Below are 57,671 nucleotides of genomic sequence, written 5' to 3'. Positions count from 1 at the left end.
CTGCCCTTGCAACAGCTTCACGATCACATCGGATTTGGCGATCAGGTCCTGCAATTTGTCGTCGATATTGGCCGTTCGCATCCGCTCTTGCCGGAGCGACTCGGATTTTCCCTTGGAAAAGATGCCGACAAACGACTCCCACCCGGTTTTCGAGCGCATCTCGTCGAAATCCTTGGAAAACGCGTTGGTAACATCGTCCAGACCCATGATCAGCTCGGCGATGTTGGCGTTCATCACCTCAGTGTGGGCGTGAACATCCTCAAGCGTGGCATTTTCGATGTCGATATCGGCCTCGGCCGTTCCAATCTTGGCCCGCGCCGCTTCGATCCGCGATGTCAGCCCCTCAATCTGCGACTGGCTTTCGCGCACTTTCGTTTGCGTTTCTTTGATAAGCGCTTCGAATTGCTGGTTCGACATCTCTGCTGTCCTTTTTTTCTTTAATTACCCAATAAGATAGGGAATGTTACGGTCATTTACATCCCCTTGAGTCCAAAAATCACGCAAACTCTGGCAAACTTGGGGTGGAAAGGAAAGCCACGTGATCGCAACCTGACGTAGAACTCAACGCTGCGACTATGCTGCAACGATTGGGTCTGAAAATAATTTGATCAAATCTGGGCTGATCGACCCGCATCGGTGGACATAGACAAAGCCCTCAACACCTGATTGGGTGCGGCAACTCAACTTCTGCGCGGAGAATGACATGCTGGACGCAACGACCGATCTGAAATCAATTCTGAAGAATCCTGACTTGCTTGTAACCAAAGCCTATATCGGTGGTCAGTGGGTGGACGGTGACAACGGAACTTTCGACGTGACCAACCCGGCCCGGGGCGATGTGGTGGCCAAAGTGGCCGATGTCAGCCGAGCGCAAGTCGCCGGAGCAATTGCACAGGCCGAAGCCGCGCAAAAGGAATGGGCCAAGTTGACCGGCAAGGAACGAGCGGTGATCCTGCGGCGCTGGTTCGACCTGATGATGGAGAACGCCGAAGATTTGGGCAAGATCCTGACCGCGGAGCAGGGCAAACCACTGGCTGAGGCCATCGGAGAAATCGGCTATGGTGCCTCCTTCATCGAATTTTTCGGGGAAGAGGCCAAGCGGGTGTATGGCGAGACCATCCCCGGGCATCAGCGCGACAAACGGATCATGGTACTGAAACAGCCCATTGGTGTGGCGGCTTCGATCACACCCTGGAACTTTCCCAACGCCATGATCACTCGCAAGGCAGGACCTGCGCTGGCGGCGGGGTGTGCTTTTGTTGCCCGCCCGGCGGCAGAAACGCCACTGTCCGCGCTGGTTCTGGCGCTTCTAGCGGAACAAGCCGGCGTGCCAGCTGGTGTGTTCAACGTAGTGCCTTCTTCCCAGGCCAGCGAGATCGGCAAGGAGTTTTGCGAAAACCCCGGTGTACGCAAGCTGACCTTTACCGGCTCGACCGAGGTGGGGCGCATCCTGCTGCGGCAAGCTGCTGATCAGGTCATGAAATGTTCGATGGAACTGGGCGGCAATGCACCCTTTATCGTGTTTGATGACGCGGATCTGGATGCTGCGGTCGAAGGCGCGATGCTGTGCAAATTCCGCAATAACGGCCAGACCTGTGTCTGTGCCAACCGCATCTATGTACAGGCCGGTGTTTACGACGCGTTCGCTGCCAAACTGAAAGCGGCGGTCGAAGCCCTGAAAATCGGCGACGGTCTGGCCGAGGGCACCACAACCGGTCCGCTGATCAATGCCGATGCGGTCGCCAAGGTGGAAGAGCATATCAAGGATGTTACGGACAAGGGCGGCGCCGTTCTGACCGGCGGCTTGCCTCACGATCTGGGCGGTACGTTCTTTCAGCCGACCATCGTGACCGGAGTGACTCAGGACATGATGGTGGCGCAGGACGAAACCTTTGGCCCGCTGGCCCCGCTGTTCAAGTTCGAGGATGAAGATGACGTGATCGCAATGGCGAATGACACAATCTTTGGCCTGGCCTCGTATTTCTATGCAAAAGATCTGAGCCGCGTCTACAAAGTGGCCGAAGCGCTGGAATATGGCATTGTCGGCGTGAACACCGGCATCATCTCGACCGAGTTGGGCCCGTTCGGCGGCGTCAAGCAATCCGGTCTGGGTCGCGAAGGCAGCCACCACGGCATGGAAGACTATCTTGAGATGAAATACGTCTGCATGTCGGTCTGATCTGGCGGCCATCGCCTTGGGGCGGTGGCCATTCTGCCCACAGGCGAAGCGTTGTTCCGGTCAAACGGGCCGGTGACGGCTGGGCAATGACCTTATTTCACCAAGCATGAATTCCCTGCGGGCAAGCTTCGTGGGGACTTTTCTATAGGCCCGATCCGATCCCAAACTTACGTCTTCTCCTCTTTGGCTATCACGGTCGTTACGGTGCGCGTCACCCGACTTCTGGTGATTGCAATCGCTCCTAAAACCAAAGCACAGGCTATGGCTTGCGCAGTAGTGATTGCTTCTCCAAACGCAAAGAACCCGACTGCAAACATCGTGGGCAATTCAATGCTTCCGACAACTGCAGTTTGAGAAGCGCCGATCAGCGGCGAACAGATCGTGTAGACAAGCTGCGGCACAAGCGCCGTGACCAATCCAATTCCAATGATCAGAACCCAATCGGACTGACCGTCAGGAAGCAGCGTGGAAACGTCTGCACTCAGCATCAAAGGCAAAAGCCCAAGAACCGATCCCAGCGACACCGAGGCGATACGTGCAAGTGGCGCAATTCGGGACAACCTGTGGACCAAAACAGAAATCCCGAAGCCAAAACCAAATGGCGCAGCCAGCGAGATTAAAAGCGTAGGAATGTGCTCGAACGGAACGGATGCTGGCGAGCCTGCTATGATGGCAGCCAGAATGATGAGGCCAGACGCAAGAAACGCGCGCCTTGTGGGAGTATCTGCGAACAAAGCCCACGCAATGATCAACGTGAAAACCGGATATGTCATATAGAGCACGCCCACCGTCGATGCGGGCAGTGTCTTTAAGGCTGTGACATATCCAATCCAGCCAAGCCCCATCACCACTCCGACCGCAAGACCCCAACAAATCTCGCGCCAGGCTTTTCGGTGTACGATGAGCACTGGCAGTAACAAAACCGCTGGAACGATGTAGCGATAGAATGCGACCGCGAAAGGTGCAACGCCCTGCTCAGTCAGCCCCCTGCTGAAATAGGGAACAAGCCCGAAACAGATTGAAGCAAAAAGAACGCCAACAACCGCAAGCGGTTGCGGAATAGCCGGTCTGGTCTGCGTGGATGTCGTCGACATCTGCAAGTTCTAGCACAGGTTCGCGATGAGTGTAGCCGAGTTTACCGGGCCGACGCATTGATGAGCATAGGCGCTGACATCAAAAAACAACGCCCCGCGTCTGGAGGAACGCGGGGCGCGGGTGTTGCGGCAGTCCGGGAGGAGGAGACTGCCGCCAGGCTTTCAAAGCCTCAGTTCACGGCCTTGGCGTCAACCACGTCTTTTTCGATGGCTTTAGCCGAGGTAATTTCGATCCGGCGCGGTTTCAGGGCCTCGGGCACTTCTCGCTTCAGGTCGATGTTCAGCATTCCGTTTTCATGGCTTGCGCCGGTGACACGGACATGATCGGCCAGAGCAAAGCGACGCTCGAACGCGCGGGTTGCGATGCCGCGATGCAGATAGCTGCGGCTCTTGTCCTCGGATGCCTTCTTACCGGCAACAACCAGCGAGTTTTCTTTCACTTCAACGGACAGGTCGCTTTCCGAAAAACCAGCGACGGCCACCGAGATACGGTACGTGTCGACATCGGTTTTTTCGATGTTGTAGGGCGGATAGCTTGGCTGTGCCACATCATTGGTCAGAACGCGATCCATCATGTCGGCGATCTGGTCAAAGCCAATGGTGGCGCGGTGCAGCGGTGCAAAATCAAATGTACGCATGTGTCATATCCTCAGTCTTGAGCGATTCACGATCTGGCCCTCCGGCTGGACGGACCAATGTTAATGACGGACCCCGTTGTGGCGATCCGATATCAGTGACATGGGAAGCGATTTGACCGAGTTCAACCCCCGCCGGAGCTGATGAATTTCGCACCAGACCCGGACGTGCCGGACCCAGCCTGTAACCGGCGGATCGTAGCCGTTGGTTTTGGCGCATCGCGCCGCATGATAGACTTGAGTTCGGCCACTATCTCGTCAAGCTCCATGCCGAACCCCACCTTTCTGCGACCGTTCGTGCCTACCGCTGAAACCACGGACAAAACCTGCCAGCGCGAGCCGTTTTTTGCCAGAATGGCGGATCCGGAAGACCCGAAGGTGACGTCGCAATCAAAAGTGATCAGGCCCTGCCTGCGATCCAATACGCGGCACGACCTTTCCCGCGTGATCGCCTCGGATCGTCCGCGCCCATACGAGGCTATGCTGATCTCGTTTCCCGAAACTCGCCCGCTGTGCAACACGAAAGGATCGGCAATCGAATACGGGATGGGCTCATTCAGCCGCATCAGGGCGACATCCATCCGAACGCCTTCGTGCGAAAGCGGGTTATTTGAAGCGTAGCCGGGCAGAACGGCAATTTGCGTAATCTGACGCTCGGCCAACGCGCTGCCGTTGCTCAGACCCGCACGAAACGTGATGTCTTCGGGCGCGTATGTTTCCCCGGTACGGCGGTCGACAGCACAATGGGCAGCGGTCAGCACCATGTCCTGCGCGATCAGAGTACCTGTGCAATAGGACTCTTCGCGCACATCCAGCCGCCCGATTGCTTCCCAACCGTAAAGGTCGTCCCGGTCTGTCAGCTTGCGTTTGTTGGCTTGCGCATGGGATGCGGTCGCCAGAACACTCAGGCCCAAAAGCAGACTTAGAAAGACCTTGGTCATGGCCGGATAAACCTTGCACCGACGTTCTTGCCCGTCCCCGAACCGGAGGTCGACAATCCAAATCCGTGCCCGGCAGACAGCTCGTCTCGCAGCAATTGCAGCGAATGTTCAACCGCAGTTCCGATCGCAACGCTCTGGCCATCCATGCTGGCCTTTGCCGCCACAACCGACACGATCTGAGGGCGCGCGCCTGTAAAAGAAAAAACCGGTGCTCCTGAAGACCCGAAGTCGACGTCGCAAGACATGATCATAACGCCTGCCTGCCGGTTCATGACCGAACAAACCTGTTGCAACGAAGGCGCTTCTGACCGGTCATGTGCATATGACACCACGCCTACTTCCGCACCCCGGCGCGGCTGATCTCCTGATTCAAACGGAATGACCGATGTGTTGCGGATCGGCTGCCAAAGCTCGATCAGGGCGACATCCGCGCCGACACGGTCCGTCGACGACTCGGCACTGAATTGATAATCCGGGTGAATTACAGCTTGTCTTGCCGTTCGATAAGCCAAAGCACGCCCCAGCCGCCACCCGGCCAGAAATTCGATATCGGACGGGTTCACCCGCTGCCCGGACACCTTGTCGAACAGGCAGTGCGCCGCTGTCAGCACAAGGGTTGGCGACACAAGCGTTCCGGTGCAGAACCCTTTTCCGGCAATATCCAGACGCCCGACAGCCATCCATTCGCGCCCGGAATCCGAGGTCTCCAGGCTTTCCAGCCTGGTGTCCTGTGCTGTAGCCGTCATCGGCAAAGCACAAAGAACAATCGCCTTAATCCAGTTGCGCACTCGGGTCTCCGGGGACTCACTCTGAGGCTTTTGTCCTACGTGTCACGTTGGGCAAAAATAGGACGATCGGAGTCTAGGTGAATTTCCTGAGGAAATGATGCGGGGCGGCATCAGAGTGGCTTATCGCAAAATAGGAACAGAATCTCCTGCCCGTTGCAACGCGGGTGGTTTCGGCCCCCCTGTTGCCCAATCCAGCAACTCGACCGTATGAACGACTGGCACTTGGGTGCCGGACCCGATTTGCATCATGCAACCGATATTGCCTGCTGCGATGATATCAGGTTTCTTGACCTCAAGTGTCCTGATTTTACGCTGCTTCAACTGACCCGAGATTTCCGGCTGCATCAGGTTGTAAGTCCCTGCGCTACCGCAGCACAAATGGCTGTCGGCAGGCTCGACCACTTTGAACCCGGCACGTTTCAGAAGGTCTTTGGGATAGGTCTTGATCTTCTGCCCATGCTGCAGCGAACAGGCTGCGTGATACGCAACTGTAAGGTCCTGATCACGCCGTTCGGGTAGACTCAGCTTCATAACCAGCTCACTGATATCCATCGCGATACCCGAGACCCGCGCAGCATCGACCGAGAGCGCGTCGTTCCGGAACATATGCCCGTAATCCTTGACCGTCGTCCCACAGCCTGAGGTATTGATCACGATGGCGTCCAATCCGCCGCCGTCCATCTCGCGAATCCAGGCCCTGATATTGGCGATTGCGGCTGCGTGGCTGTCTTTCACCTTGCCCATGTGATGGGTCAGCGCTCCACAACATCCTGCACCCTCAGCCACCACAACCTCACATCCCAGCCGGGTCAGCAGACGGATCGTGGCGTCATTAATGTCAGTATTCAGCGCTTTCTGTGCGCAGCCCGTCATCAGCGCCACCCGCATTTTCCGCTCGCCTTCGGGCGCAAAGCTTTGAGGGTCATCGTTACGGCTGACCGGCGGAATGTTCTTGGGCGCCATGTCCAGCATGGCACGCAAACGGGCATCTGGCATCAAAAACCGGAACGGGCGACCCAGTTTCGCCCCGATCAGCGCCCAGCGAAAGCGCATCGGATAGGGCAGGATCTGTGCCAGAACCCAACGCAAAATACGATCCGCCAAAGGGCGTTTGTAATTCGCCTCGATATATTCCCGCGCGTGATCGACCAGATGCATATAGTGCACACCTGATGGGCAAGTGGTCATGCAAGCCAGACAGGACAGGCACCGATCGATATGTTTGACCGTCTTTTCATCGGGCTGCCGCTCGTTTTCGAGCATATCCTTGATCAGATAGATGCGCCCGCGCGGACTGTCCAACTCGTCGCCAAGAACCTGATAGGTCGGACAAGTCGCCGTGCAGAATCCGCAATGGACGCAATTGCGCAGAATTTCGTTCGAGCGCTTGGTTGCCGGGTCTTGCAGCTGCCGTTCTGAGAATGATGTCTGCATAAACCTATCCCATCAGCCCCGGATTAAACAATTCACGTGGGTCAAACTTAGCGCGCAACCCCTTTGTCAGGCTCGAGACGGCCACGTTTTCCGGTTGAAAACGCCCCAGTCGCGCGACTGTTTCTGCATCCGCTCGTACAAGTGTCGCGTGGCCAGAAAACACACCTAGACGCGCGCGCAGATCCGTACCTTTCGGGACGCGCAGCCAGACAAGCCCACCGCCCCAGTCGAAAAGCAACTGATCCGCTTCGGCACGCGCTGAAACTTCGGCCGCATCTCCGGGTTTTACTGAAAGCCGCCAGACATCCCCGTCCTGCCCCTGAAACGGATGAGCATCGCGGATACCAGCCCACAGCGTGTCTGCATCCGCTTCCTCTGAAATCTCTCCAAACCGGGACAGTTCAGCCGCCAACTTGCCTGTGCGATATGCGACCGCGTCCGTGAAGCCTTCGACCCTAAGCAGGGCTTTCCCGGCGTCGGGATCATACGCGGCCCCCGTTACTTCGAACGGCGATCTCAGCGCAGCGGACAGAACCCGAACCGCAGTTCCAGCTTCCCGGACCCCAACAGATAATGTTGCCACCCGTTCCGGTTTTGGAAGCACCTTCAGCGAAACTTCGGTCAAAACTCCTAAAGTACCCCAGGACCCGCCCATCAATTTGACCAGATCGTACCCGGTGACGTTCTTCATGACGCGGCCACCGTTCTTGATCACCTGCCCGCGCCCATCGACATAGCGTACCCCCAGCAGAAAATCCCGGCAGGCCCCGGCCTGAATCCGTCGCGGGCCCGAAATATTGGCCGCGACGACGCCGCCAATGGTCGGTTCACCTTGTGTCCCCAGCAATCCGCGATGATCCATCGGCTCAAACGCGAGGTGCTGGCCCTCTGCTTCCAGCGTCGCCGTGATCTCGGCCAAGGGCGTCCCCGCCCGTGCAACAAGGGTCAGCGCCCCGGGTTCGTATAGCGTAATACCGCGCAAAGCTCCGGTTTCGATTTCCGCATACGGGCTGGCAATTCCACGCGTCCCGCCTCCGACAATGCGTACAGGGTTTTCTAACCCGACCACCAGCTTTGCCAGATCGGCCTCAGTCTCAGGTCTCATTGGCTTCATCTTTTCCAAAATACTCCGGGGGCAAGGGGGCAGCGCCCCCTTATTCTGCAGCCATACGCCGCGGCTCCGACACGTCGAGCGGAAACACTTTGGCCGCGTTCAGCAGCCATTTGGGATCGAAAACGTCCTTAACCGCCATCTGCGCCTCAAGATCGGCAGGTGAATATTGATGAGACATCAGATCCCGCTTTTCGATCCCCACACCATGTTCCCCAGTCAGACAGCCGCCCTCGTCAACACACAGCTTCAGAATCTCTGCCCCAAAAGCTTCGCATTTTTCCAGATCGCCGGGTTTGTTGGCATCGAACAAGATCAGCGGATGCATATTTCCGTCGCCCGCGTGGAACACATTTCCGACCGGCAACCCAAACTCCCCACTCAATTCTCCGATACGACGCAGAACGGTTGGTAGGGCTGACACCGGGATCGTGCCATCCAGACACATGTAATCGTTCAATTGTCCCATGGCACCGAATGCAGATTTCCGACCCAACCAGATCTTGGCGCTTTCCTCGGCCGACTGGCTTTCGCGCAATTCAACCGGGTCATGGCGTTTTGCTATCTCGATGATTTTCGAAAGCTGAAAATCTATTTCAGCGTCAGACCCCTCCACTTCGACGATCAGCAGCGCGTTGCAATCGGGATACCCGGCATGGGCAAAGTTTTCGCAGGCCCTGATGCACAATGTATCCATGAACTCGATCGCGACCGGCAATATGCCCGATTGGATGATGTCCGAGACACACTGCCCCGCAACCTCATTGTCATTAAAACCCATCAGGACCGGTCGTGCGCCCTCGGGCTTGCGAAGAATACGCAGCGTGGCCTCGGTCACCACACCCAGTTGACCTTCGGACCCACAGATGACGCCCAACAGGTCCAGACCTGGTGCATCCAGATGCGCACCACCGATTTCGACAACGCTGCCGTCCATCATGACCATGGTCACGCCCAACAGGTTGTTTGTTGTTACCCCATATTTGAGGCAATGCGCTCCGCCCGAGTTCATCGCGATATTGCCAGCAATGGCACAGGCCAGCTGCGAAGACGGATCGGGGGCGTAGAAGAAATCCTTTTCTTCGACCGCACCGGTAACGCTTAGATTGGTGCGACCCGTCTGTACTTTGATGAAGCGGTTGTCATAGTCGATTTCCAACACCTCATTCATCCGTGCGACGCCCAGAATGACGCAATCCGCCGTCGGCAAGGCTCCACCGGCCAGTGAAGTGCCCGCACCGCGCGGCACCACAGGCACGTTTTCGTCATGACAAATGCGCAGAACATCCGAAACCTGCTGTGTGCTTGACGGCAGCACGGCCAGCATTGGCGGGCATTTATAGGCCGTCAAAGCGTCACACTCGTAAGCGCGGGTTTCGGAGGGGTCATGGATGATCGCATCTTCGGGCAGAACCCGCGACAGCCGCGCAACAAGCGCAGATTTCCGGCTCAGAACATCCGGGCTTGGCTTTGGCATCTCCATGGCATTCCTCCTTTTGGTAAAATTATATTACCAATTTATCGCACTGGCAAGTTCCCATGCCCGACCTTACTGTCGCGGTCATGATCTGGATCGAACGTGCCGCTCTTTTTGCCCCTCTGGACTACGCATCATTGCTTTTGCTGCTGGTTGCGTGGCTGTGGATCGGGTGGAAAATCGAACATCCGTCACCGCAGAGGCAATCCGTAGCTCTTATGATGGACGATTACCGGCGCGACTGGATGCGCGAGATGGTGACCCGCCAACCGCGCATGTTCGACGCGCAAGTCGTGGCGGCCATGCGGCAGGGCAGTACATTTTTCGCGTCGACCACGATGATTGCCATCGGGGGCGGGCTGGCCCTGCTGGGCAATACCGAAAGACTGGCAGGCGTCGCAATCGACCTCGCCATCGGCAGTGTCCCGGCAATGGTCTGGGAGATCAAAATCCTTTTCGTCGTATTGCTGCTGGCCAACGCATTTCTGAAATATGTCTGGGCGCACCGCCTTTTCGGATACTGCGCCGTGTTGATGGCTGCAGTTCCCAATGACCCCGAAGACCCGCAAACCTATCCCCGCGCCCGTCAGGCGGCTGAAATCTGTGTCACCGCCGCGCGCAGCTTCAACCGTGGTCTGCGCGCCACTTATTTTGCACTGGCGTCGTTGGCATGGTTTCTTGGACCTGTCGCGCTCATTTTGGGCACAGCGGTCACGTTTGGCGTCTTGTATCGGCGCGAGTTCGCCTCACACTCCCGGGAAATACTCATGGCCCGAGCCGCCAGCACGGATACGTGATACCGATGCGCTATCCCACTGGTTACACTGGTGCGATGCGATACTTGATTCTCTGCGCCATGTTGGCGAGCCCCGCCCTTGCCGACCCGCCAACAATCGAACAGGTCCGCACCAGTGCAAACGGTGATACATGGCGGTTCGATGTGACGATCCGGCATCCCGATACGGGTTGGGATCATTACGCCGATGGCTGGCGTGTTCTGGATATGGATGGAAACGAGTTGGGAATGCGCGTCCTGCTCCATCCTCACGAAACCGAACAACCCTTTACCCGCTCTCTGGGCGGGGTGGTCATTCCCGATGGCATGACACAGGTGCAAATTCAGGCACGGTGCATCGTCGATGGATGGAAGGAAGGCACCACAGTGGTCAAACTGGATTGACCCTCAGAAAATACCCATGGCCAGACCGGCACTCAAAGCGGCTCCTGTCTCGCGGCATTGATCCAGTTGGTCTTGCGGGATTGTCTTTTCGGCCAAAATGGCCTCGGGCGTTTGCGCATGAGTACAGATGATCAGCGGAGGCTGAACAGCTTTTAATCGCCAACCGGTGGCTATCCGTGCGATCTGACGGGCGGCGTTTTCACCATCCGATCCTGCGCAAATCATCTGCGCATAGGGTCGGCCTTCTAGCTTTCCCAGCACCGGGTAGTAGCAGCGGTCGAAGAATTCCTTCATCAGACCCGAAATTGCCGCCAGATTTTCAGGCGCGCAAAAGATGTAGCCATCGGAGGCCAACAGATCTTCCGGCCCGGCTTGATCGGCAGGCATAAGCTTTGTGTCAGTCTCACCTCGCGCCGCTTCGGCCGCGGCTTCGGCCATCTGCCGGGCACCGCCTGTGCGCGAGTGGTAGACAATCAGTAGCTGCGCCATGTCAGACCCGGTGATAGGGGCCACCTGACAGAATGGTCGCGGCCCGGTAAAGTTGCTCGGCCAGCATCACACGGACCAGCATATGGGGCCAGACCATCGACCCGAATGAAATGGAAAAATCCGCCTCGGCCCGCAGAATCGGGTCAATTCCATCCGCACCACCGATCACAAATGCCAGGTCCTGCCGACCCGCGTCGCGCCAATCACCCAGCTTCTTCGCGAAATCGGGCGAGGACATGACACGCCCCCGTTCATCCAGCGTGCACAACACTGCCCCTTTGGGCAGGGCCCTACGCAGCAGCGCGGCCTCGGCTGCCATGCCTGCGTTTTTCTTGTCTTCAACCTCGATCACCTGCGCAGGCCCAAGGCCCAGCGCACGGCCGGTCCGGTCAAATCGGGTCAGGTAATCGTCAAGCAGTGTCTTCTCGGGTCCGGCGCGCAATCGCCCGACCGCAACTATGCTGATACGCATGTCTCTCTCGCCTCCGGCCTGTTAATGCAGGCCGGGATAGCGCCTCAGTTCGCCGAGGCGCTGCCGCCCTGAGGCAGCCACATCTTTTCCAGCTGATAGAATTCACGCACTTCGGGGCGGAAGATATGGACGATGACGTCGCCCGTATCGATCAGCACCCAGTCGCCGGTATCCTTGCCTTCGACCTTCGAGGTGAAACCGAATTCCTGCTTGATGCGATCCGTCAGCTTTTCCGCCATGGCCGACACCTGACGGGTCGACCGACCCGAGGCAATCACCATGTGATCCGCAACCGATGACTTGCCCTGCAGGTTGATCTGCACGACGTCTTCGGCCTTGTCATCGGAAAGTGAGGAAAGGATTCGTTCAAGCAGCTTGTCGCTGATTGACTGAGAGTGGGCCATTATGTTGACCCCATCATCGGCGGGCAAACCCGCCTGTGTATGTAGAGACAGGACATAGTCCTCCTTTGCTGCGCGCCGCGAAACCCCGGCGCCGGGGTACTAATAAGGTAGCAAGGGGAATGCAACATTTCAATGAATGCACGCTGCAGGGCGCACACAGGCGCTTACTCTGTGATGATCTGTTGCGCAGTTGCGCCGTCCGGCAGCAACCGGATTTCGCGCTGTGGGAAGGGGATCGAGATACCATCTTCCTTGAATGCGTCCCAAAGCGCCAGATAGACATTGCCCCGGATATTGGTCAGCCCCTTTGTCGGGTCGCTGATCCAGAACCTCAGCACATAGTCCACGCTGCTGTCACCAAACCCGGTGATGTGGCAAACAGGTTCATGTTTGCCGCCGCTCAGGACCCGGGCAACCGCCTTTACCGCCCTGATTGCGGTTGCGCGCACTTTATGCGGATCGTCGTCATAGCTGGTACCAAAATCCAGATCCAATCTCACGAACCGGTCGGAATGCGACCAGTTCACCACCTGGTTGGTAATCAGATCTTCGTTTGGTATCAGGTACTCGCGCCCGTCCCGTGTTACGACCGACACATATCGCGCGCCAAGTGCATTGATCCAACCGAACGTATCCCCCAACGAGATCACATCGCCCGGCTTGATCGAGCGGTCCATCAGGATGATGATCCCCGATATCAGGTTCGACACCACTTTTTGCAAACCGAACCCGATACCCACGCCGATTGCCCCAGACAAAAGCGCGATGCCGGTCAGATCGAACCCCAACGTTCGGATCGAAGCCATAAAGACTGCCCCGTAAAGCAAAACCTGTATGCCTTTCGACAGCAGCACCTGCATGGACGGAGTTATGTCGTCATTGCTTTGCAATGCGCGTTCGGCTGCGCGCGTGCCGATACGGGCCAGTGTCAGCAGGATGCCGATCAGCAAAGTTGCCTTGAGAATCCCAAGGGCCGAAATATGCAGGTCCCCAATGGAAATCGCGACACCGTCAAGAAAACCCGCGACATCATCCGTCAGATTCAGCGCGACAAGCGTTGCGTAGATCCACATTGCCCACTTGAAAATCCGGCGAAGCGTGCGGTTTTGGACCAGTCTCGCGACCAGTGCTATCGCCAGCCACGCCGCCGCCAACGTAGCTATCACCCCGATAATATAGCTGCGCGATGGCCAGGTGAGCTGCTGCATGGTCAGATACAATGCCCACGAAAGCAGAATGAAGTAGACCAGCGCCAACCGCCGCATCAGCTGCACCAGAACCCGCAGCCGCCATTTCGGCCATCCCGTGCGTGAACGAGCCCAGGCATCCCATCTAGACTGAGTCAGGAATTTCAGCAGCAAAGCCAGCGCCCACAGCAACAGGATGATGAGCAATTGATATTGTCGCCAGCCCGGCGTGACGATCAGATCAAGCAGCCTCTCGAATTGCGCGGAAAAAGCCGCAACCATGTTGTTGTAGAGGTCCGTCAGCGTACTGGGGATCAGGTCTTGGTTCATGCACGTCTCCTGCGGGGTCAGCTTGGACAGCAATGCGGGGCGATGCAAGCCTGACACTGGTTTTGAACCTTGATTGCCGGAAGGGCGCGGTATATCTGAACCGCATGAGACTCAATGTGGCCCAACTTCAGAATCTGGAAGATCGCGCGCGCTTGCGTGAACGGTTCTTTGGCGCTGCCCGCACGGTTCTGGCGCGCCTATCCGTCGCCTGAGCTAACTCGCCAGCTATTTCTCATTACATACGGGAGAGGACCGATGTCCCCCAAGACACTCTATGACAAGATTTGGGATGCCCATGTCGCGCACGAAGCCGATGATGGAACCTGCCTGCTTTATATCGACCGCCATCTGGTGCACGAAGTTACCAGCCCGCAGGCTTTTGAAGGGCTGCGCATGGCAGGCCGTAAAGTGCGCGCGCCGGAAAAGACCATCGCTGTACCGGACCACAACGTGCCGACCACACCGGACCGCGTGAACGGGATCGAAAACCCGGAATCACGCATTCAGGTCGAGGCACTGGACAAGAACGCCAAGGATTTCGGCATTCACTACTACCCGGTGAATGACGTGCGCCAGGGCATTGTCCACATCGTTGGCCCGGAACAGGGCTGGACCCTGCCGGGTATGACCGTTGTCTGCGGCGACAGCCACACAGCGACTCACGGTGCATTCGGCGCGCTGGCTCACGGTATCGGCACGTCTGAGGTTGAGCATGTTCTGGCCACGCAAACGCTGATCCAGAAGAAGTCCAAGAACATGAAGGTGGAAATCACCGGCAAGTTGCAACCGGGCGTGACCGCCAAGGACATTACTCTGGCTGTGATCGGTGAGACCGGCACCGCTGGCGGTACCGGCTATGTCATCGAGTATTGCGGCGAAGCAATCCGTGATCTGTCAATGGAAGGTCGCATGACCGTCTGCAACATGGCGATTGAAGGCGGGGCTCGTGCCGGTCTGATCGCGCCGGATGAAACAACGTTCGAATATGTCAAAGGCCGCCCGCACGCGCCGAAAGGCGCGCAGTGGGAAGCGGCTCTGACATGGTGGAAAACGCTCTTTACTGATGAAGGCGCGCATTTCGACAAGGTCATCACCCTGCGCGGCGAAGACATCGCGCCGGTCGTGACCTGGGGCACCAGCCCCGAGGACGTTCTGCCGATCACCGCAACCGTCCCGAACCCCGAAGATTTCGAAGGTGGCAAAGTCGACGCGGCCCGCCGCTCCATCGAATACATGGGGCTGAAAGCCGGCCAGAAGCTGAGCGAAGTTGAGATCGACACCGTCTTTATCGGTTCGTGCACCAACGGCCGGATCGAAGACCTGCGGGCCGCCGCCGAGATTCTGAAAGGCAAAAAGATCAAGGATGGCATACGCGCCATGGTCGTTCCGGGCTCGGGTCTGGTCCGCGCACAGGCCGAAGAAGAAGGTCTGGCGAATATCTTCAAAGAAGCCGGTTTCGAATGGCGTCTGGCAGGCTGTTCGATGTGTCTGGCGATGAATCCCGACCAGTTGCAACCGGGTGAACGCTGCGCCGCGACTTCGAACCGCAACTTTGAAGGCCGTCAGGGCCGGGGCGGGCGTACCCACCTGCTAAGCCCGGCAATGGCCGCCGCAGCGGCAATCACAGGACGGCTGACAGACGTTCGTGAAATGATGTAAGCTACCCTCATAACTGGATATTTGAGGGATTGAAGACATGAGTGACTGGACAAAATGGCTATTGCTTGGACTTCTGTCCATCGTGTTCGGCATCTTTGTGCTGGGCGCACCGGTCGTGGCATCAATTACCGTGACGGTGGTCACAGGTGTATTGCTGTTGATTTCGGGCGCATTGCAGGTTGTTGGCGGCTTCACAGTTGAAGGGACCGGCAACAAGATACTGTCACTTATCATGGGTGTCGTGATGCTGTTTCTGGGCTGGTCCTTTCTGGATCACCCACTGCAAGGAACGCTGACACTGGCAACCGTCTGCCTGATCCTGTTCATGGCTGGCGGCATTGCCCGCGTGATCCTGTCGTTCCAGATGCGCGGAACACAGTATTTCTGGGCGACGCTGGTCTCGGGCATCATGTCGATTGTTCTGGCGATCCTGATCTGGCGCTTTGCCGCGATGGATCCTTCGGTGCTGCTGCAATTGCTGGGCATCCTGCTGGGGATCGAGATGATCTTTAACGGGCTCGGCCTTGTCTTCATGGCGTTCTTCGTCAAGGACGCACCAAAAGAAACGAAACAAGCTTAACGCGGGGTCTGGGCGCGGCCCTCTCCCGCAGGAGTGTGAACATGGATAAGTTTGAAAAAGTCCACGGGGTGGCCGCCCCAATGCCGCTGATCAATATCGACACCGATATGATCATCCCGAAAGTACACCTGAAAACAATCAAACGGTCCGGCCTGGGCGTCGTTCTGTTCGACGAGATGCGCTATCACGATGACGGTCAGGAGAATGAAGAATTCATCCTGAACAAGCCTGCCTATCGCGAGGCCGAGATTCTGGTTGCAGGCGACAACTTCGGCTGTGGGTCCTCACGCGAACATGCGCCCTGGGCGATCAAGGATTTCGGCATCAAGGTCGTGATCTCGACCAGTTTTGCCGACATCTTCTTCAACAACTGTTTCAAGAACGGCATTCTGCCGATCGTTGTCGAGGCAGAACACCACGCGATCCTTATGGATGATGCGCATAAAGGCGAAAACGCCCGCATGACCGTACATCTGGAAGACCAGCAGATCACCACATCGGACGGCGTCGTGATCGATTTCGAAATCGATCCTCACCGCAAGCACTGCCTGCTGAATGGTCTGGATGATATCGGGCTAACGATGGAAAAAGATCATCACATCGACAAGTTCGAGGATCACGCCAGTCAGGCCCGTCCCTGGGTGTGATTCTGGGGACGAATCTGTGGATACTCAACCTGACGGGGTCGCCAAGGCGGCCCCGCTCGCATTCTTGGGGTTGATTTTTCGCAAACCACAACATGTGGGTATCAATTTGAGATACACGTCGGATTTGCGTCGAAAATGATGCAATACCGCACCAGTTGCGCCATCTTTTTGCCCGAAATCCCGTGTTTTCTGCACCTCGGCTTGAGCAAAATGCCGCTTATCGTTCATGTTGGCGCTAAAGAGGCATCCGTCAACGTCAGACGAAGCGACGGGCACAAGTTGGAAACAAGTCGACAAAGATCGGCTGATCCGGTTTGAAAAAGGGTTCGGATAGTGATTGCGCGCACAACAGGGGCGGCGATACGCGGTATACTTGTTGCACTTATGGTGCTGACACCTGCGTTGTACCTGCCTGTCTCATCTACGAACGGGACCGAGATACTGGTCTTTCTCGCGATCCTCGCGTTTATCCTGACCTTTGCCGAATACAATTCCGCCTTTCCCAGCTTCATCGAATTCCGCGACGCGCCCCCGGTCAATCGCCTTCGGTTTGTCGGCCTGATGTCGATGGTCACCTTTCTGACGCTGATCTGCAAAAACGCCTTTGAACCAACGCAGTTGACCACATTCTCTTATTCGGTTGGTTTGGCTGTCGCAAATGTGGTGGACTTCCCCTATTCTCCGGTGCGCCTCATCGTGTTGATGTTGCCCCCGGATGCCAGCCACGCCTTGATTGAACTGGTCCGCATCACGGCCAGCGTGGCTTATGTCGCGGCATTGGTCACGATTGTCAGCTTTGCCTATGCGGTCAGGGTTCGGGGATGGCCAACCGGAAATGGCGCCTTCAATGTTTGGACAAACCTGCCGCTGTTTGACCCGACCAAAGGGGGCGATGTCGTTACGCGCCTTCAACGGGATGGCCGCCTGAACATCTGTATCGGCATTCTGCTGCCATTCCTCATTCCGGCGATAATCAAGTTGATGAGCAGTGTGATCGCCCCGATCTCTCTCGGGAACCCACAGACCTTGATCTGGACCATGAGCGCATGGGCCTTCCTGCCCGCCAGCATGATCATGCGCGGCATGGCGACCCTCAGGATCGCGGGCTTGATCATGGAAAAACGCCGCGCCTATTCGACCAGCGAGTCAACACAGACCGCATGATCCGCATCTTGTGTCTGCTATGGCTGCCCTTTGCGGCACAGGCAGAAGTCGTGCGTATCGCCACCTATAATACCGAGCTCAGCAGAAAAGGTCCCGGCCTACTGGTTCGCGACATTCAACGCGATGACGCGCAAGTTCTGGCCGTTGTCCACGTTATCTTAGCCGCGCGCCCTGACATCATCGCCCTTCAGGGTATCGACTGGGACCTGAACAATACCGCTGTAACAGCCCTGACCGGGAAACTGCGCAACGCGGGGCTTGATTACGGATATTACCTTGCCACACAACCCAATGCCGGGCTGGAAACCTCGCTTGACCTGGACGGCGATAGCAAGGCCCAAGGCCCCGGCGACGCCCAAGGCTGGGGCCAGTTCACAGGTCAAGGTGGGCTGGCGGTGTTATCACGATACGAAATTATCACAGCTGAGGTTCAGGATTATTCTGCGCTGTTGTGGCGCAGTTTACCGGGCGCCACCCTGCCTGGCGTAAACGGGCAACCCTTCCCGTCTGACGCGGCACATCAGATACAACGCTTGTCTTCGACTGCACATTGGGTTGTACCGATCGAAACCCCGTATGGGCGGCTCAATCTCATGACCTTTCATGCGGCGCCGCCCGTTTTCGATGGGCCCGAGGATCGAAACGGGTTGCGCAATCAGGATGAGATCCGGCTCTGGTCCGTAATATTGAACGGTGAACTGGAGCCAGTCCCCGAAGGTGCCTTTGTGATCGCCGGCGATGCCAACCTTGATCCAACGCGTGGAGAGGGCCGTAAACAGGCCATTCAGTCCCTTCTGACCCATCCCCGTTTGCAAGACCCGCTGCCGAAAGACCCTTCAGGCTCGACCTCAACGGTCGCTTGGAAGGCCACGGGTGAAATGCGCGTGGATTATGTGTTGCCGTCCGCCGACCTGCGCATTTCGGATGCCGGTGTGACGTGGCCGGAAAAAGGCAACAAGCTTTACGAATCTGCCCTACGTGCCAGCAGGCACCGATTGGTCTGGGTTGACGTCACCCTGCCTTAAGGCATGATCGACTCTGGGGTCGCATAGGACAAAGTCACCAGGTTAGGTGAGATTGCAGAACGCAATGCATCATCCAGATCGGTCTGATGCTCAGAACCCAGTAACTCGGTCAGGTACGATCCGTCCAACTGGTGTGGCACCTGCCACAGATACCGCATTTCAATCAGGTGTGAAGACATGCGCCAGAATGGTCGCGCCAGCTGCAATGGCCACCATTGCATCGGCTTCACGGATATGTCGCGTCCGGTCACTCTCGTCAAAGACTGCGCGATCTGAGTTCCGGTCAGAGTGTAGCCAGCAAAAGGAACATCGCAGAACCGCGGCAGATCCTTTCGAATTTCACACAGCGCGACGGCAGCTTGGGCCAAATCAGGCAGATAGGCCCAGGCGTGCAAAGCTTCTGGATCTCCGGGATACACGAATTGATTGCGCGACAGATGCTTGATCATGACCTGATCGAACCAGTTTCCAGATGCCTCGGTGTCAATGAAATCACCCGCACGCAGAAGGATCGTACGGACGGTTGAGGCGCGATACGTCTCCTCCATCTCGATCCGGATGCGGCCAAGCGGATTGGTGGCCAAGTGCGGTGTACTCCCGGACCATGGGCCTTGCGTGTCCGCTCCAAACACATAGACGTTGCCTGGAACCAGTACGGTGGCTCCGGTCTCGGACGCGGCATCTATCACACGTCTGGTAAGGTCGGGCATTTCACGCGACCAATCAGGATAGAGCGGGTTCCACCCATTTACGATGACATCCACCCCTTTTGCCGCCTGGGAAAGAGAATCGGACCCGCGACGGAATGTCTGCACGGTCCAACCCGCATTCCGAAACGCCTTTGCAGCATTACGCCCAAACCGGCCCGACGCGCCGAGTATCAGAGCAGTTTGTGTCATTGATACCTCCTGTTTCGGACCAATCTATCCATTCAATGCACGTATGGAATTGCCGGGAAATGTAGAATGTGTATTCAATTATGAATGGATAAAGCACTGACGCATGCGGATTGGTCTCTGATCCAAAGCTTTCTGGCCGTGGCCGAAACAGGATCCCTGTCTGCCGCTGCTCGGCACCTTGATCGCAGCCAACCCACATTGGGGCGGCAAGTACAAAGCCTTGAGACCGAACTGGGCGTATCCTTGTTCGACCGCCACGCGCGCGGCCTGAAACTAAGCGTGGCAGGTTCCCAGCTCTTGCCGATGGCGCAGCAAATGCACAGCGCCATGACTGCCTTCAGCCTTGCCGCCGCAGGGCAGTCGCAGCAGCTTGAAGGCTCGGTCCGCATCACCGCTTCGGTCTTCGCGTCGCATCATCTGCTGCCTCCGATTCTGGCGAATATCCGAAGGCAGGAACCCGCCATTCAACTTGAGCTGGTCGCCACCGATACCACGGAAAACCTGTTATACCGCGAGGCAGATATTGCCGTTCGCATGTATCGCCCCGCGCAGATGGATATCATTTCGCGTTATCTGGGCGAGGTGCCGTTATGCTTTTGCGCGGCCAGGTCCTATCTCGACCGTAAGGGACGCCCCAAGACACCCGAGGAACTTTTTTCCCACGACCTTGTGGGGTTTGACGCCAATCAGGAAATCATCAAGGCCATGCGCGAAAAAGGATGGCCCGCAAGCCGCAACAGTTTTGCGACCCGCTGCGATCTGCAAAGCGCCTATTGGGAACTGATCCGCGCGGGATGCGGCATTGGCTTCAGTCAGGTCCAGATGGCCGAAGCCGACCCGGATGTCGAAATCTTGCCGCTGGATGTTGAAATCCCGGTTCTGCCCGTGTGGTTGGCTGCGCCGCAGGCCATGCGCCAGACCCCACGTATCCGCAGGGTCTGGGATTTGCTGGCAGAAGGGCTCAAGGCCAGCCTCTGAGGATCAAAGAGGGCCCGTATACGTTCCGCGCGCCGGGTAGTTATTGCCCAACGTGAACTTCAGACCACCCGCGATATCCGACATCGACGGGCGACCGAAAGGCGTGGTCTGTCGCCAAGCATAGTACAGCGTCCGGTCAGGTGCGATGTAGAAATGTCCGGGCTCTGCGAACAGGTCTGGTTCGGCACTGCCTTCGCGCTTGGTCGAGATGTTCAGCCCCCAACCCTCCCGTGCCTCAGACAGGGGCAGGCTGTGGCCTACACGCAGGCGGGAAACATTGGCTTTTGCTGCGGTTTCAGCGGCACGTTCGGCGGTATCGGTGGTGATCATGATAACCTCGACACCCAGCGCCGCGAAATCGTCCAGCGCCGCCTCGGCCTCGGTCATCTGCCTGATGCAGATCGGGCAATGCAATCCGCGATATTGAATCACCAGCGTTCCGTTTTCGCCCTTGTTGGTCTCGAGGTCGAAACTGCCATGGGCGACAGTTTCAATTTTCAGCGCAGGAACCAGATTTCCGGGTGTCAGCATGTGTTTTCCTTGTGTTTTGACAGGTCTGTCTCATTGACCCGATGCTGCGCAGACGCTAGGGCCTGTGCAACAAAACGCAAGGAGACCCTTCATGCCCAACCCCTCGCTCCTCATCCTGCCCGGAGACGGAATTGGCCCAGAAGTTATGGCCGAAGTGCGCAGAATCATCGATTGGTTCGGTGCCAATCGTGGTCTTCAATTTGACGTGAGCGAGGACCTGGTGGGTGGTGCCGCCTATGACGCCCACGGCAAGCCTCTGTCCGATGAGACCATGGCAAAGGCGCAAGAGGTTGACGCGGTTCTGCTGGGCGCCGTCGGCGGTCCGAAATACGACGATCTGGATTTCAGCCTGAAACCCGAACGTGGCCTGCTGCGCCTGCGTAAGGAAATGGACCTGTATTCGAACCTGCGCCCCGCGCAGTGTTTTGACGCGCTTGCCGATTTCTCTTCGCTGAAGAAAGACATCGTTGCCGGTCTGGATATCATGATCGTGCGCGAACTGACGTCGGGCGTCTATTTCGGTGAGCCGCGCGGCATCTTCGAGGAAGGCAACGAACGCGTCGGCATCAACACCCAGCGTTACACCGAATCCGAGATCGAACGCGCCGCGCGCTCGGCTTTTGAACTGGCAATGCGCCGCAACAAAAAGCTGTGCTCGATGGAAAAAGCCAACGTCATGGAATCGGGCATCCTGTGGCGCGAAGTCGTCACCCGCGTCGCAGCGGACTACCCCGAAGTTGAGCTGAGCCATATGTACGCTGACAACGGCGCGATGCAGCTTGTGCGCGCACCGAAACAGTTTGATGTGATCCTGACCGACAACCTGTTCGGTGACATCCTGTCCGACTGCGCCGCGATGCTGACCGGGTCGCTGGGCATGTTGCCTTCGGCCTCTCTGGGCGCGCCGATGGCTAATGGTCGGCCCAAGGCAATGTATGAACCCGTCCATGGCTCGGCCCCGGATATCGCCGGTCAGGGCAAAGCCAACCCGATCGCCTGTATCCTCAGCTTTGCTATGGCCCTGCGCTACAGCTTTGATCAGGGCGAAGAAGCGGATCGTCTGGAGGCCGCGATCGAGAAAGTACTGGCCGATGGTGTACGCACCGGCGACCTGCTTGCAGATGAGGGCGTTCAGCCCGTATCAACCACTGAAATGGGCGACGCGATCCTTGCGGCCTTGGATGCCAGCGTCTGAAACACGAAACAGCGAAATGACAAAAGGCGGTGCCCGATGCACCGCCTTTTTTCGTTTTTTCCCTCAGAGAAGGCTCTAGTTTCCACCGAAAATATTCTTCAGAAGATTGTTGATATCATCGGCAAAGCCTCCGCGCTTTCGGCGCGGTTGTGGCTGTGCGACCTGAACCGGCGGCGCTGGTGCCATCATCGGCAAGGGTGTCGGTGTCATCCCTTCGGTGACTCGCAGCATGGTTTCTCTCCAGATTTCCGCGGGCAAACCTCCACCGGTCACACCAGATAGGGGCGTGTTGTCGTCGTAGCCCATCCAAACGCCGGTTACGTAATCCGCAGTAAACCCGATGAACCATGCATCCCGCGCCGCCTGGGTTGTGCCCGTTTTGCCCGCCACCTGCCAGCCGGGCAACTTGGCCCGTCCACCTGTGCCCTCGGACACCACACGTTCCATCATCCATGTCAGCTGTTTGGCAGCCGCGTCGTTAATCACCCGTTCACCGATACCGGTTGTCGTAACCATGACAGGTGCTTCATCACCCAGTAGCTTCAACTCGGTCAGGCCATAAGGTTCAACGGCAGAGCCGCCGTTCAGAATACCTGCATAAGCCCCCGTCATCTCAATCAGCGTGCTTTCCGACGCGCCCAGCGCCAAGGCCGGACCTTGCGCCAGATCGCTGGCAATGCCAAAACCACTGGCCACGGTGCGGACGTTATCCAAACCCGAAATCTCGGCAACTTTCACCGCCGGAATATTCAGCGAGTTCTTCAACGCATCCGCCAGTGACACGCGCCCGTAGTACTTGTTGGTATAGTTCTTGGGGCACCATTGACCGGACCCGGGAATGTCCACGCAGTAAGGTTCATCCATCACCGTATCCAGCGGCGAATAGCCGAGTTCCAGCGCGGTGGCGTAGACAAAAGGTTTGAAGGACGAACCGGTTTGGCGCTTGGCGATGGTGGCCCGGTTGAACACCCCGGCAACCCGTGTTTCTCGGCCGCCGACCATGGCTCTTACCGCTCCGTCCGCGGACATAACCACGATGGCCGCCTGCGCCTTGGAGCCTTCGCGCACCTTTTCCTGAAAGATGAATTGCAAAGCCTCTTCCGCCGATCGCTGAATCCGCTGATCCAAAGTCGTCTGAATCACAACATCTTCGGTTGTGTTGTCGCCAAAATAACTGGGAAGTTCCGAAACAACCCAATCTGCGAAATAGCCGCCCGCTCGGGCAGCAGCCGCTTCAGACAGTTGCGCCGGGCGCGTACGCGCTTCGCTGGCTTGTGCGGCGGTCAGATATCCCTGATCCTCCATCAGACCGATAACCAGCCGCGCCCGATCCTGAGACCGTTGCAGGTTGTTGGTCGGCGCATAGCGTGTAGGCGCAACCAGCAGACCAGCCAGCATCGCGGCCTCTGCGGGCGAAACCTCGGCGGCAGATTTTCCAAAGTAGCGCTGGCTTGCGGCTTCGAACCCACGCGCGCCTGCGCCAAGAAAGGCGCGGTTCAGGTAGATCGTCAGGACCTCGTCCTTGGAGTATTTCACCTCCATTGCCAGCGCATAGACAGCCTCCTTGGCCTTGCGCCACAAGGAGCCCTGACGGCAGTCGGCCTCATACGCGGCCTCGGAATCCCAATCGCCGGGATCATAGGGAACACCCAGACACAGCAGTTTCGCGGTCTGTTGCGTGATCGTCGATCCGCCATGCCCGGACAAAGGCCCGCGGCCTTCTTTCAGGTTGATGCTGACCGCGCTGGCGACACCACGCGGGCTGACCCCGAAATGCCGGTAAAATCGTTTGTCTTCGGTTGCGACAACCGCGTTTTTCAGATGCGGAGACACGGTATCGGCCGTGATCACGCCACCAAACTGATCACCACGCCAGGCAAAGACCTTGCCGTCACGATCCAGCAAGGTCACGGACCCCCGCGCACGCCCATCCAGCAAGGCATCCACATCCGGCAACGTGGCGTAGACGATACCCACCGCCAGCGCGAGCAGCATGGCCGAAATCGCACCGACACGCCAGGTCAGGCCCCAGATCAGCCGCCAGATCCACCGGAACAAACGGCGAAAGATACCACCGCCTTTGCCCCCTGATGACTTGCGGGTTTTCCTGCGTGTGGTTTTGCGCGTGGCCGTTTTTCGCGCCGTCGATTTCTTGCCCGCCGCGCTTTTGGTCGCCGCCGGTTTTCGGCCCTTTGAAGGGTACCGTCTATCCGCGACCAATGTCGGCTTGCGGCGCTTGGACTCAGTCATGCTCAAACTCTGCCCGGTTATACTTTTTGGTCACCATACCTCGACAACCGCAGTATGTAGAGGTCCGAATTTCCGGAATTCCCCTCTCTATAGTGCTCAATTATTAGTCGCAACGGCTGTGTTGTGCAAAAATTGTGCAACTTCGCATTATTTTCCGACAGGTTTTGGCCCCGAAAGCGTTTCTTACTGCGCCGCGGCGCGCTTTTTTTCTGCAGGTGCAAACAAGCCGGTCCCACCGGACAATCAGAGGGGAAAGACGTGAAACTGATCATTGCGACAATCAAGCCGTTCAAGCTGGAGGAGGTGCGCGAAGCACTGACCGAGGCTGGCGTGCGCGGCATGATGGTAACCGAGATCAAGGGCTTCGGCTCACAGTCCGGTCACACCGAAATCTATCGTGGTGCCGAATATGCGGTGAACTTCGTGCCCAAGATCAAGCTTGAGATCGTGGTGCCTGCGACAATGGCCGACCAGATCGTCGAGACCATCACCAAAACCGCCAAAACCGGCAAGATCGGTGACGGCAAGATTTTTGTCCTCGATGTCGAACAGGCGATGCGTGTGCGTACCGGGGAAACCAACGAGGACGCGCTGTAAGTGCGCCCACTCACAATCATTCGAGGACTGACAATGAACCTGATGAAATCTCTCATCCCTGCCGCCGCCATTGTTGCGCTGCCGCAGATGGGTCTTGCGCAAGAGGCCGCCGCAACCGGCGAAGCGGCACTGCACACCCAGTATATCTTTACCACGCTGCTGTTTCTGATGGCGGGCTTTCTTGTTTTCTTCATGGCCGCAGGTTTCGCCATGCTGGAAGGCGGTCTGGTACGATCCAAGAACGTTGCCATGCAGATGATCAAGAACGTGGCATTGTTTTCATTTGCCGCAATCATGTACTGGCTGATCGGGTTCAACCTGATGTATCCCGGCGACGGTTGGTCCATCACGGGCTGGCTTGGCCCGTTCTTCTCGACCACAACGCTTGATGCGGTTGGTGTTGCGCCGGCGGATGCGGCACTGGACTATGCTTCGGTCGGTTCAGACTTCTTCTTCCAGCTTGTGTTCGTGGCCGCGACCGCATCCATCGTTTCCGGCGCCGTGGCGGAACGGATCAAGCTTTGGCCCTTTCTGATCTTCGTCATCGTGCTGACAGGCATCATGTACCCGATTTCCGGTTCATGGAAATGGGGTGGCGGCTGGCTGGATGCCAAGGGCTTCTCGGACTTTGCCGGTTCGACCATCGTACACTCGGTCGGTGGCTGGGCTGCGCTGGCAGGGGCCCTTATCCTGGGTCCGCGGATCGGCAAGTACAAAGATGGCAAAGTTCACCCAATGCCCGGCTCTAACCTGGCGCTGGCAACCCTGGGAACGTTCATCCTGTGGCTGGGTTGGTTCGGATTCAACGGCGGCTCGCAGCTGGCGATGGGAACAGTGGGTGATGTATCGGACGTGTCACGCACCTTTGCCAACACCAACATGGCGGCTGCTTCGGGCTCGGTTGCAGCGCTGATCCTGACTCAGGTTCTGTACAGGAAGCCCGACCTGACGATGGTGCTGAACGGCGCGCTGGCGGGTCTGGTCTCGATCACGGCCGAACCGCTGGCCCCAACCCTGTTCGGTGCCCTGTGGATCGGTGCCGTGGGTGGTATTATCGTGGTCTTCGCGGTCCCGATGCTGGACAAGCTCAAGATCGATGATGTTGTCGGTGCCATCCCGGTTCACCTGTTCTGTGGCATCTGGGGCACCATCGCCGTCATTTTCTACGGTGACGCGAGCCTGGGCTCGCAGCTTCTGGGCATCGTCGCATACGGCGTTTTCACCTTTGTCGGCGCACTGATCCTGTGGGCGATCCTGAAATCCACCGTCGGCATCCGTGTCAGCGAAGAGGATGAGATCAACGGCCTCGACATGGCTGAACTGGGAATGGAAGCATACCCCGAATTCTCGAAAGGCTAAGCCTTGCCTTCACCTGACAAAAAACCCGGGCGTTCGCGCCCGGGTTTTCGTTTCAAATGTCGCGTCTGCGTCTACACCCCAACATCCACTATTGCTTTGGCCAAAATCGGCACAGTCGCTGCGTTCAGCCCGGCAATGTTCAGGCGACTGTCGCCGACCATGTAGATACCGTGTTCAACGCGCAGTTTCTCGACCAGTTCCGGGGCCGCACCCAAGCGCGAGAACATGCCGCGGTGCTGGGCGATGAACCCAAACCGGTCGGATCCGGCCAGACGCTGCAACTCGTCAGCCAGTTGCTGGCGCAGGCCCAGCATGGACAGGCGAACCTCTTCCAGCTCAGTTGCCCAGTCTGCCCGCAACGCCTCATCCATAAGAATGGTCGTCACCACGCGCGCGCCGTGATCCGGCGGGAAGGAGTAGTTCTGGCGATTCAAAAACGCCAGAGTGGCCTGATTCAACGCCGTTTCAGCCGCGTTGTCACTGACGGCCATCAGCAACCCGGTGCGCTCGCGATAGACGCCGAAGTTTTTGGAACATGACGCCGCAATCAGACATTCCTTTACCGATGAGGCCACCAGCCGCACGCCTTGCGCATCCTCTTCCAGACCGTCACCAAACCCCTGATAGGCAATGTCGATCATCGCAACGAGGCCCAGCGCATTGATCAGGTTCACAACCTCCTGCCATTGCACCATGTTCAGATTGGCACCGGTCGGATTGTGGCAGCAGCCATGCAGCAAAACCACGTCACCCGCTTTGGCGGATTTCAGGTCTGCGATCATCCCATCGAAATCGACGCCCCGGGTCTCTTCATCGAAGTAACGATACTGAACGGTTTCCATCCCCAGGTAATTCAGGATCGACAGATGGTTGGGCCAGGTCGGGCTCGACACAAACACACGTGCCGAAGGGTTCGCCATCCGGATCAACTCGAACGCCTGACGGCAGGCGCCGGTGCCTCCGGGTGTCGCCACTGCGGCGATGTTGCCACGCGGCACCGAAGTACCCAAAATCAATCCGATCATCGCATCCGCATAGGCCGGATCACCGGCCAGACCGGTATAGGCCTTGGTTTCCTGTTCTTCCCAGATGCGCTGTTCGGCGGCTTTCACCGCGCGCATCACCGGCGTCACGCCTTCGGCATTCTTGTAAACACCAACACCCAGATCGATCTTCTGATCACGCGGGTCTTCGCGGTACATCTGCATCAGCGCCAGAATCTTGTCGGCGGGCTGCGGTTTCAGGTTCTCGAACATCAGTTCTCTCCGGTTGCGACGGGCAGGGTCGGGAAGGCACCCCATTCAGCCCAGGAGCCGTCATAAAGCGAGTGGTCTTTCTTGCCCATGCGTTCCAACGCAAGGCTGAGAATCGCGGCCGTGACGCCAGACCCACAAGAGGTGATCGCCGGTTTCGACAGATCGACACCTGCAGCCTCGAATATGGCGCGGCAGTCCTCGGGCGACTTCATTGTTCCGTTGGCGTTCAACAACTGCCCAAAGGGCACATTCCGCGAGCCGGGAATATGGCCCGAACGCAGCCCTTCGCGCGGCTCGGGTGCGGTTCCGGCAAACCGGTCGGCCGAGCGGGCATCGATGATCTCGTGATCTGCCAGCTTGGCGGCGGCGGAAACTTGCGTGACGTCCCGGACAAGCTGGTTTTGCACGCGAACAGTCATATGGCGGTCGCGAATGACCGGAGGCAGATCCTCGATCTCGCGCCCCTCGGCCTGCCATTTTGGCAACCCCCCATCCAGAACCGCGATGTTTTCCTGCCCCATAAGACGGAACAGCCACCATACGCGCGCTGCGGACATCAGCCCGGCACCATCATAAATCACAACCTGATGACCATCACCGACACCCATGGCGCGCAGTCGTGACATGAATTTTTCGACCGGCGGCGCCATATGAGGCAGGTCGGAACGGTGATCTGATATCTCATCAATATCGAAGAACCGTGCTCCGGGGATATGCCCGGCATCATATTCGGCCTTGGCATCACGGTTTTGCGCGGGCAAATACCACGACCCGTCCAGAATCCGCAGATCCGGGTCTTTCATATGCGCGGCCAACCATTCGGTGGATACGAGGGTTTTCGGATCGTCCTGCATCAAAGCCTCCCCTAAGCGAGCTTGGGGTTTCCCTATACCCCGTGGCATGGGCGTTCAAGGCTGGATAGCGCTAGCGCTTGTGAACCTCTCGATTTATCGCGCCTTGCGCAGGCGTAAATGCTGGATGATGCCGATGATGCTGATCACAATCCAGAAGCCTTCGATCAGCATCGAGGCCAGATTGAAATTCTCAAGCAGCGAAAAGACGATCAGGACAGACCCCAGCAGGTTGATCACCGGAAAGGCCAGATCATCGGAATTCATCATCCGCATCTGCGTCGCGAAATACGCGGCCACCACGATCAGCGCCCCGAATGAGCCGATGGCATCCACGATGGTAAGAGTGTCAAAAATGGCAGTCATGAAGGTGCCTTACCAATTTCAGGAGTTTCTGTGTGTTGGGCATAGTGATGCATATTCAGAAACGCAGCCCCCTGCGAACCGGCGCGATATCCGTGCGGCAGGTCCGCAGCAAAGCGCAACCCCTGCCCGGCCTGCAAGGGAACCCATTCCTCGCCACGCAGGATTTCCAAAGTACCGCTGAGGACAAACACTTCCTCGGTCACCCCGGCGGCATGAGCCGGGGATTCGTGGCTTTGGTTTGCGTCAAGGTTCACGTGAAAGGTTTCGGCACCCAGTGCGGGATCGAAGGGAAAGACGATCTTGACCTCGATACTGCCGGGAAAGGTTACGGTCTGAAAGACCGATGGATCGCCCAGCGTCGTGTCGATCAGCCCGCTGAGCGGTATTTGAAAACCCTTGGCGATTTTCCAAAGCGTGGCGATCGTTGGGCTCGATTCGCCGCGCTCAATCTGACCCAGCATGGCTTTGCTGACCCCGGTCATCTCGGCGACTTTGGACAGGCTCAACCCCGAGGCTGTCCGCACATCCCGTAATTTCAGCGTAATGTCGTCCATAGCCATACCCGCGCCCTGCGATTTACCTTGTACGTTATAACGCACATGTGCTACGTGCGCTATAACGTACGAACCCCGAATTATGCAACCCGAGGCAACAGGGAAAACAGCATCATGCCATTGTACCGATCCAGAACCTCTACCCATGGCCGCAACATGGCTGGCGCACGTGGCCTTTGGCGGGCCACAGGCATGGGTGACGACGATTTCGGCAAACCGATCATCGCCATCGTCAACTCGTTCACGCAGTTTGTGCCGGGTCACGTGCATCTGAAGGACCTGGGCCAGATGGTCGCGCGCGAGGTCGAAGCAGCAGGTGGTGTGGCAAAAGAGTTCAACACGATCGCCGTGGATGACGGTATCGCCATGGGCCATGACGGAATGCTGTATTCGCTGCCCTCACGCGAAGTGATTGCGGATTCGGTTGAATATATGGTCAACGCCCATTGTGCGGACGCGATGGTGTGCATTTCGAACTGCGACAAGATCACTCCCGGCATGCTGATGGCCGCCATGCGCCTGAACATCCCTGCCATATTTGTCTCGGGCGGGCCGATGGAGGCCGGCAAGATCGATATCGCAGATCTGGATGCCAAGAAAATCGACCTCGTCGACGCCATGGTCGCCGCGGCGGACGACAAATTCACCGACGAACAGGTTCAACACATCGAAGAAAACGCCTGCCCCACCTGCGGCTCATGCTCGGGCATGTTCACCGCGAATTCGATGAACTGTCTGGCCGAAGCGTTGGGTCTGGCCCTGCCGGGTAACGGCTCGACTCTGGCGACGCACGCAGACCGCAAAGAACTGTTCCTTGAGGCTGGCCGCCGCATCGTCGAGATCACCAAGCGCCATTACGATCTGGACGAAAAAGGCTTTCTGCCCCGTGAGATTGCCACCTTTGATGCGTTCGAAAATGCCATGAGCCTTGATATCGCCATGGGTGGATCAACCAACACGGTGCTGCACCTGCTGGCCATCGCACATGAGGGCGAGGTTGACTTCACCATGGCCGATATGGACCGCCTCAGCCGTCGCGTTCCCTGCCTCTGCAAAGTCGCACCGAACACCGAGAATGTGCATATGGAAGACGTCCACCGTGCCGGTGGTATCTTCTCGATCCTGGGTGAGCTCAGCCGTGCGGGCCTGCTGCACAACGAATGCAGCACGGTGCATTCGGCCACGATGGGCGAGGCGATTGCCAACTGGGACATCACCATCGCCAACAACCCCAAGGCACAGGAGCTGTTCAAGGCCGCCCCCGGCGGTGTGCGCACCACACAGGCGTTCAGCCAGTCGAACCGGTTCAAGGAACTGGACACCGATCGTAAGGGTGGCGTGATCCGGTCCAAGGAACACGCGTTCAGTCAGGACGGCGGTCTGGCGGTTCTGTTCGGCAACATCGCACGTGACGGCTGTATCGTGAAAACCGCTGGTGTGGATGCCAATATCCTGCAATTCACCGGCTCGGCTTATGTATGCGAAAGCCAGGATCAGGCGGTCAGCGACATCCTGACCGGCAAGGTGAAAGAGGGCGATGTTGTGGTGATCCGCTATGAAGGCCCGCGTGGCGGTCCGGGGATGCAGGAAATGCTGTACCCGACATCCTACCTGAAATCGAAGGGGCTTGGCAAAGCCTGCGCCTTGCTGACCGACGGGCGGTTTTCGGGCGGCACGTCCGGTCTGTCGATCGGCCATGTCTCGCCCGAGGCGGCCGAAGGCGGTGAGATTGGTTTGGTCCAGAATGGCGACACAATTGAAATCGACATCCCCAACCGCTCGATCCATCTGGCCGTCTCAGATGAAGAGCTCGCCGCCCGGCGCGAAGCACAGGACGCAAAGGGCTGGGTGCCTGCTGCGCCGCGCAAACGCAAGGTGTCTACTGCGCTTAAGGCCTATGCCAAGCTGACCACCAGCGCGGCAAAAGGAGCCGTGCGTCAGGTCTAAACCTATGCATTATCGGTCTGCTGACGTGGCGGACCGGTAAGCCGATCATCCACAGGCGCTCTCGGACCCAACCAGAGCAGGTGTTTCGCAAGAAACGTTTACGATGGATGGGGCATCCTGCCTTAAGATCAATCGCCCAGCTTGGCGTGAATTTCGTCCAGATCGATTTCGCCAATCGGCATCTTGTTTGCCGGGTTTTCGAAATCGTATTTGAACAACTCGAAATCCTGCTTGTAGATTTCATAGACCAGATGCATCGACAGGTCGTCGAAATAGTCCTCAACCGGATGTGCGCGCTTGGGTCCATGGCCTTCGGATTCGTTGAATCGGGGTATTTCGGACAGCGAAACTGAATGCTTCAGCTTGGTATTATCCAGAACCCCCTGCATCCCATCGTTGAACGCTTCGGTCCAGAAGATCCGATCATAACGACCGCCGTTCACGATGAAGGTCGACACGTGACCAGACATGGCCGACCAGTGAATGTCCGGGTCCATCGGGCGTCGCCAGCGGATGGTATCCCGCGCAAACAGCAGGAACCGGCGAAAGCTGGCGATTTGGTCAAACTCTCCCTTGCCATCGTCACCGCCCACCTCGATCCCGTAATTGTAGATCAGCGTTGGCACCAGATTGCCACGATACCGTTTGCCGTTGCGCTGGATCCCGCAGATCTTGTCGAAAAACGAGCTCAGAATACGCGTGTATGGGTTGCGCACACAGGTAAAGGAATACGAGGCATGATCGCGCACATTTTTGGAAATCAGATCCTGGCTCTGATCAAAGGCCCATTTGTGCATACCATCCTCGGCGTCATGGATGTCACCGTCAAAGAACTGGCCGTGATCCGAATAATACATGATCTGCCCAATGGTCGAGCAGGCGCATTTGGGCACGACGCGGTACACCATGCTTTCGCTCTCGGTCATCCAGGTACCGGGAAAACCCATCTGCTGTGCCTCCTACGCTGGTCTGGTCTCAAACCGATATGCCCGCTTTTGATAACAAGGAACCAAAATTATTCTGTTTATTCAATCGCTCATCCTCAGTATCACGGTTGAAACCGGGCAGAAACGGAAATTAGCTAACCTCGATGGCGAAGATTGCTTATATATTGCTATGCCATAAGGACCCTGATGCAATCATTGCACAGGCTGAACAGCTGACCGCTGCGGGCGATTGCATGGCTATCCACTTTGACGCCCGTGCCAGCGTCGAAGCCTACGGGCGCATTCGTTCCGCGCTGGATCAAAATCCGAACGTGACCTTTGCAAAAAGGCGTATCAAATGCGGCTGGGGAGAATGGTCGCTGGTGCAGGCCACGCTGAACGCCTTGCAGGCCGCCGTCGAAACCTTCCCCCGCGCCACGCATTTTTACATGCTGTCCGGTGATTGCATGGCGATCAAAACGGCAGAATACACCCATCGATTTCTGGATGATCACGACAAGGATTTCATCGAAAGCCACGACTTTTTCGAAAGCGACTGGATCAAGACCGGCATGAAAGAAGACCGGCTGATCTATCGCCATTATTTCAATGAACGCACCCAGCCGAAACTGTTCTACGCTGCCTATGAAACGCAGAAGCGTTTCGGGCTGACGCGGCGAATTCCCGAAGACCTTCAGGTTATGATAGGCAGCCAATGGTGGTGTCTGCGCCGCCGAACGGTCGAGATGATTCTGGACTTCCTGCGACAGCGCAGGGACGTGATCCGGTTTTTTGCGACCACCTGGATACCCGATGAAACCTTCTTTCAAACGCTGGTACGCCATCTGATCCCGAAGGGTGAGATCGAAAACCGTACTCCGACATTTCTGATGTTTTCGGATTATGGAATGCCCGTCACGTTCTACAACGATCACTATGACATGCTTCTGGGTCAGGACTATTTGTTTGCCCGCAAGATCAGCCCAGAGGCGCATGAGCTGAAAGAGCGTCTCGGCTCACTTTACGCGAGTGAGGGCATCGACTTTTCCATCTCGAACGAGGGGCGCAGTCTGTATGCGTTTCTGGCCGGCCGGGGGCGCATCGGGCGCCGGTTCGGGCAACGTTTCTGGGAGGCCGGAAGTGTTCTGGGCCCCGACCGAGAGCTGTTTGTGATCGTGTGCAAGAAGTGGCATGTCGCCAAAAGGCTGGTCGATCAGATCGCGTCTGAAACAGATATCCCCTGCGTCGAATACCTGTTTAACGAAGAGGAAACTCAACTGCCTGATCTGGGCGGTATTGAAACGACGCTGACCAAGCGCTCGCGCCATCGGCGGGCCGTTGTACGAATGCTTTTCGAAAGTTTCGGATCAAACCAGTTGGTTCTGTGCCTCGACCCGGCCAATCTGGACGTAGTTCAGGATTTCAGCGGTGATCAGGCCAAAACCCATGTGCTTGAGATCGAATGCGAATATTCGGACGAATACCTGATCGGACATGCGCGCCGCGTCGGCTTGGCGGGGGACAACAGCCCGGTCGAGACTGTTTCCCATCTGCTGCCGACACTTCGCAACGATCTGAGTTACGAGTCCCAACAAATCCGCGCCGCCGGTTTGGACAATTACCTGCGACTGCGGGAAACCGCCCAGCGCGCCGAAAACGTAGCTGTCATATCCGAATTTCTAGGGGTGGACGAAGAAAAGGCCAGCGCGGTGATGCGGCTGGACTACCTGTTCGCCGATTAAACGGAAGATCAGCCAGAAATCCGACAGCTTTCCGGCCCCTTTCGGTGCATAGGGTGCACCGCATATTTGCCTGCCGGAGCGGACGGCCTAAACCCAACATCACTGCCATCGTGATTTTTATTCAAAAATCGGATACTGTGCAGCCAATTGGGCCAATTTGCTTATACTTTTTCTTTGGCAGGCCGGCCCTGGCCAGTGACAGGCAAAAACAGACCCGCCCTTAATTCAGAATGACGGGTATCTGCACATCGCAAAACCCGAAAGCCCCGGCTGGCCGCACTTAGACATTTGAAACGCAACTCCGGGGGGAACAGTTGTGCTTATAGATCAAATTGAAACGTCCAGATCATATATCCCAAATGACGCAGACTGGAACCTGATATACAATGTTCTGCCGGGCGAGGCCAAGATTGCCGACCCGTCAGTCATTAACCCTCATTTCGAATGTATCGAGGTGACCGACAACACGGTTCTGCCAGCAAGCGGCATGTATGTTGTTCTGCGCGGTGTGGTTCAGCTGCGGCAGAATGGAAATCCTTTGGCCAGCGCGGATGTCGGTGACTATTTCTATGAAGAGCACCTTCAGATATCGGACATTCCCGTCAGCCTCGAAGCGCTTGCGCTGGACGGATCGCGGGTGGCCTTTCTGTCCAGCGAGAACTGGCGTCAGATACCAGAGGAAATCCGGCAACCCTGCTTCGCCACGATGTTCGGCGATCTGGTCAGTGTTCAATTGCAGAATTTCCAGCAGCCGATCAATTGTTGCAGCGTGACGGCTGCCGCCCTCAGCATGTCCGCGTTGGGCTTCAGTTGCGAAGTGAACGACATTTTCCGTGAATGCGCGCTGCCTTCGTCTTTCGTCGTCAATGACGGTATCTCACTGGGTGAGCTGTTTGACGTCGCGTGTACCTACATTCATTCGCAGGGCCTGCGGGACAGGGTTCAGGTTCAGGCCTATTTCATGGACGAGGACACGACAAACGTGCAGCTGTTGCTGGATGCGATTGACGAATCCAACCGGCTGGGTGGTGACAACGATATTCTGGTGGCGAATTTTCAGGTCGGCGTCGCCCATGGCAAAGCGAATATGCCGGGCGGGCATTTTGCCGTCATCGCCAAGTGCAACCCAAGCACTGGGCTGGTGCACATGATGGACGTACATCCTGAGAAATACGGCAAGCTTTGGGTTACAACCGCAGACCGGCTTTGGAAGGCGATGTCGGACCGTGATGGAACCTCGATGCGGTCGCGTGGTATTTTGCGCTTCTCGGCGCGTGCCGCGGTCAAGACGCATCTGAAGACATTCAGGCAACGATGCAACTATGTCGACAGCACACTCTATCTGGCGAAAGACCCCAAGAAACGGCGCAACCTGTTCCGCCGCGCCACTCCGAACATGAACTCCTTGGGGGTATTGGTGGAAAGCCTCGCCATTCACGGCGACGACAAGGTAGACGAAGACGAGCTGCTGCGGGCCACCGAAGCCTCTTTCACGGATGTTGTCTCACGGGTGGCCACGGCCGCGGACATGCACGACATGGCCCAGAAATACCTGAACGGGTCCGAAAACGTGCACCTGAGCAGTTCACTTCGCAGTTTCGGAACGCGCGAGGACACATCGATCGATACCCCCGAAGACTGGTTCAAGATGCAACTTCAGGGCCTGGACGCCATTACGGACCGTCACCTGATGATCAATATCGACTTTAATCGGGTCACCGGGATCGAAGCCATCCGCCCACCAGTAAACGTTTACCGGGAAACCGCGTTGCTCGAAGAATTCTGGTGCCTCTGTATCGCATATGATGAAGCAACCGACCTTGTGACGATCGTCGACATGAGCCCCGCAACGTCACAGGTCTGGCAAGCCCCTCGCGGCAACATCTTCCGCGGGCTGCGCGATCTGGAAAACCCGGCGTTGCTGGTGATCGAAACGGTTGAGCCGCCCGAAGACCCCGGAGATGTCACCAGCATTATCCGGAACAACCCCATGGTTCTGTTTTATGAAGATGAAGACCCATGGTCCTACATGCTCAGAAGTGTTCTTTCGAACATCGGTGCGACCAGCGTAAAGCAGGTAGATGTGGGCGGTCGCGACCCCAACGCGATAAAGATGCGACGTCAGCTGATATCTTTAGGTGAAAAACCCAAAGTTCCCTACCTGTTTTTCCAAGGCCAATGCATCAGCAAAGGCGAAAAGCTGGAAGACATTGTGGACATGATCAAGGCGGGTCACCTTCAGGACCGCATGATCGAAGCGGGTCTTCCCGTTTCCAAGCTTGAAGAGACGCCCAGCCTGAACAAGAACATGTTCGGCTATCCCAAAGGTGTGATGAACCAGGTAAGCAGCGGCAAACGCAACGTGCTGCTTTGTGCCTGCGGATCATCAGCGGCAGACAAGATCCCCGAACTGGTTGAGCGCATCGTCGACGCCGGACACAATGTCAAACTGATCCCTTCCACTTCGGCCGAGAAGTTCTTTCGGGACTTCGGCGCTGAACGGATCGACGCCAAGATCACCCATAACGACTACTACCGCGACGATGATGAATGGAACTTCCGTTACATGGAATTCGACATGCCGGTGCGAGCGTCTCATCTGGCGCTATGCGACTGGGCCGATTGCGTGATCGTCGCTCCTATCACCTGCAACACCATGGGCAAAGTGGCAAACGGGATCGCCGATAACCTTCTGACCTCGGTCTTTGTGGCGTGGCAGTACCAGAAGAAGCCCGTGATCCTGTGCCCGGCCTGTAACACGAATATGTGGAACAACATCACCACCCAGAACAATGTCGCAAGACTGAAGACGCTGGGCATTGATTTCATAGGTCCCCGGGAAGGCCGGCTGTCAAACGGTCGGATGGGGATTGGCATGATGGCCACACCTGACCAGATCATGGAAGCATTGGGCGAAGCGTTCGAAGAACTGGACGACCAAAAATACCGCGTGTGCAAATGGGCCCGAGAGGCTGCCGCCGCTGATGATATCAATGAATGGAAACGTGTGTTCCGCGCCATCGATGAAGGTGTCGTGGGCATCAATATCGTGGACGAGGCCCACGGCGATTCATTGCTGCATTATGCGGCCGGTGGCGAAGGAGAGTTGAACGAAGGCGGTCACGATCTGGGCAAGCCAGACTATGAAGCGGCACAGGATTTGATTGACCGCGATATCGACGTCAATATCGTCAACGATCACGGTTTCACGGCATTGCATGTGGCTGTGATGAACAAAGCCCCAAGGATGGTCGACATCCTGTTGCGCGCCAAAGGCATGGATGCAACCTCGTGCATTGAATTTGTTCAGGGCGTGGATATCGCACCCGAAATCCGGACCATGCTGGATGCTTGGGCGCAGGATCACAATCTTAAGATAAAAGATGCGGAACAGGGACGTGACGAAACCTTTATTGCCGTTCAGGAACCCACCTATCTGTATTTCACATACGGCTCCCTGAAACAGGGGTTCCCGAACCATGAGGCTCACAGCCGGGTCTTGAATGACTTTGTCGGGCCTGCCCGCACGCGGCAACCAATGCCGCTGATCGTTCCAAATGAACCCTTCTGCGACAATCCGAACTGTGGCTTCCTGCACCGAATGGCGACCCTTGTCGATCAGCAGGGCATGGGCAAACAAGTAAGCGGAGAGGTTTACCGAGTGACGGAATCGGGCCTGCACGAACTGGACAAACTGGAAGGTTATCATGGTCCGGGCTCGTCCAAGAACGTCTATATCCGCAAAAAGATCAACGTGATCTTGGATGGCGTGATGAAACCCGCCTACGCCTATGTGATCGCCGATCCTGAAAAGTACATGCAAAACTGGCGTGACGGCAAATCAGATGTCATCAGCGACTACACGCTGGATATGGCGCAGGGTGAACCCAAGCCCGGATTCGAGCCGGCTATCTAGTTTTCCACTGTGCTGACTGGTGGCGGTTTCGGGCTTTCCTTGGAACTGAGATTATAGGCCGTGATCACCACCATACAAAGCAGGACGAACGGCCAGAACCCGGCCTTGGGAATAAGGTTGTCCCGATAGTGGATGATCCGCAACGACGTCTCAACGTCAGACGCAAACAGGTATGTATTGACCGAAACTGCCAGCAGCATGAAGTACATCAGGAAAAAGAACGACTCCATATAGATCACAGGAGAACCTGCGAACCCTTCACGCAGCTGCACATGGGCCAACAGGATCACGAAAAACAGAACCGAGCAGGTTCCGATTACACTGGACGTGCTGAAGTCATGCCGATCGGCCAGCCCCTCGCGGCGCGTGACGGTCATCAGCGCCCCAAACAGCAGCATTGTCACGACAAGCAGCGGGACCATGTGCACGATGAACGCGTTTGCGAAATTGCGTTTGATGACAAAGTTATAATGCAGCTCGGGCATGTTGGTTTGATAGGCGTTCTGAGCGATGCCCAACGTCGTATCCAGGCTTGACAACTTATAGTCGAAATAGGTGTTCTCACGTTCCCACGTACCCATCACGATCTGACTGTCGATGCCGAAAATATCATCCGGACCGGTCGCGGAATAAGCCTCAAAGTCAGGAACCAGCGCAACATTGATGTCAAAAGATGCGGGCCAGAAGCGCACCCAGACCGTTTTGTGATCAAAGGGGTAGCGGGTGTAGTCAAAACTCTGCCGAAGGGTTTGTTCAAAATACCACCCGATCAGCAACCCATCTTGTTGCGGCAGCCGATAGGCCTCTTCGATCAGGCCGTTTGCTGTATCGACCGCTTCCGGCAGAAGAAAACCGATCTCACCCTCGGCCGGACGGATCTCATCATGAACACCTGTGATGTAGCGCTGCCAGACGTAACCGGTGACCTGCACGTCGCTGGCACCAAGAAAGCTGAATGATTTTAAGAAGATCCCCGTTTTAACGCGGTAATCTGGTGCTGAGTCCAGCTCATCCAGAAAGGCATCCACCGATGCCTGATCCGGAAGCTGCGTTGGATCCCCCTCAAAATGGTTCAAGTCGATCCAAAGCCTGAGCAACAGACCGGCGAGCCCAAGGGTCAGCAAGCCAGAAATCAGCCACACCTTTCTTTCTACACTCATTCAGCCTCCTGCGGTGTCGCCTAATCAGCCAGAAACTCCACTGAACCCACAAGGGATTGCGTGACGCCCATCGTTGCAAATTGCGTTTTCAGGTCAGCATATTCCGCGTGCTGTTTGGGCAGAGTGTTCTGCTGTCCGCTTTCAGCCAGCAGTCGTGTTTGGCGAATGGACAGATCGACCATCGGCAAAGGCTCGGTGGTGGTGAAGGCTGCAAGCCCATCTGCATATTCAATTGCTGCGTCCCAATCGCCGCGCGCCAGCATGACGGCGCAGGCGTCCGAGTAAAAGTGAAGGTGACTGTGACCCACACATCCCTCGGAAATGATCTCAGACCCCAGGTTCAACAAGCGCGTTTGCTCATCAGGGTTGGCCTCGGCCATTGCCAGGGCCGACAAGGCCTTGGGCCCTACAAAGTTCCGCCCATGTTCAAGCGCGATTTCAACCGCGCGACGACCTGTTTCCCGACCGTGGTCCAACTTTCCGGCATAAACCTGCGTTCGCGCCAGATGTTCAAGGGCCTGCGCCTCAAGGCGTTTTGCACCGACGCGTTCCGCAATTTCAGCTGAAACACTGAACGCTTCCAGTGCCTGATCAAGGTTGCCCAAAAAGGTCTCGGCCACGCCAAGGCAGGTCTGTGCAACGCATTCCGGAACAAAGGCAAAATACGTTTGCGAGACTTCGATGGCCTCAATGGCGTCCGCCTTGCCCTGTGCTACGTCCCCGGTGTAACTGCGCGCGACGCTGAGATTGTGCAGATTGGCGGCCAGATCGCGGACCAGCCCTTTTTCGCGCGCTCGTTCAACAGCTTGCGTATAAAAGCCTGTCGCTGTCTTCATGGTGGCTTTCATGAAGTTTGCATCACCAAATCCGCTTAGCGCCCCAACCTCGAGGCGGGCAGAGCCAAGTTTGCGGGCAAGCGTCAGGGCGCGTTCATTGGCGCTCAGCGCTTCCTTGTCCCGGCCCAGAGGGAAATAAACATTACCGCGCACGTAGCTGATCTGAGCCACATCCCGCTCTGACCCGCAACGCTCGGCGGCGGATTCAGCCATATCGAGTGCCTCCAGGGCATCCTGATACAGGCTGGCTTGCCGTGCGGCCTGCGCCAGCCCGATATGCGCGCGGCTGATTTGCTCATCGGTTTCGGCAACCCGGGCAGCTTCCCGAAATTCACGCAGTGCGTCGCCGGACAGACCCTGAAGCCTGTGCGTCTCAGCACGAGCGCACAGCAGGTCGAACCGGACACCTGCAGGGGACGGCAGTTCCAGGGCGCGTTCGATCAATGGGCTGGCATCGTCGAATCTGAAGGCCTGGATCAGTTTGTCTGCCGCCTCCAGATACGCCTGCGCGGCGTTATTCGCCCCGGCCCGGTCCAGATGCTGTGCGCACAGGGTCGCATCGCGATCCTCGAACCACTTGGCGGCCTGCCTGTGCAGGCGCGCGCGCTCGGATTTGACCAACGTCGCATAGGATCCATCCCGGATCAGCGCGTGGGCGAACATGAGGTCAGGCCCTGCCTCTCGGACCAGCGCGGATCGGATCAGGCTGGTCGTATCCAGATGCCCTTCACCCAGAATGAAGTTCAGAACTTCTGGCGAGAACCGCTGCCCCAATACCGATGCTGCCTGAATGGCGGCGCGGCTGGTTCGATCAAGTGCATCCAGTCGGGACTGAACGATCCCCTGAATACTGCCGGGCACGCTTTGTTGGGTAAGTACATCCGTATTGCGCAACAACTGTTCAAGAAACAGCGGATTGCCCCCGGCGCGTTTGACACAGGTGTCCAGCAACTCGGGGTCGATGGCCGTGAATTCTTCGACCAACAGTCTGGCCTGTTCTTCCCCCATCGGCGCCAGTTCCATCTTGGACACCAGCGCGCCATCGGTTGCCATTTGCCAGTCCCGGTCAATCGGATCGCCTTCGGCCCGGCTTGTCATCATCAACACGCAAGGGATATTCCGCGTTGCCGCCGCTATATGAGAGCAGGTCATCAGGATCTCGGGCGAGGCCCAGTGGATGTCCTCGATCTGGATCAGCAAGGGGGCTTCCTGGCTGCTGGCCGACAGCAACTCTTCAATGACCTGCCGCCGTCCGCGCAGGCGGGTTTTATTGTCCATCACCGCAAACACCTCAGCCAGACCCGAATCCTGCTCCAGCTCAAGCAGCGCATTGAGGTGCGCGGCGTTCGGGGGGCTGACCCAGCCCCTGGCGATTGCGTCCCTGGCCGCTGCGGCACCTGTTTCCGCGCCATCTGCCGGGTCAAGACCCAAGATACTGCGGGCGACCATCTGAATGGCCGAATGCCCTTCGCGCGCGCCGAAATCCATCACGACACCGTTGTGGATCGTGTAGGACTGGCCGGATGCCAGCTCAGCAACTTGCTCGGACAAATGGGTTTTCCCGATCCCGGGCTCACCCAGGATCACATGGACTTCGCCCTTGCCGTGACGCTTGCATCGGTCAAATGTGGCCGAGAACACCGACAACTCCCGCTCGCGCCCGATGAATTTGTGACGCCGTGTGCGAATGTTCCGGGCCAATCGATCCAGACGCCAGACTTCAACGGGATCATTCAGCCCTTTGATGGCCTTCACACCAATGGATTCGCCCACGAATAGCGGCCCCAACGCGCGCTGAATGTCGTGTGAAACCAGAGTCTCACCCCCCGCGGAAATATCCGTCAGGCGGGACGCCAGATTCACCCCGTCTCCTGTAACGGTGTATTCCGTATGCGACTGACTTCCGGTCGTACTGGCAATGACTTGACCCGAGGCAATACCGATGTGGCAGGAAAGCGGCGGTGACAAGGTCGGCAGAGCTGCATGTATCTCGGCAGCAGCACGCGCGGCCCTTTCGGTATCATTGGTGTGTGAAATCGGCGCTCCGAAGACGGCCATGACCGCATCGCCGATATGCTTGTCTATACGACCACCGTATTTTTCGACGACATTGTCCACTTTGCTAAAGAATTGATTCAGCAGCGCATGCAGATCTTCAGCATCCAGCTCGCTGGATAGTTTCGTGAATGCGGTCAGATCGGCAAACATCACAGTAACCTGTCGCCGCGCGGGCTCGAGCTGTGCAGCAGATTCAGGTTCTGCTGAGGTTTGGCTGGCATCAATCTGTTCGATGGCGCGCAGCAGCCGCCGCCGATCACCGACGGCCGTCACCCCAATTTCGATCAAATCCTCGGCCGTCAAATCAGGCAGGATGGAGAAATCGATTTTGTTGTCTGCGAAGGCCTGCGCGTACTCGTTTAATCCAATTGCGCTCAGCCAGCCCCTCAGGTCCTGAGACATGTTGCCCCTCTGAAGTCCCCCACTTCATTCAGGAACCTAGCATGTGCGCCGCTTCGAGTCTGCTAGAACCTATTTAATTTATGCTTTTGAGCAGGGTTAATCCAAAACTGGCTCCTGCACCAAGCCAGCGTTTCCAAAACCGCTCGACAGGATATACGAACAGCAGGCCTGGGTGATCTCGCGGAAGCGGGCTCTTTCCCGACGGTAAATATATACCTCTCGCTTGTCTGGCAAATCTGAAATCGGACGAAAGGCGACCGCATCCGGGATGAACTGTGCGACGGTCTGCGGCAGGACCGTGATCCACTGGCCTGCCCTGACAGTCGTGATCAGGGAATGCGTGTTGTGAATGGTAACCTCGGCCCTGTCCAGAATCTTTTTGAACGAGGAGGATTCAATAATGTCGCACAAGGCGTTTCGCACGAAGGGTGCCGCCATCAGGTCACAGATTTCGGGCGGTTTGGCCCGTGTCATAAGCGGATGATCGGATGCTGCAACCAGTCCAAAACGATCCTGAAAAAGCGGCTCGGCACTGACCCCATTCAGGGGATGATGGCCAGATGCAATGCCGATATCCGCCTTGTCCCCGGCGACGGCGTCCAGAACCTGTTGCGAATCCCCGTCTCGCAACTCGATCTTCAACCCCGGAAAGCGTGATGTCATATGTCCCAGCAAGGCGGGAAAGACCAAGGCCCCCACCGACGGCACGGATACGATACGGATCAACCCATGTTCCGCCTGCGCCGCCATTTCTATGTTCTGAACAGTCTGATCAAAATCGCGCACCTGTTTGAGAGCAAGGTCCAGAACCTGCTGACCCAGCGGCGACAGGTGATTTTTCCGTTCACCTTCAAACAGTTTCTTGCCCAAGTGATCTTCAAACTGCTTCAGCATCATTGAGACGGCGGATTGTGTCCGACCCAGACGGCTGGCAGCCTCGGCAAGGTTTCCGGTTTGGGCCACGGTACAAAAACACCGCAGCATCTCGACTTTCATCGCCATACTTCAAACTTTCTGAAGCTTCCTAAAGTTATTTGAGTTTGACTGATGTTAGCCGAAAGTTCCATCCTGGCCCAAATCGAAATTTGCGAATTTGGGGCCTGACGTGACCAAACTGAACCTGATTGCCGGCGAATGGCTGGCGGGCGAAAGCGAAATTGAAAACCGCAATCCTTCGGATCTAAGCGATCTGGTTGGCATGTTCACACAGGCCAGCGCCGATCAGCTTGAGGCGACGCTGGATCAGGCGCGCGTCGCGCAGGCCGAATGGGCCGCCTACGGGCTGGAGCGGAAACAGGCCGTCCTGAACGCCATCGGCAACGAGTTGATGGCCCGCGCCGAAGAGCTGGGTACATTGCTGAGCCGCGAAGAAGGCAAGCCGCTGGCCGAAGGCAAGGGTGAGGTTTACCGGGCCGGTCAGTTCTTCACATATTACGCCGCCGAGTGCTTGCGCCAGATCGGTGAGAACGCCGATTCCGTACGCCCCGATATCGAAGTGGACGTGCGCCGCGAAGCTGTTGGCGTTGTCGCAATCATCAGCCCGTGGAACTTCCCCACTGCAACCGCCTCGTGGAAGATTGCCCCGGCGCTGTGCTATGGCAACGCGGTTGTGTGGAAACCCGCCAACATCACCCCCGCCTCGGGTGTGGCCCTGACCGAAATCATCGAACGGCAGGATATTCCGAAAGGTCTGTTCAGCCTTGTGATGGGCTCGGGCCGTTCGGTCGGGCAACGTCTGGTGGAAAGCCCCAAGGTCAATGCGATTTCCTTCACCGGGTCGGTGCCCGTGGGCAAAGGCATCGCCGCCGCAGCAATCCAGAACCTGACCAAGGTTCAGATGGAAATGGGATCCAAAAACGCGCTGGCGGTGATGGACGATGCCGACCTGGATCTGGCAGTGACGCTGGCACTGGGCGGGGCCTTTGGCGGCACCGGTCAAAAATGCACCGCCTCATCGCGTCTGGTGGTTCACGCGGACATCCACGATGCCTTTGTCGAGAAACTGGTTGCCGGTGCGCAGGCAATGAAAGTGGGTCACGCACTGGAAGCAGGCGTGCAGATGGGCCCCGTCGTCAGCCAGCAGCAGTTGAATGAAAACCTCGCCTATGTCGACCTGGGCAAATCCGAAGGGGCCGAGCTGGCCTGTGGCGGTCAGCGCCTGGAGATGCCTCATGACGGGTTCTACATGTCGCCGGGCGTGTTCCTGAACACCACCAACGACATGCGCATCAACCGCGAAGAAATGTTCGCACCGCTTACATCCGTCATCAAGGTCGGCAGCTATGATGAAGCGCTGAGCGTGGTCAACGACACCAATTTCGGCCTAACCTCGGGCATCGTGACCAAGTCGCTGGCCCGCGCCACCCATTTCCGCCGCAACGCGCGCACCGGCGTGGTGACGGTTAACCTGCCCACCGCTGGCACCGATTACCACGTGCCTTTCGGTGGCCGGGGCGACAGCTCATATGGTCCACGCGAACAGGGTAAGGCAGCGGCTGAATTCTATACGACGGTCAAAACCGCCTATATCAGCGCGGGCCCCGTCTGATGAGGGTCGACGGCCTGCAATATGCCAATTGGTCGGAGAAGATATTTCGCCAATTGCGCGAAGGGCGCGTGGACGCGATCCACGTCACCATCTCCTATCATGAGAATTTCCGAGAAACGGTTCTGAATTTCGAGAAATGGAACCGTTGGTTCGAGCAATATCCGGATCTGATCATGAAAGGGCGGTGGGCCGGCGATATCGACACGGCCCGTGAAACAGGCCGGACCGCCGTGTTTTTCGGGTTTCAGAACCCGTCGCCCATCGAAGACGACATCGGGCTGGTTGAAATCCTGCACGATTTGGGCGCGCGGTTCATGCAACTGACCTATAACAACCAATCCCTGCTGGCGACCGGTTGTTATGAGGCTGAAGACACCGGCATCACCCGAATGGGCAAGCAGGTGATCAAAGAGATGAACCGCGTGGGCCTTGTGGTGGACATGAGCCATTCGGCTGACCGGTCCACAATCGAGGCGGCTGAACTCTCAGACCGGCCCATCGCAATCACGCATGCCAATCCGCACGATTGGTCCCCGGCCCTGCGCAACAAGCGAGATGATGTCATCCGCGCCGTGACTGAAAACGGTGGGATGCTGGGTTTTTCGGTCTACCCTCACCACCTGAAGGACAAGTCTGACTGCACGCTGGAAAGCTTTTGCGAGATGATCGCCCGCACTGCGGATAAATACGGGGCCGAACATCTGGGGATCGGCACTGACCTGTGCCAGGATCAGCCTGACAGTATCGTTGAATGGATGCGTGTGGGGCGGTGGACAAAAGAAATCGACTATGGCGAAGGCTCGGCCTCTGCTCCGGGGTTTCCACCAATGCCGGGCTGGTTTCAGGACAACCGAGACTTTGGAAACATCGAACAAGGGTTACGCGCGACCGGCCTGAACGATGACGAAGTGGCCGGGATCATGGGCAGGAACTGGTATCGGTTCTTTGCCGAGAACTTCGTCCCACAAAGGTAGCCAAATGGAACCACACGCGCAGACAGAGATCGCCAGACGTGACCCCGCTACGGTCATGCGGCTGTCACGGCTGGGATCATTGCATCAATGCCGGCTCAGCTTTATGCGGCAACTGACACGCCGCATGGCCGATGAAAACTGGAGCTTCTCGCGACCTGCATTCGAAATTGACGACAAAGGTGTCGGCCATGCGGTCTATACCGCGCAAGGCCCCGATCGCGCCTATTCGCTGGTAGCATTTGCCCATGACCTGCCTGCCGATCAACGGTCAGACCGGGTTATTGCCGAAGCCTGGGACGCCACCTTTGCGCTGTTCGACGGTATCCCGACGCTAGAAGACATTGATCGGCTGTCGCGGAACGTACCGCTGCAAGAGGCAGGGCGTGTCAGCGAAACCGAATTGTCACTGTCACGCGCCAACCGTTCCGTGCGACTCTGGGCTCATGTGGTGGATCGTCTGGCTGCGGGCCAACAACCGGACCTGGAACAGATTTATCAGGTCGGCTATCTGATGAGGACCACGGCTGTTTACGGGTCGGGCAAATTCGGCGCTGCGGATCGTGAGAAAACGGCGGACCGGGATGAGGTCAGCGGTCCCTTCCAGATCGAAATGCTGTCGGTGTACCTGACCCGGATTTTTGTACGCGATCTGGTGCAATATATGGCGCAGGTCAAAGGTGGGGATCAAACCGCCGAGCTTGATCCTGAAATCGCACGCTGGCTGGGCATCGGAAATTCCACAGGACTGGGAATGGCGCCGTTCATCGTGAACCATCCCGTTCTGTTCAACAACTGGATCATGGCGCGGGAAGAGGCCATCTCGCGCGTGCGGTCAATTAAGACAGCGACCGAAAAAGACGCGTGCGTCTTTCGCGACGTATTCGCGCGCAGCAAACAGTCAATCGCGTGGTGGCAATCCGAACATCCGATACAGGTGGAAAAACTGGCGGCACTGAAGGACGACCTGAATTCGATCGACGTATTTCTGGCTACAGACGACCTGACACGAGACCATCCGTGGGATCGCATGATCCGATGGTCGGAAACCGCGCTCAGCGAAGAAGGCCAGGAGTTGCTGGCCTCGCTGATCCTTGAGCCTTACGGAGATGTCGTGGATGGGCTGTCCAGCTGCATGGCGGACACAAACACGGCTGCACAGGTTATTGATGGAACAATGCCGGTGTCAGGGGTGCGTACCTTGATCCGGAACAGTTTTGACTGGGCGCTGGATCTTGATTGGAGTGATCCGAAAAACTGCGCGCGCGCCTGGTACGTTTCCGAAGAGAAACTTGAACCCCGACTGGGTGAACGGTTTGAAGAACCAATTGCGGACTATGAACAACCGCTCGCGCCCGCGCGTGATGCGGCGATGGCTTTCAGGGCTCTGCAAGACTGGCCGGATGATGCGCCGATAGCAGAATTTCTTTTGCGCCACCCCGAGCACCGCCACACCGTGCGCCGCGCCCAAATCAGCCGTATCGCGCCATATGGTGAGATCCATGACAACACAATCGGCGCGAATGTGATGCCCATCGATATGTTGCGCGCAAAACTATCCTTCTTTGGCGCGACGCATTTCGACCCTCGTTCGGACCGCTGGGTCCGCATCTGCATGTATGCCGGCGCCCCCTACCCTGATGAGCTAAATACCGCGAACGCAGATTTGTGGGTTTATCCGGAGGTTGCGCAATGACTTTTTCATTGAACGAAGTCGAAGCAACCGCCAAACGCGCAACCCGCGGGGCCGGATATGCCTGGGGCGTAGCGGAAGAGGCTGCAAAGGCCACCCGTTGGCTAAGTGCCCAAGGGTTCGACGGGCCCGCTATTCTGGCCCAACTGCTCAAACGTGAATATGCGCCCTGTCTGGAACGCCACATTCCTGTGCTTCAGAACAGAGTATGGGTTGGCGAACAAGACTTGTGCCCCCTGATGACCGGAACAGCGATATCGGATTCACCGACCGTCCTGTCCCAAAGCACCATTTCGATTTCAAACCTCGCGGCACCGCTGCTGTTGCTGCCCTTTGTCGCTGCGGGGGCCAAAAAGCTGGGAAAGACAGTAAAAGTCACCTTCGACGGGTATTCTGCGACAACTGATGGTGTTCATCTAAGCTGTGCAGACAGCAATTTGGACCGCGCTGATCATGTTGAGATAACCGAGGGCGACCACATTCAATACGGTCGCCCCCTGCTAAGCCGTGCCGCCCCAAATGCAGAGGCGTGGCAGATCCTCAACTCCATGGCGCACCGTACATATGCCCCTGCAACTGAAGAATCCCGACTGCTTGGCGCTGGTTCCGGCCTGTCGGACAATGACTGAAGGATCATCAGATGACCGAGACCCAAACCCTGTCGCTTGCCGAAATCGAAAAGCTGTCCTTCACCGCGTTGGTTGCCGCTGGCACAAGTGAAGAAAGCGCGCGCCCTCTGGCCGTGGCCACTGCGGCAACCGAAGCGGATGGGGTGGCCAGTCATGGTCTGGCTTATATCCCGATCTACTGTGAACACGTACAATGCGGGAAGGTTGACGGTCAGGCAGTACCGACGCTGGAAACGCCGCGCCCCGGCCTTATCCGCGTAGACGCTGCGACCGGGTTCGCACATGCAGCCATTGAAATGGGCTTTGATGCATTGATCCCGGCGGCTCGTGAACAGGGCATCGCGGCCCTTGCGATCACCAACAGCTACAATTGCGGTGTGTTGGGTTATCACACGTATCGACTGGCGCAGGCGGGTCTGGTTGGTCTTGGATTCACCAATGCACCAGCATCCATTGCACCTTCGGGTGGATCGAAGCCCGTTGTCGGCACCAACCCGTTCTCTGTTGCGGTACCGGGTCCAGACGGGCAACCCGCGTTGCTGATTGACCAGAGCGCCAGCACCATCGCCAAAAGCGAAGTGATGAAACACGCCAGAGAAGGCAAGGCCATCCCGGTCGGCTGGGCACTGGACCCGGACGGAAACCCGACAACAGACCCGAATGTCGGTCTGAAAGGAAGCATGGCCCCATCCGGCGGGTACAAAGGTGTGGGTATCGCTTTGCTGACTGAAATCATGGCGGCCGCTTTGACAGGATCTACTCTTGGGCTGCATGCCTCTCCGTTCTCGGGAACGGTCGGGGGTCCACCGAAAACCGGGCAGTTCTTCATCGCTATTGACCCTGCGGTTTCGTCAAATGGACTGTTTTCAACCGCAATATCGGATCTGGTCGTGTCGATCAGAGATCAGGACGGCGCGCACCTGCCCGGAGATGGGCGCCGTGCATGTCGCCTTGCCGCAGGTCAAAAAGGTGTCGCCGTCAACACTGCTACATTGGCCAGGATTGACGCGATAATTCAGGAAAACAGTTAAGAGCAGCCACCAGACCGGGCGGATGTGGTGGCCGCTTGCGCCTAGTTCACGAAATGCAGCGTGTCGAATTCACTGCGCCAGGCAGAGACTTCCGAAGCGACAGGCGCGTCGTCCAGTCCTCGCGTGATCAAATCGGCGAGGCGATCAGCATCTCGAGAGGTCATGCCCCAGCGAACCAATTCAGGAGTGCCAATCCGCAACCCATTCAAGTCCCCTTCAACCGGCTTGACAGGTAATCCGATGCCGCATGCAAGAAACCCGCTTTCGCGAAGCTTCTTCGATGCCGCCTGCCCTCCGCCATAGGGCTCTGCCAGAACCGCGAACTGATGCGAATTGGTGAAGCCTTCCGCACCCTCAAAGACGCGAACACCCTGCGCATCCAACGCTGCGGCCAGTGCTTTTGACAGTGCGATCATCTCGTTCGCGTACGCCTGACCAAAGTCTTTCCAATCCAGCATGGTAACCGCAAGAGCGGCCGTTTTGGCGGCATCGAAATTGGCTGTCATCCCGGGAAAAGCAATAGCATCCAATGATTTGGCAATGTCGACATCATTCGACACGATCAATCCACCTGCTGGTCCACCAAGGCTTTTATAGGTGCTCATGGTCATGAAATGCGCGCCCTCGTTCAACGGGTTCGACCAGGCACGCCCCGCGATTATCCCGCACTGATGCGCGGCATCGAACATGACTTTCGCACCAACTTCGTCCGCAATGGCCCGCACCTCGGCAACAGGGTGTTCAAAAAGGTTCAGACTTCCACCGATCGTGATCAGCTTGGGGCGCTCAGCCCGCGCCAGATCGCGCAGCTGGTCCAGATCGACTGTGTAACCATTTGTGTTAACCGGGGCTTCGATCGTGCGCAGGCCGAACAGTCCCGCACAGCCCGCGGTATGATGGGTCACGTGGCCGCCGATCGTTGCGGGCGGAGCAATGATTGTATCCCCCGGCTTACAGGTCGCCATGAAGCCATAAAGATTTGCAATTGCGCCCGACGGCACGCGAACCTCTGCAAATCGGGCATCAAAGACCTCTGCACAAAGCTCGGCCGCGATAACTTCGATTTCTTCGATTGCTTCCAGCCCCATTTCATATTTGTCACCGGGATAGCCCAGCGAAGGCCGCGACCCGATGCCCGACGACAAAAGCGCCTCGGCCTTGGGGTTCATGACATTAGTCGCGGGGTTGAGGTTGAAACATTCTTTCTCGTGAATGCGGCGGTTTTCCTCTGCCAGATGCGCGATCAGGCCCAATAAGTCGCCAGACGAGGCCGATGCTGTCTTTGTTGCGATATTCTGAACCAGCGTTTCGCTTGCGGCGGGCACCCAGTCTCTATGTGCAAGTGTCATCTGACATCCTCCTGTTTCTTCCACTGTGACTGCTGCTGCGTGACTTCGCAAAGCAGATTTGTTATTTCTTGGCGTAGAAAAACTAAGGCTATGGTGATGAGCGTTTCCCCAAAGCGCCCCAAAGGGCCCCCACTGAACGCAATGCGCGCTTTCGAGGCGGCGGCGCGCCACATCAGCTTTGTCGCAGCGGCAGAAGAGTTGAACGTCACACCGGGTGCAATCTCGCAACACGTCAAAACGCTGGAAGGCTGGGCCGGAGCACCCCTTTTCCGGCGTCAAACGCAAGGCGTCGAACTCACACCCGAGGGGCAATCGCTGGTCGCTGGATTTACCCGGGCTTTTGACCAATTGGCCGACGCGGCCCGTGCGCTGCGCAACCTTAAACCCAATGCAGATTTTCATATCGCTGCTTTACCGGCCATTGCTCAGCTCTGGCTTCCCAAAAGGCTGCGCCAGATCCGATCTCAATTTCCTGACATCAGTTTTTCCGTCACTGCGCTGGAAGCGCCGCCGAGCCTGGGGCGCGAACTGTTCGACCTGTCAATCTTCTTCGCTCCACCGGACGGCACGGCCAATCAGGTGGTCGTTTGCCCGGACGAGATCGTGCCGGTTTGCGCCCCGGCGCTTAAGGACCAAGTTTGCCGCGCAAACGGTTTTCTGGGCGTACCGTTGCTGCACGATCTGGTGTGGAACGAAGATTGGACCAAATGGGCCCAACACTCTGGCTATGACCTGCATAGTGCCAAGGGCGGTGCTCAATTCTCCCTCTACAGTCTGGCCGTAGAGGAGGCGAAGGCCGGCGCAGGAATACTGATGGGACACCTGTGCCTGATCGAAGACGCCTTGGCCACAGGCGAGCTGACAGCTGCGCACACCAAATTGTTCCGCACCGACCGATCTCTGGTTATCCAAATGCCACAACGAACCCGCAGGAGACCGGAAACGGACCAGATTATCGCATGTTTGTCCCGTTGACCCAAATTGTCCCAGACCTCAGCGCGGGATAGATGGGAACTGAAAGGGGGGCGAAAGATTGCCCAAAACACCGGGCACTTATCTTCGTCAAACTCGAACGCTTGGTCCCAACTTTGCATGTTCAATCATGTTTGGGTACACACGAAAAACTGTCAGAGCGCTTCCGCAATCGTGGCCGCTCGGTTTGGCCAGCGACACGTGGAGGGTTACAGTGCACCGCGCCCGTCGAAGAAAGGCTGCGTCAAACGGGTTTAGTCGGTCTCAGCTTTTGGCTTTGCCTGCGACCTTGGAGGCAGCTTCCATGTTTTCGCCGATGATGTCTGCTTCTGTTTCGCTTACGTATTTTGCACAGCGCGACACCATTTCGAACCATTCACGTGCGTCTTCCACCATTCGTTCCATGGAATGGCGTTGCCATTCGGCGACGGCTTGCATCGTTTTGCTTGGATCTGGGCTGTCGCCAAACGTAGCTTCCCGGGCAGTTTGCAGCGCGGTGCGTGCAGCCTCATGGCGGCGCTTGAACCAGAGGCGGGAGTATTCCTCCGCCTCGCTCAGCAGGTGGTCCTGCGCTTTCCAAAACTGCTCGATCTGCGGCGTCACCGCGGAGTTCATGGACATCATGCCCTGCATGGATTTCAACACGTCGGTAAGGGCTTCCTGTGTCTCGATTTCGGCTGATTTTGTGGGCATTTGAACTCTCCCTGGAAAAGAAGACGGTGATTAATTTTACCACACCCAGAGGTGCACTCACATTAACCGAGATCAAATTCACTGGGTAATTCGCGCCGTCGTTTCACAATACGCCCGTCCACAACATACACGGTCGGTTGATATCAACTCATCTGGGCGACTGACCGTCTGAACATAACCAGACTTGTCATCAACAGGGCCAGACCCAACACAGCCATCCAAACGAATTCCGGCCAGACCGTTTCGATTCCAGCACCTTTGAAAACAATTGCTTGGCTGGCTGACATATAGTGGCGCGATGGCAGAAACAGCGTTCCGGCTTGCAACCAGCCTGGTTGCCCTTCGACTGGTGTTTCCCCTCCGGACAGCATCAGCATTGGCAGGACAATCAGCATGACCAGAAGCGCAAATTGCGCCATTGAGCGCGCGATCGTCGCCAGAAATACCCCAAGCGCCGTAGCTGTAAACAGAAAAAGTGCGGTTCCAAATAGGAACAGTGTCTTTGATCCGGCAATGCGAATGTCCAACGAACCCTGCATGACAAAAGTCAGCGATAACCCCGCAGCGATCAGAACAACGGCCGCATTGGCCCAGATTTTTGCCATCGCAATGTCGAGCGGAGTTAGAGGCATGGCGAGCAGATGCTCAATTGTTCCATGCTCTCTCTCCCGGATCATGGCAGCGCCGGTCAGGATGGTCGTGAGCCACATGATCTGACCGATCAGCGCAACGATGCCCGCAAAACGCACCGTATCTCTGTTTGGGTTGAAGGCACTTCTCAGAATGACATTGATTGCGGGAGGATCTACGAGGTCAACACCAACTGCAAAGCGATGGATTTCAGCGCTCAATATACTGGTGATGTAATTGGCGCCGATACCTGCCTGCTCCATAGCCGTGGCGTCTATCAGAACCTGTATCTCTGGTGTGCTTCTGGCGCGCAGGTCTTTTTCAAAACCTGGAGGAATGGCAACGATGAAGATAAACCGCCCGGCATCCATGTGCGCTGGACCGGTCCCCGGTTCAATTTGCACGACCGGTTGAAACTCCGGTGGGAAAAACGCAGTGGCAAGGGTGCGCGATAGTGGAGAGTTATCCTCATCTGCAAATGCGATTGAGGCGTTATTCACCGAGCTTGCAACGCCTGTTGCTTCCATGATCGGAGCCAGCGTGAATGACCAGACCAGCAAGGCCATCATCACCCAATCGCGGCGCAGGCTCATCATTTCCTTCAATCCCAGCCAGAATATGCAAAAAAGGCGCTGCATTCACTTCTCCTGCGCGCGCAGGCAAAGGGCGGCGGCGAGTGTCAGCACTGGACCGAAACAGGCAAGCGCAAGAATGTCCGGGGCAAGTGATTCCCACCCTAAGCCCTTGGTGAACGCGCCGACGTTCAGGTGCAGAAAATAGGAAGATGGCCAAAGCGAGCCGATGAACTGAGCCCCCCCTTCCAAAGTGGAGACGGGCTGCAACAGGCCCGAGAACTGGATGGTCGGCACAACCGAGGCGATGGCTGTCGCAAATGTCGCTGCCACCTGGCTGGATGTCATTGTGGCAATCAGCAATCCATAGGACGTCGTTGCCCAGATATACAAAAACGCACCAACCGCTAGCGGAATGGGATCGCCTTTGAGCGGCACACCGAAGACGAAAATGGTCATCGCTGCCAGCAACAGAAAGTTTGCAAAAGCAATTGCAATATAGGGAATTTGCTTACCAATCAGGAATTCGAGCCGGGTTGTCGGTGTTACGTAGAAATTCACCACAGATCCCAGCTCACGCTCACGCGCGACACTGACCGCCGTCAAGACGGCCGGCAACATGATAAGCAAAATCGCCGGCATGGCCGGGGCCATTGCTGCAATGCTTTCAAAACTCTGATTGTAGCGAAATCGCGGTTCTATCCGGGCAATCTCGAAGTCCCGTTGCCCCGTCTTTCGGGCGTGTTCGTCCAGAAAGGACTGATGCAGTCCCGCGACATATCCTTCAACGGTCTCGCCTTTGAACGGAATGGCACCATCGACTGTCGCGAGGACCTGTGTTGGCTCGCCTGTGCGCAGCTTACGACCGAAGTTCGGTGGCAACTCTAAGACCAGTGAAACGTCTCCTGCCTGGAGCCGGTTGTGGCCTTCCATAGCGCTTTCCAATGGCGGCGTGGGTTTGAAATAGGACGACCCCGCGAACTCAGTTGCATAGGCACGGCTCTCAGGACCCTGAGAAAGGTCTAGAACGGCAAAGTCCAGTTCATCAATGTCAAGCGTGATGCCAAAGCAGAAAACCAACATCAAAATGGCTGACCCAAGAAACGCAAAGGCAAGGCGCACAGGATCGCGCGCCACCTCGACGGCCTCGCGTCGCGTATAGGCCAGTGCGCGCCCGACACTGCCACCGACGTGTTTGGAATTGGTGGCCAAATCAACTCTCGGTGCTTCAACCGGCGCCGGTCTTTCTGCCGCCTCCAGAATTGAGATGAACGCAGCCTCAAGGCTGTCGGCGCTTTCAGCGGCGATCAATTCGGCTGGTGTGCCTTCTGCCAAGACCTGGCCTGCGTGCATAAACGAAACACGGTCACATCGTTCTGCTTCTGCCATGAAATGGGTGGAGACAAAGATCGTTACCGCGTCTTGTCGGGACAACTCGACGAGCAAGGCCCAAAACGTATCTCGCGCCTCTGGGTCCACTCCGGATGTCGGCTCATCCAATATCAGCACACGCGGGCGATGGATGATCGCAACCGCCAGCGACAGGCGCTGTTTGATCCCAAGGGGCAGGGCGGCCGCAAGGGTATCACGATGCGTGCCGAGTCCGAATCGTTCCGTCAGTTCCGAAATGCGCGCGTCGCGGTCAGGGATTGCGAAAATCCGGGCGTGCAACTGAAGGTTCTGATACACTGACAATTCACCGTACAATGAAAACGCCTGACTCATGTACCCAATCTCGCGGCGCACCTTTCGATCCCTGGCGTCAACGGGTTTGCCGAATAACAATGCCTCGCCTGAGCTTGCAGGCAGCAAACCGGTCAGCATTTTCATCGTCGTGGATTTTCCGCATCCGTTTGATCCCAGAAACCCGAAAATCTCTCCGCGATTGATCGAGAAATCAACGTTGTTCACGGCGATGAAATCGCCAAAGCGCCGTGTCAGCCCGCGTGCAGTAATCACGGGATCCGATTTGATCTGTCGAACGATTGATTGACCCGGCGCTGAACCAGATGCCTCGTCTGCCCGCAAGCGTCGGTACGCAGTTTCGAAGTCCTTATCGGCACGCTTCAATTCGGCGGGTTTACCCTGAAAGATGACGCGACCTGCGTCCATCGCGACGATCCAGTCAAAGCCTTCAGCCTCCTCCATATAGGCTGTAGACACAAGGACAGAGAGCTTGGGGTTTTCCGTTCGGATAGCGTCGATCAATGCCCAAAACTGTCGACGCGACAACGGATCAACCCCGGTTGTTGGCTCATCCAGAACCAGGAGTTTGGGGTCATGAATCAACGCACAGCACAGGCCAAGCTTCTGTTTCATTCCACCAGAAAGCCTGCCCATCAGGCGATCCTCAAATGGTGCAAGCGCGGTCGCTGTCAGCAATGCGGTGATCCGGGCGTCACGCTCGTCGTGTCCCTGTCCGAAAAGGCCCGAGAAGAACTCCAAATTTTCGCGTACCGACAGTTCTGAATAGAGATTCCGACCCAAACCTTGCGGCATGAATGCGATCGCAGGGCATATTCGTCTACGATGAGTGGGCTCATCAATCGCTCCGCCCAGAACGTCGATTGATCCGGATTGAAGCTTTTTTGCACCGGTGATCAACCCAAGCAATGTGGACTTGCCCACCCCGTCTGGGCCAATGAAGCCGACAAGCTGTCCGGTTGGAAGGTCCAAGGTTACAGAGTTCAACGCGATGTGTTTTCGATACCTGTGTGTAACACCGGCAATTCGAAACTCTGACGAGGCGACTGTGGCATTCATTCGAACAGCTCTTGCGGGATGGGCTGTTCAAGCGCCTCGGGCCATGCGCTGGTGGGATCGATCCGTATCACGGCAATGCCGCGCAGGCCCGTTTTTACGTGTTCAATCCGGCTTTCAACCAGGTCCTGGGGGATACGAACGCGGACACGAAAGACCAGTTGCTCGCGTTCATCCAGAGTCTCGACTTGTTTGGGCGTGAATTGCGCCTCGGGAGAAACAAAGCTGACATATGCAGGTGTGGCGTATTCGGGTAAAGCATCAAGCACGATGCGAGCTTCGGCTCCAATCGGCAACAGCCCGGCTTCCCGCGCAGGAAGGAAAACTTCCATATACACGTTCTCGAGACTGAGAAGGGTCAGGATCGGTTCACCCGCTCCGACGACCTCGCCCGGCTCGGCCAATCGATAAAGAACGCGACCCGGCATTGGTGCCAGCAAGGAACTGTCTTCGATTTGCGCCTCAATCCTGCGCACCTCGGCTTCTGCAGCGGCAATCCGGCTTTCTGCGGTTGCAACTCGGGCTTTGGCGGCACCCAACACAGCAGACGCAACTTGGTGGATGGTTTCACGTTCCTCAAAAACTGTCTTAGAGATATTGTTCCCGGTCAGTAGCGCTGTAGCACGTTCAAGTTCCTGCGCCGCCCGACGTTGCTCACTTTGGCGTTGCAGAACCAAGGCTTCAGCTTCTGCTTTTGTCTGGCGCGCCAAGGCGACCTCGGCTTTTGCCCGGTCCAGCGCTGCAGACAATTCGTCTATATCCATCCTGGCAAGTACATCACCGGCGGCGACCATGCCGCCTTCAGGTGCCAGAACTTTGGCAACACGCCCGGCGATCGTTGGCGCAATTTCAACCTGCTCTGCCTCAATCCTTCCATTACCCTGTACGAAGCCACTCGGCAATTGATCGCCGTCTTGGGAGATGACGGAGTAAACAACCGCGCCAGCAACCACGATGACTACCAGAGCAAAAAAGATGGGCGAACTCTTCTTCATAGCTTTTGCCAGATCGTTGAATGCGACGGTCAGTCTAGTGCCTGGCAGGATTGGGGACTTTGCGATGGATCAAGCGTTTCCAAAGCATGCTTGGGGGAACAACATATCCTGTTGGTCGGAATGGACGTGTCGCGGTTTGCTGCCGCTCCTTTGATAGCATTTATTGCAGCAAAGGAGACGAACTATGGGACTGAAACGGACGGACGAAT

The 57,671-nt window shown here is 57.1% G+C and carries 51 protein-coding genes (1 of these 51 running past the window's edge); 22 read left to right on the top strand and 29 right to left on the bottom strand.

Annotated elements, in window-relative coordinates:
* Window positions 1-417 carry the 5' portion of a coiled-coil domain-containing protein gene (locus ACR0M9_RS14805; protein ID WP_267365200.1) on the bottom strand. The gene continues 663 nt to the left of window position 1, outside the view, so 417 of the gene's 1,080 nt are visible here — the first part of the coding sequence; the start codon lies at window positions 415-417; its stop codon lies off the left edge, out of view.
* 286 nt (window positions 418-703) lie between these two features.
* On the opposite strand from ACR0M9_RS14805, the gene ACR0M9_RS14800 reads away from it, so the two are divergent.
* On the top strand, window positions 704-2,179 hold the full coding sequence (locus ACR0M9_RS14800) for an NAD-dependent succinate-semialdehyde dehydrogenase (RefSeq protein WP_480587288.1): 1,476 nt from the start codon (window positions 704-706) through the stop codon (window positions 2,177-2,179).
* 167 nt (window positions 2,180-2,346) lie between these two features.
* On the opposite strand, the gene ACR0M9_RS14795 is transcribed toward ACR0M9_RS14800, so the two are convergent.
* The 7 genes from ACR0M9_RS14795 to ACR0M9_RS14765 all read right to left on the bottom strand — a co-directional run bounded on the left by ACR0M9_RS14795 (window position 2,347) and on the right by ACR0M9_RS14765 (window position 9,665).
* On the bottom strand, window positions 2,347-3,273 hold the full coding sequence (locus tag ACR0M9_RS14795) for a DMT family transporter (RefSeq protein ID WP_209507228.1): 927 nt from the start codon (window positions 3,271-3,273) through the stop codon (window positions 2,347-2,349).
* 170 nt (window positions 3,274-3,443) lie between these two features.
* The gene (locus ACR0M9_RS14790) at window positions 3,444-3,911 is read right to left on the bottom strand and encodes an Hsp20 family protein (RefSeq protein ID WP_209599221.1); all 468 of its coding nucleotides are present in this window, start codon (window positions 3,909-3,911) and stop codon (window positions 3,444-3,446) included.
* A gap of 122 nt (window positions 3,912-4,033) precedes the next feature.
* Entirely contained in the window at window positions 4,034-4,849 is an 816-nt protein-coding gene (locus tag ACR0M9_RS14785) for a trypsin-like serine peptidase (protein WP_480483896.1), read from the bottom strand.
* Entirely contained in the window at window positions 4,846-5,637 is a 792-nt protein-coding gene (locus ACR0M9_RS14780) for a trypsin-like serine peptidase (protein WP_480773967.1), read from the bottom strand. The genes ACR0M9_RS14785 and ACR0M9_RS14780 overlap by 4 nt, the downstream gene beginning before the upstream one ends.
* Before the next feature lie 120 nt (window positions 5,638-5,757).
* Window positions 5,758-7,071, bottom strand: coding sequence for a glycolate oxidase subunit GlcF (glcF, locus tag ACR0M9_RS14775; RefSeq protein ID WP_480773966.1), 1,314 nt, complete (start codon window positions 7,069-7,071; stop codon window positions 5,758-5,760).
* A gap of 4 nt (window positions 7,072-7,075) precedes the next feature.
* Entirely contained in the window at window positions 7,076-8,176 is a 1,101-nt protein-coding gene (locus ACR0M9_RS14770; RefSeq protein WP_480773965.1) for an FAD-binding protein, read from the bottom strand.
* Between the two features lie 49 nt (window positions 8,177-8,225).
* On the bottom strand, window positions 8,226-9,665 hold the full coding sequence (locus ACR0M9_RS14765) for an FAD-linked oxidase C-terminal domain-containing protein (protein ID WP_480773964.1): 1,440 nt from the start codon (window positions 9,663-9,665) through the stop codon (window positions 8,226-8,228).
* Between the two features lie 80 nt (window positions 9,666-9,745).
* On the opposite strand from ACR0M9_RS14765, the gene ACR0M9_RS14760 reads away from it, so the two are divergent.
* On the top strand, window positions 9,746-10,456 hold the full coding sequence (locus tag ACR0M9_RS14760; RefSeq protein WP_480774008.1) for a DUF599 domain-containing protein: 711 nt from the start codon (window positions 9,746-9,748) through the stop codon (window positions 10,454-10,456).
* Between the two features lie 35 nt (window positions 10,457-10,491).
* Complete coding sequence (locus tag ACR0M9_RS14755; protein WP_480774007.1) at window positions 10,492-10,839, top strand: hypothetical protein; 348 nt, start codon at window positions 10,492-10,494, stop codon at window positions 10,837-10,839.
* A 3-nt stretch (window positions 10,840-10,842) separates the two neighbouring features.
* Here the strand turns inward: ACR0M9_RS14755 and ACR0M9_RS14750 are convergent, their stop codons facing one another.
* The 4 genes from ACR0M9_RS14750 to ACR0M9_RS14735 form a co-directional block, all read right to left on the bottom strand.
* On the bottom strand, window positions 10,843-11,328 hold the full coding sequence (locus ACR0M9_RS14750; protein ID WP_480773963.1) for a flavodoxin family protein: 486 nt from the start codon (window positions 11,326-11,328) through the stop codon (window positions 10,843-10,845).
* Between the two features lies 1 nt (window position 11,329).
* Window positions 11,330-11,800: a 23S rRNA (pseudouridine(1915)-N(3))-methyltransferase RlmH gene (gene rlmH / locus ACR0M9_RS14745; protein WP_480773962.1), complete on the bottom strand. Its 471-nt coding sequence runs from the start codon at window positions 11,798-11,800 to the stop codon at window positions 11,330-11,332.
* Window positions 11,801-11,844: 44 nt separating this feature from the next.
* Window positions 11,845-12,204: a ribosome silencing factor gene (gene rsfS / locus ACR0M9_RS14740; RefSeq protein WP_209599225.1), complete on the bottom strand. Its 360-nt coding sequence runs from the start codon at window positions 12,202-12,204 to the stop codon at window positions 11,845-11,847.
* A gap of 164 nt (window positions 12,205-12,368) precedes the next feature.
* Window positions 12,369-13,721, bottom strand: a complete 1,353-nt coding sequence (locus ACR0M9_RS14735) for a mechanosensitive ion channel family protein (RefSeq protein ID WP_480773961.1) — start codon at window positions 13,719-13,721, stop codon at window positions 12,369-12,371.
* A gap of 116 nt (window positions 13,722-13,837) precedes the next feature.
* On the opposite strand from ACR0M9_RS14735, the gene ACR0M9_RS14730 reads away from it, so the two are divergent.
* From ACR0M9_RS14730 to leuD, 4 genes are read left to right on the top strand one after another with little or no spacing between them, the layout of a single operon-like run.
* Window positions 13,838-13,933, top strand: a complete 96-nt coding sequence (locus ACR0M9_RS14730) for an isopropylmalate isomerase (protein ID WP_245220657.1) — start codon at window positions 13,838-13,840, stop codon at window positions 13,931-13,933.
* Between the two features lie 43 nt (window positions 13,934-13,976).
* Complete coding sequence (gene leuC, locus ACR0M9_RS14725) at window positions 13,977-15,380, top strand: 3-isopropylmalate dehydratase large subunit (RefSeq protein ID WP_480773960.1); 1,404 nt, start codon at window positions 13,977-13,979, stop codon at window positions 15,378-15,380.
* A 37-nt stretch (window positions 15,381-15,417) separates the two neighbouring features.
* Window positions 15,418-15,960: an HdeD family acid-resistance protein gene (locus ACR0M9_RS14720; RefSeq protein WP_209507240.1), complete on the top strand. Its 543-nt coding sequence runs from the start codon at window positions 15,418-15,420 to the stop codon at window positions 15,958-15,960.
* Window positions 15,961-16,001: 41 nt separating this feature from the next.
* The gene (gene leuD, locus ACR0M9_RS14715) at window positions 16,002-16,607 is read left to right on the top strand and encodes a 3-isopropylmalate dehydratase small subunit (protein WP_480773959.1); all 606 of its coding nucleotides are present in this window, start codon (window positions 16,002-16,004) and stop codon (window positions 16,605-16,607) included.
* A gap of 24 nt (window positions 16,608-16,631) precedes the next feature.
* On the opposite strand, the gene ACR0M9_RS14710 is transcribed toward leuD, so the two are convergent.
* Window positions 16,632-16,835 (bottom strand): hypothetical protein, encoded by a 204-nt coding sequence (locus tag ACR0M9_RS14710; RefSeq protein WP_209599681.1) that lies wholly within the window; start codon window positions 16,833-16,835, stop codon window positions 16,632-16,634.
* A gap of 105 nt (window positions 16,836-16,940) precedes the next feature.
* On the opposite strand from ACR0M9_RS14710, the gene ACR0M9_RS14705 reads away from it, so the two are divergent.
* Both ACR0M9_RS14705 and ACR0M9_RS14700 read left to right on the top strand, forming a co-directional pair.
* Window positions 16,941-17,771 carry a hypothetical protein gene (locus ACR0M9_RS14705; protein ID WP_480474695.1) on the top strand — a complete coding sequence of 277 codons (831 nt, stop codon included), beginning with the start codon at window positions 16,941-16,943 and terminating at the stop codon, window positions 17,769-17,771.
* Entirely contained in the window at window positions 17,768-18,796 is a 1,029-nt protein-coding gene (locus tag ACR0M9_RS14700; protein ID WP_480773958.1) for an endonuclease/exonuclease/phosphatase family protein, read from the top strand. The genes ACR0M9_RS14705 and ACR0M9_RS14700 overlap by 4 nt, the downstream gene beginning before the upstream one ends.
* On the opposite strand, the gene ACR0M9_RS14695 is transcribed toward ACR0M9_RS14700, so the two are convergent.
* The gene (locus ACR0M9_RS14695; protein ID WP_480773957.1) at window positions 18,793-19,695 is read right to left on the bottom strand and encodes a Rossmann-fold NAD(P)-binding domain-containing protein; all 903 of its coding nucleotides are present in this window, start codon (window positions 19,693-19,695) and stop codon (window positions 18,793-18,795) included. The two genes, ACR0M9_RS14700 and ACR0M9_RS14695, sit on opposite strands and share 4 nt — an antisense overlap.
* 84 nt (window positions 19,696-19,779) lie before the next feature.
* Here ACR0M9_RS14695 and ACR0M9_RS14690 point away from each other — a divergent pair, with 84 nt between their 5' ends.
* Window positions 19,780-20,673, top strand: coding sequence for a LysR family transcriptional regulator (locus ACR0M9_RS14690; RefSeq protein ID WP_209599231.1), 894 nt, complete (start codon window positions 19,780-19,782; stop codon window positions 20,671-20,673).
* A gap of 3 nt (window positions 20,674-20,676) precedes the next feature.
* On the opposite strand, the gene ACR0M9_RS14685 is transcribed toward ACR0M9_RS14690, so the two are convergent.
* The gene (locus ACR0M9_RS14685; protein WP_480773956.1) at window positions 20,677-21,204 is read right to left on the bottom strand and encodes a redoxin domain-containing protein; all 528 of its coding nucleotides are present in this window, start codon (window positions 21,202-21,204) and stop codon (window positions 20,677-20,679) included.
* Between the two features lie 91 nt (window positions 21,205-21,295).
* Here ACR0M9_RS14685 and leuB point away from each other — a divergent pair, with 91 nt between their 5' ends.
* Entirely contained in the window at window positions 21,296-22,399 is a 1,104-nt protein-coding gene (gene leuB, locus ACR0M9_RS14680; RefSeq protein WP_209507247.1) for a 3-isopropylmalate dehydrogenase, read from the top strand.
* A gap of 75 nt (window positions 22,400-22,474) precedes the next feature.
* On the opposite strand, the gene ACR0M9_RS14675 is transcribed toward leuB, so the two are convergent.
* Complete coding sequence (locus tag ACR0M9_RS14675; protein ID WP_480773955.1) at window positions 22,475-24,649, bottom strand: transglycosylase domain-containing protein; 2,175 nt, start codon at window positions 24,647-24,649, stop codon at window positions 22,475-22,477.
* A gap of 258 nt (window positions 24,650-24,907) precedes the next feature.
* Between ACR0M9_RS14675 and ACR0M9_RS14670 the strand changes: the two genes are divergently transcribed.
* Both ACR0M9_RS14670 and ACR0M9_RS14665 read left to right on the top strand, forming a co-directional pair.
* Window positions 24,908-25,246 carry a P-II family nitrogen regulator gene (locus tag ACR0M9_RS14670; RefSeq protein WP_209507249.1) on the top strand — a complete coding sequence of 113 codons (339 nt, stop codon included), beginning with the start codon at window positions 24,908-24,910 and terminating at the stop codon, window positions 25,244-25,246.
* A 33-nt stretch (window positions 25,247-25,279) separates the two neighbouring features.
* Window positions 25,280-26,605 carry an ammonium transporter gene (locus tag ACR0M9_RS14665; protein WP_480773954.1) on the top strand — a complete coding sequence of 442 codons (1,326 nt, stop codon included), beginning with the start codon at window positions 25,280-25,282 and terminating at the stop codon, window positions 26,603-26,605.
* Window positions 26,606-26,676: 71 nt separating this feature from the next.
* Here ACR0M9_RS14665 and ACR0M9_RS14660 read toward each other — a convergent pair whose 3' ends face one another.
* From ACR0M9_RS14660 to ACR0M9_RS14645, 4 genes are all read right to left on the bottom strand, one after another.
* On the bottom strand, window positions 26,677-27,861 hold the full coding sequence (locus ACR0M9_RS14660) for an amino acid aminotransferase (RefSeq protein WP_480773953.1): 1,185 nt from the start codon (window positions 27,859-27,861) through the stop codon (window positions 26,677-26,679).
* On the bottom strand, window positions 27,861-28,715 hold the full coding sequence (sseA, locus tag ACR0M9_RS14655) for a 3-mercaptopyruvate sulfurtransferase (RefSeq protein WP_480773952.1): 855 nt from the start codon (window positions 28,713-28,715) through the stop codon (window positions 27,861-27,863). Before sseA ends, ACR0M9_RS14660 begins: the two co-directional genes overlap by 1 nt.
* A 93-nt stretch (window positions 28,716-28,808) precedes the next feature.
* The gene (locus ACR0M9_RS14650) at window positions 28,809-29,078 is read right to left on the bottom strand and encodes a CBU_0592 family membrane protein (protein WP_480773951.1); all 270 of its coding nucleotides are present in this window, start codon (window positions 29,076-29,078) and stop codon (window positions 28,809-28,811) included.
* Window positions 29,075-29,638 (bottom strand): helix-turn-helix domain-containing protein, encoded by a 564-nt coding sequence (locus tag ACR0M9_RS14645; RefSeq protein ID WP_480773950.1) that lies wholly within the window; start codon window positions 29,636-29,638, stop codon window positions 29,075-29,077. The genes ACR0M9_RS14650 and ACR0M9_RS14645 overlap by 4 nt, the downstream gene beginning before the upstream one ends.
* A gap of 108 nt (window positions 29,639-29,746) precedes the next feature.
* Here ACR0M9_RS14645 and ilvD point away from each other — a divergent pair, with 108 nt between their 5' ends.
* Window positions 29,747-31,579 (top strand): dihydroxy-acid dehydratase, encoded by a 1,833-nt coding sequence (ilvD, locus tag ACR0M9_RS14640; protein WP_480773949.1) that lies wholly within the window; start codon window positions 29,747-29,749, stop codon window positions 31,577-31,579.
* Between the two features lie 128 nt (window positions 31,580-31,707).
* Here ilvD and ACR0M9_RS14635 read toward each other — a convergent pair whose 3' ends face one another.
* The gene (locus ACR0M9_RS14635; RefSeq protein ID WP_480483873.1) at window positions 31,708-32,526 is read right to left on the bottom strand and encodes a sulfotransferase family protein; all 819 of its coding nucleotides are present in this window, start codon (window positions 32,524-32,526) and stop codon (window positions 31,708-31,710) included.
* 143 nt (window positions 32,527-32,669) lie between these two features.
* Here ACR0M9_RS14635 and ACR0M9_RS14630 point away from each other — a divergent pair, with 143 nt between their 5' ends.
* Together ACR0M9_RS14630 and ACR0M9_RS14625 are read left to right on the top strand one after the other, a co-directional pair.
* Complete coding sequence (locus ACR0M9_RS14630) at window positions 32,670-34,247, top strand: DUF5928 domain-containing protein (RefSeq protein WP_480773948.1); 1,578 nt, start codon at window positions 32,670-32,672, stop codon at window positions 34,245-34,247.
* A gap of 316 nt (window positions 34,248-34,563) precedes the next feature.
* The gene (locus ACR0M9_RS14625; RefSeq protein WP_480773947.1) at window positions 34,564-38,163 is read left to right on the top strand and encodes a flavoprotein; all 3,600 of its coding nucleotides are present in this window, start codon (window positions 34,564-34,566) and stop codon (window positions 38,161-38,163) included.
* Here ACR0M9_RS14625 and ACR0M9_RS14620 read toward each other — a convergent pair.
* The 3 genes from ACR0M9_RS14620 to ACR0M9_RS14610 form a co-directional block, all read right to left on the bottom strand.
* Entirely contained in the window at window positions 38,160-39,323 is a 1,164-nt protein-coding gene (locus ACR0M9_RS14620) for a hypothetical protein (protein ID WP_480773946.1), read from the bottom strand. The genes ACR0M9_RS14625 and ACR0M9_RS14620 overlap by 4 nt on opposite strands.
* 20 nt (window positions 39,324-39,343) lie before the next feature.
* On the bottom strand, window positions 39,344-42,619 hold the full coding sequence (locus tag ACR0M9_RS14615) for an adenylate/guanylate cyclase domain-containing protein (protein WP_480773945.1): 3,276 nt from the start codon (window positions 42,617-42,619) through the stop codon (window positions 39,344-39,346).
* 96 nt (window positions 42,620-42,715) lie between these two features.
* Window positions 42,716-43,621 (bottom strand): LysR family transcriptional regulator, encoded by a 906-nt coding sequence (locus ACR0M9_RS14610; RefSeq protein ID WP_480773944.1) that lies wholly within the window; start codon window positions 43,619-43,621, stop codon window positions 42,716-42,718.
* A gap of 103 nt (window positions 43,622-43,724) precedes the next feature.
* Between ACR0M9_RS14610 and ACR0M9_RS14605 the strand changes: the two genes are divergently transcribed.
* Genes ACR0M9_RS14605 through ACR0M9_RS14585 form a run of 5 tightly spaced genes read left to right on the top strand, consistent with a single transcriptional unit; the run spans window position 43,725 to window position 49,491 of the window.
* Window positions 43,725-45,167 (top strand): aldehyde dehydrogenase family protein, encoded by a 1,443-nt coding sequence (locus ACR0M9_RS14605; protein WP_480773943.1) that lies wholly within the window; start codon window positions 43,725-43,727, stop codon window positions 45,165-45,167.
* Window positions 45,167-46,141: a membrane dipeptidase gene (locus ACR0M9_RS14600; RefSeq protein WP_480773942.1), complete on the top strand. Its 975-nt coding sequence runs from the start codon at window positions 45,167-45,169 to the stop codon at window positions 46,139-46,141. Before ACR0M9_RS14605 ends, ACR0M9_RS14600 begins: the two co-directional genes overlap by 1 nt.
* A 4-nt stretch (window positions 46,142-46,145) precedes the next feature.
* Window positions 46,146-47,834, top strand: coding sequence for a hypothetical protein (locus ACR0M9_RS14595; protein ID WP_480773941.1), 1,689 nt, complete (start codon window positions 46,146-46,148; stop codon window positions 47,832-47,834).
* Window positions 47,831-48,460: a DUF3726 domain-containing protein gene (locus tag ACR0M9_RS14590; RefSeq protein WP_480773940.1), complete on the top strand. Its 630-nt coding sequence runs from the start codon at window positions 47,831-47,833 to the stop codon at window positions 48,458-48,460. Before ACR0M9_RS14595 ends, ACR0M9_RS14590 begins: the two co-directional genes overlap by 4 nt.
* 11 nt (window positions 48,461-48,471) lie before the next feature.
* Window positions 48,472-49,491, top strand: coding sequence for an Ldh family oxidoreductase (locus tag ACR0M9_RS14585; RefSeq protein WP_480483863.1), 1,020 nt, complete (start codon window positions 48,472-48,474; stop codon window positions 49,489-49,491).
* 41 nt (window positions 49,492-49,532) lie between these two features.
* Here the strand turns inward: ACR0M9_RS14585 and ACR0M9_RS14580 are convergent, their stop codons facing one another.
* Window positions 49,533-50,840, bottom strand: coding sequence for an aminotransferase class I/II-fold pyridoxal phosphate-dependent enzyme (locus ACR0M9_RS14580; RefSeq protein WP_480773939.1), 1,308 nt, complete (start codon window positions 50,838-50,840; stop codon window positions 49,533-49,535).
* A 96-nt stretch (window positions 50,841-50,936) separates the two neighbouring features.
* Here ACR0M9_RS14580 and ACR0M9_RS14575 point away from each other — a divergent pair, with 96 nt between their 5' ends.
* On the top strand, window positions 50,937-51,815 hold the full coding sequence (locus tag ACR0M9_RS14575; RefSeq protein WP_480773938.1) for a LysR family transcriptional regulator: 879 nt from the start codon (window positions 50,937-50,939) through the stop codon (window positions 51,813-51,815).
* A 261-nt stretch (window positions 51,816-52,076) separates the two neighbouring features.
* On the opposite strand, the gene ACR0M9_RS14570 is transcribed toward ACR0M9_RS14575, so the two are convergent.
* From ACR0M9_RS14570 to ACR0M9_RS14555, 4 genes are all read right to left on the bottom strand, one after another.
* Entirely contained in the window at window positions 52,077-52,505 is a 429-nt protein-coding gene (locus tag ACR0M9_RS14570) for a phasin family protein (RefSeq protein WP_480483860.1), read from the bottom strand.
* A gap of 143 nt (window positions 52,506-52,648) precedes the next feature.
* Complete coding sequence (locus ACR0M9_RS14565; protein ID WP_480483859.1) at window positions 52,649-53,773, bottom strand: ABC transporter permease; 1,125 nt, start codon at window positions 53,771-53,773, stop codon at window positions 52,649-52,651.
* Window positions 53,774-56,470 carry a ribosome-associated ATPase/putative transporter RbbA gene (gene rbbA / locus ACR0M9_RS14560; protein WP_480539467.1) on the bottom strand — a complete coding sequence of 899 codons (2,697 nt, stop codon included), beginning with the start codon at window positions 56,468-56,470 and terminating at the stop codon, window positions 53,774-53,776.
* A complete protein-coding gene (locus tag ACR0M9_RS14555) occupies window positions 56,467-57,462 on the bottom strand; it encodes an HlyD family secretion protein (protein WP_480483857.1) in 996 nt (331 codons plus the stop codon). The genes rbbA and ACR0M9_RS14555 overlap by 4 nt, the downstream gene beginning before the upstream one ends.
* Between the last annotated feature and the right edge of the window lie 209 nt (window positions 57,463-57,671).

It is taken from the genome of Ruegeria sp. CH2 (genome assembly GCF_056537065.1).
This window is presented reverse-complemented; position numbering and strand designations above follow the sequence as displayed.

Excerpts from the sequence above, each read along its gene's own strand:
- ACR0M9_RS14795 (WP_209507228.1), bottom strand. The coding sequence starts at position 3,273 with ATGTCGACGACATCCACGCAGACCAGACCGGCTATTCCGCAACCGCTT.
- ACR0M9_RS14690 (WP_209599231.1), top strand. The coding sequence starts at position 19,780 with ATGGATAAAGCACTGACGCATGCGGATTGGTCTCTGATCCAAAGCTTT.
- ACR0M9_RS14570 (WP_480483860.1), bottom strand. The coding sequence starts at position 52,505 with ATGCCCACAAAATCAGCCGAAATCGAGACACAGGAAGCCCTTACCGAC.
- ACR0M9_RS14785 (WP_480483896.1), bottom strand. The coding sequence starts at position 4,849 with ATGACCAAGGTCTTTCTAAGTCTGCTTTTGGGCCTGAGTGTTCTGGCG.
- ACR0M9_RS14790 (WP_209599221.1), bottom strand. The coding sequence starts at position 3,911 with ATGCGTACATTTGATTTTGCACCGCTGCACCGCGCCACCATTGGCTTT.
- ACR0M9_RS14695 (WP_480773957.1), bottom strand. The coding sequence starts at position 19,695 with ATGACACAAACTGCTCTGATACTCGGCGCGTCGGGCCGGTTTGGGCGT.
- ACR0M9_RS14660 (WP_480773953.1), bottom strand. The coding sequence starts at position 27,861 with ATGTTCGAGAACCTGAAACCGCAGCCCGCCGACAAGATTCTGGCGCTG.
- ACR0M9_RS14580 (WP_480773939.1), bottom strand. The coding sequence starts at position 50,840 with ATGACACTTGCACATAGAGACTGGGTGCCCGCCGCAAGCGAAACGCTG.
- ACR0M9_RS14765 (WP_480773964.1), bottom strand. The coding sequence starts at position 9,665 with ATGGAGATGCCAAAGCCAAGCCCGGATGTTCTGAGCCGGAAATCTGCG.
- sseA (WP_480773952.1), bottom strand. The coding sequence starts at position 28,715 with ATGCAGGACGATCCGAAAACCCTCGTATCCACCGAATGGTTGGCCGCG.
- ACR0M9_RS14645 (WP_480773950.1), bottom strand. The coding sequence starts at position 29,638 with ATGGCTATGGACGACATTACGCTGAAATTACGGGATGTGCGGACAGCC.
- ACR0M9_RS14760 (WP_480774008.1), top strand. The coding sequence starts at position 9,746 with ATGATCTGGATCGAACGTGCCGCTCTTTTTGCCCCTCTGGACTACGCA.
- ACR0M9_RS14615 (WP_480773945.1), bottom strand. The coding sequence starts at position 42,619 with ATGTCTCAGGACCTGAGGGGCTGGCTGAGCGCAATTGGATTAAACGAG.
- ACR0M9_RS14555 (WP_480483857.1), bottom strand. The coding sequence starts at position 57,462 with ATGAAGAAGAGTTCGCCCATCTTTTTTGCTCTGGTAGTCATCGTGGTT.
- ACR0M9_RS14595 (WP_480773941.1), top strand. The coding sequence starts at position 46,146 with ATGGAACCACACGCGCAGACAGAGATCGCCAGACGTGACCCCGCTACG.
- ACR0M9_RS14585 (WP_480483863.1), top strand. The coding sequence starts at position 48,472 with ATGACCGAGACCCAAACCCTGTCGCTTGCCGAAATCGAAAAGCTGTCC.
- ACR0M9_RS14565 (WP_480483859.1), bottom strand. The coding sequence starts at position 53,773 with ATGCAGCGCCTTTTTTGCATATTCTGGCTGGGATTGAAGGAAATGATG.
- rlmH (WP_480773962.1), bottom strand. The coding sequence starts at position 11,800 with ATGCGTATCAGCATAGTTGCGGTCGGGCGATTGCGCGCCGGACCCGAG.
- ACR0M9_RS14590 (WP_480773940.1), top strand. The coding sequence starts at position 47,831 with ATGACTTTTTCATTGAACGAAGTCGAAGCAACCGCCAAACGCGCAACC.
- ACR0M9_RS14750 (WP_480773963.1), bottom strand. The coding sequence starts at position 11,328 with ATGGCGCAGCTACTGATTGTCTACCACTCGCGCACAGGCGGTGCCCGG.
- glcF (WP_480773966.1), bottom strand. The coding sequence starts at position 7,071 with ATGCAGACATCATTCTCAGAACGGCAGCTGCAAGACCCGGCAACCAAG.
- ACR0M9_RS14610 (WP_480773944.1), bottom strand. The coding sequence starts at position 43,621 with ATGGCGATGAAAGTCGAGATGCTGCGGTGTTTTTGTACCGTGGCCCAA.
- ACR0M9_RS14600 (WP_480773942.1), top strand. The coding sequence starts at position 45,167 with ATGAGGGTCGACGGCCTGCAATATGCCAATTGGTCGGAGAAGATATTT.
- leuB (WP_209507247.1), top strand. The coding sequence starts at position 21,296 with ATGCCCAACCCCTCGCTCCTCATCCTGCCCGGAGACGGAATTGGCCCA.
- ilvD (WP_480773949.1), top strand. The coding sequence starts at position 29,747 with ATGCCATTGTACCGATCCAGAACCTCTACCCATGGCCGCAACATGGCT.
- ACR0M9_RS14575 (WP_480773938.1), top strand. The coding sequence starts at position 50,937 with ATGAGCGTTTCCCCAAAGCGCCCCAAAGGGCCCCCACTGAACGCAATG.
- ACR0M9_RS14710 (WP_209599681.1), bottom strand. The coding sequence starts at position 16,835 with ATGAACGATAAGCGGCATTTTGCTCAAGCCGAGGTGCAGAAAACACGG.
- leuD (WP_480773959.1), top strand. The coding sequence starts at position 16,002 with ATGGATAAGTTTGAAAAAGTCCACGGGGTGGCCGCCCCAATGCCGCTG.
- ACR0M9_RS14665 (WP_480773954.1), top strand. The coding sequence starts at position 25,280 with ATGAACCTGATGAAATCTCTCATCCCTGCCGCCGCCATTGTTGCGCTG.
- ACR0M9_RS14620 (WP_480773946.1), bottom strand. The coding sequence starts at position 39,323 with ATGAGTGTAGAAAGAAAGGTGTGGCTGATTTCTGGCTTGCTGACCCTT.
- ACR0M9_RS14755 (WP_480774007.1), top strand. The coding sequence starts at position 10,492 with ATGCGATACTTGATTCTCTGCGCCATGTTGGCGAGCCCCGCCCTTGCC.
- ACR0M9_RS14675 (WP_480773955.1), bottom strand. The coding sequence starts at position 24,649 with ATGACTGAGTCCAAGCGCCGCAAGCCGACATTGGTCGCGGATAGACGG.
- ACR0M9_RS14650 (WP_480773951.1), bottom strand. The coding sequence starts at position 29,078 with ATGACTGCCATTTTTGACACTCTTACCATCGTGGATGCCATCGGCTCA.
- ACR0M9_RS14635 (WP_480483873.1), bottom strand. The coding sequence starts at position 32,526 with ATGGGTTTTCCCGGTACCTGGATGACCGAGAGCGAAAGCATGGTGTAC.
- ACR0M9_RS14720 (WP_209507240.1), top strand. The coding sequence starts at position 15,418 with ATGAGTGACTGGACAAAATGGCTATTGCTTGGACTTCTGTCCATCGTG.
- ACR0M9_RS14735 (WP_480773961.1), bottom strand. The coding sequence starts at position 13,721 with ATGAACCAAGACCTGATCCCCAGTACGCTGACGGACCTCTACAACAAC.
- rbbA (WP_480539467.1), bottom strand. The coding sequence starts at position 56,470 with ATGAATGCCACAGTCGCCTCGTCAGAGTTTCGAATTGCCGGTGTTACA.
- ACR0M9_RS14685 (WP_480773956.1), bottom strand. The coding sequence starts at position 21,204 with ATGCTGACACCCGGAAATCTGGTTCCTGCGCTGAAAATTGAAACTGTC.
- ACR0M9_RS14770 (WP_480773965.1), bottom strand. The coding sequence starts at position 8,176 with ATGAGACCTGAGACTGAGGCCGATCTGGCAAAGCTGGTGGTCGGGTTA.
- ACR0M9_RS14700 (WP_480773958.1), top strand. The coding sequence starts at position 17,768 with ATGATCCGCATCTTGTGTCTGCTATGGCTGCCCTTTGCGGCACAGGCA.
- leuC (WP_480773960.1), top strand. The coding sequence starts at position 13,977 with ATGTCCCCCAAGACACTCTATGACAAGATTTGGGATGCCCATGTCGCG.
- rsfS (WP_209599225.1), bottom strand. The coding sequence starts at position 12,204 with ATGGCCCACTCTCAGTCAATCAGCGACAAGCTGCTTGAACGAATCCTT.
- ACR0M9_RS14630 (WP_480773948.1), top strand. The coding sequence starts at position 32,670 with ATGGCGAAGATTGCTTATATATTGCTATGCCATAAGGACCCTGATGCA.
- ACR0M9_RS14800 (WP_480587288.1), top strand. The coding sequence starts at position 704 with ATGCTGGACGCAACGACCGATCTGAAATCAATTCTGAAGAATCCTGAC.